Annotated in this window: 58 protein-coding genes and 6 tRNA genes (2 of these 64 cut by a window edge); 49 read left to right on the top strand and 15 right to left on the bottom strand. The window is 43.3% G+C overall.

Translation table 11 applies throughout. The features are described from left to right. The 16 genes from ruvA to nadA form a co-directional block, all read left to right on the top strand. Window positions 1–484: the 3' portion of a Holliday junction branch migration protein RuvA gene (ruvA, locus tag ACVFI8_RS21230; RefSeq protein ID WP_248715525.1), read on the top strand. Its footprint begins 137 nt before the window's first position; 484 of the gene's 621 nt are visible here — the last part of the coding sequence; its start codon lies beyond the left edge, outside the window; the stop codon is at window positions 482–484. Between the two features lie 15 nt (window positions 485–499). Next, window positions 500–1,507: a Holliday junction branch migration DNA helicase RuvB gene (ruvB, locus tag ACVFI8_RS21235; protein ID WP_248715524.1), complete on the top strand. Its 1,008-nt coding sequence runs from the start codon at window positions 500–502 to the stop codon at window positions 1,505–1,507. 173 nt (window positions 1,508–1,680) lie between these two features. Continuing rightward, window positions 1,681–2,079: a tol-pal system-associated acyl-CoA thioesterase gene (gene ybgC, locus ACVFI8_RS21240; RefSeq protein ID WP_457872618.1), complete on the top strand. Its 399-nt coding sequence runs from the start codon at window positions 1,681–1,683 to the stop codon at window positions 2,077–2,079. Then, complete coding sequence (gene tolQ, locus ACVFI8_RS21245; protein WP_248715522.1) at window positions 2,069–2,752, top strand: protein TolQ; 684 nt, start codon at window positions 2,069–2,071, stop codon at window positions 2,750–2,752. Before ybgC ends, tolQ begins: the two co-directional genes overlap by 11 nt. 12 nt (window positions 2,753–2,764) lie before the next feature. Further along, window positions 2,765–3,202, top strand: coding sequence for a protein TolR (gene tolR / locus ACVFI8_RS21250; RefSeq protein WP_248715521.1), 438 nt, complete (start codon window positions 2,765–2,767; stop codon window positions 3,200–3,202). Window positions 3,203–3,215: 13 nt separating this feature from the next. Then, window positions 3,216–4,232: a cell envelope integrity protein TolA gene (gene tolA, locus ACVFI8_RS21255; RefSeq protein WP_457872619.1), complete on the top strand. Its 1,017-nt coding sequence runs from the start codon at window positions 3,216–3,218 to the stop codon at window positions 4,230–4,232. Between the two features lie 5 nt (window positions 4,233–4,237). Then, window positions 4,238–5,587 carry a Tol-Pal system beta propeller repeat protein TolB gene (gene tolB / locus ACVFI8_RS21260; protein ID WP_457872621.1) on the top strand — a complete coding sequence of 450 codons (1,350 nt, stop codon included), beginning with the start codon at window positions 4,238–4,240 and terminating at the stop codon, window positions 5,585–5,587. Window positions 5,588–5,615: 28 nt separating this feature from the next. Then, window positions 5,616–6,173: a peptidoglycan-associated lipoprotein Pal gene (gene pal, locus ACVFI8_RS21265; RefSeq protein ID WP_248715518.1), complete on the top strand. Its 558-nt coding sequence runs from the start codon at window positions 5,616–5,618 to the stop codon at window positions 6,171–6,173. A gap of 25 nt (window positions 6,174–6,198) precedes the next feature. Further along, window positions 6,199–6,969 carry a tol-pal system protein YbgF gene (gene ybgF / locus ACVFI8_RS21270; protein WP_457872623.1) on the top strand — a complete coding sequence of 257 codons (771 nt, stop codon included), beginning with the start codon at window positions 6,199–6,201 and terminating at the stop codon, window positions 6,967–6,969. A 196-nt stretch (window positions 6,970–7,165) separates the two neighbouring features. Beyond that, window positions 7,166–7,241, top strand: a tRNA-Lys gene (locus ACVFI8_RS21275). 30 nt (window positions 7,242–7,271) lie between these two features. Further along, window positions 7,272–7,347 (top strand) — tRNA-Lys (locus ACVFI8_RS21280). Window positions 7,348–7,366: 19 nt separating this feature from the next. Then, window positions 7,367–7,442 (top strand) — tRNA-Lys (locus tag ACVFI8_RS21285). A 17-nt stretch (window positions 7,443–7,459) separates the two neighbouring features. Next, window positions 7,460–7,535 (top strand) — tRNA-Lys (locus ACVFI8_RS21290). Window positions 7,536–7,569: 34 nt separating this feature from the next. Further along, window positions 7,570–7,645, top strand: a tRNA-Lys gene (locus ACVFI8_RS21295). A 25-nt stretch (window positions 7,646–7,670) separates the two neighbouring features. After that, a tRNA-Lys gene (locus ACVFI8_RS21300) sits at window positions 7,671–7,746 on the top strand. A gap of 112 nt (window positions 7,747–7,858) precedes the next feature. Continuing rightward, window positions 7,859–8,917 (top strand): quinolinate synthase NadA, encoded by a 1,059-nt coding sequence (gene nadA, locus ACVFI8_RS21305; protein WP_457872624.1) that lies wholly within the window; start codon window positions 7,859–7,861, stop codon window positions 8,915–8,917. A gap of 490 nt (window positions 8,918–9,407) precedes the next feature. On the opposite strand, the gene rne is transcribed toward nadA, so the two are convergent. Further along, window positions 9,408–12,461 (bottom strand): ribonuclease E, encoded by a 3,054-nt coding sequence (gene rne, locus ACVFI8_RS21310; RefSeq protein ID WP_457872625.1) that lies wholly within the window; start codon window positions 12,459–12,461, stop codon window positions 9,408–9,410. 417 nt (window positions 12,462–12,878) lie between these two features. On the opposite strand from rne, the gene rluC reads away from it, so the two are divergent. After that, window positions 12,879–13,829, top strand: a complete 951-nt coding sequence (gene rluC, locus ACVFI8_RS21315; RefSeq protein ID WP_457872626.1) for a 23S rRNA pseudouridine(955/2504/2580) synthase RluC — start codon at window positions 12,879–12,881, stop codon at window positions 13,827–13,829. A gap of 33 nt (window positions 13,830–13,862) precedes the next feature. Here the strand turns inward: rluC and ACVFI8_RS21320 are convergent, their stop codons facing one another. Next, window positions 13,863–14,450 (bottom strand): Maf family protein, encoded by a 588-nt coding sequence (locus tag ACVFI8_RS21320; protein ID WP_248715627.1) that lies wholly within the window; start codon window positions 14,448–14,450, stop codon window positions 13,863–13,865. 129 nt (window positions 14,451–14,579) lie between these two features. Between ACVFI8_RS21320 and yceD the strand changes: the two genes are divergently transcribed. The 13 genes from yceD to ACVFI8_RS21385 all read left to right on the top strand — a co-directional run bounded on the left by yceD (window position 14,580) and on the right by ACVFI8_RS21385 (window position 24,921). After that, complete coding sequence (yceD, locus tag ACVFI8_RS21325) at window positions 14,580–15,110, top strand: 23S rRNA accumulation protein YceD (RefSeq protein WP_248715513.1); 531 nt, start codon at window positions 14,580–14,582, stop codon at window positions 15,108–15,110. A gap of 12 nt (window positions 15,111–15,122) precedes the next feature. Beyond that, window positions 15,123–15,296: a 50S ribosomal protein L32 gene (gene rpmF, locus ACVFI8_RS21330; protein WP_248715512.1), complete on the top strand. Its 174-nt coding sequence runs from the start codon at window positions 15,123–15,125 to the stop codon at window positions 15,294–15,296. 11 nt (window positions 15,297–15,307) lie between these two features. Beyond that, on the top strand, window positions 15,308–16,333 hold the full coding sequence (gene plsX, locus ACVFI8_RS21335) for a phosphate acyltransferase PlsX (protein WP_248715511.1): 1,026 nt from the start codon (window positions 15,308–15,310) through the stop codon (window positions 16,331–16,333). Window positions 16,334–16,340: 7 nt separating this feature from the next. Then, window positions 16,341–17,300, top strand: a complete 960-nt coding sequence (locus ACVFI8_RS21340; protein ID WP_248715510.1) for a beta-ketoacyl-ACP synthase III — start codon at window positions 16,341–16,343, stop codon at window positions 17,298–17,300. A gap of 15 nt (window positions 17,301–17,315) precedes the next feature. Continuing rightward, complete coding sequence (fabD, locus tag ACVFI8_RS21345) at window positions 17,316–18,248, top strand: ACP S-malonyltransferase (protein ID WP_248715509.1); 933 nt, start codon at window positions 17,316–17,318, stop codon at window positions 18,246–18,248. Window positions 18,249–18,261: 13 nt separating this feature from the next. Beyond that, a complete protein-coding gene (fabG, locus tag ACVFI8_RS21350; RefSeq protein ID WP_248715508.1) occupies window positions 18,262–18,996 on the top strand; it encodes a 3-oxoacyl-ACP reductase FabG in 735 nt (244 codons plus the stop codon). A gap of 165 nt (window positions 18,997–19,161) precedes the next feature. After that, window positions 19,162–19,398, top strand: a complete 237-nt coding sequence (gene acpP / locus ACVFI8_RS21355) for an acyl carrier protein (RefSeq protein ID WP_248715507.1) — start codon at window positions 19,162–19,164, stop codon at window positions 19,396–19,398. A gap of 75 nt (window positions 19,399–19,473) precedes the next feature. Then, a complete protein-coding gene (gene fabF, locus ACVFI8_RS21360) occupies window positions 19,474–20,718 on the top strand; it encodes a beta-ketoacyl-ACP synthase II (protein WP_248715506.1) in 1,245 nt (414 codons plus the stop codon). A gap of 73 nt (window positions 20,719–20,791) precedes the next feature. Beyond that, window positions 20,792–21,583 carry an aminodeoxychorismate lyase gene (pabC, locus tag ACVFI8_RS21365; protein WP_457872627.1) on the top strand — a complete coding sequence of 264 codons (792 nt, stop codon included), beginning with the start codon at window positions 20,792–20,794 and terminating at the stop codon, window positions 21,581–21,583. After that, a complete protein-coding gene (gene mltG, locus ACVFI8_RS21370) occupies window positions 21,573–22,565 on the top strand; it encodes an endolytic transglycosylase MltG (protein WP_457872628.1) in 993 nt (330 codons plus the stop codon). Before pabC ends, mltG begins: the two co-directional genes overlap by 11 nt. A 3-nt stretch (window positions 22,566–22,568) precedes the next feature. After that, window positions 22,569–23,198: a dTMP kinase gene (tmk, locus tag ACVFI8_RS21375; protein ID WP_248715503.1), complete on the top strand. Its 630-nt coding sequence runs from the start codon at window positions 22,569–22,571 to the stop codon at window positions 23,196–23,198. Window positions 23,199–23,212: 14 nt separating this feature from the next. Next, window positions 23,213–24,136, top strand: coding sequence for a DNA polymerase III subunit delta' C-terminal domain-containing protein (locus ACVFI8_RS21380; RefSeq protein WP_248715502.1), 924 nt, complete (start codon window positions 23,213–23,215; stop codon window positions 24,134–24,136). 5 nt (window positions 24,137–24,141) lie between these two features. Further along, on the top strand, window positions 24,142–24,921 hold the full coding sequence (locus ACVFI8_RS21385; RefSeq protein WP_248715501.1) for a TatD family hydrolase: 780 nt from the start codon (window positions 24,142–24,144) through the stop codon (window positions 24,919–24,921). A gap of 109 nt (window positions 24,922–25,030) precedes the next feature. Here ACVFI8_RS21385 and rsmF read toward each other — a convergent pair whose 3' ends face one another. The 4 genes from rsmF to ACVFI8_RS21405 are packed head-to-tail and all read right to left on the bottom strand — an operon-like array spanning window position 25,031 to window position 30,273. Beyond that, a complete protein-coding gene (gene rsmF / locus ACVFI8_RS21390; protein ID WP_457872629.1) occupies window positions 25,031–26,458 on the bottom strand; it encodes a 16S rRNA (cytosine(1407)-C(5))-methyltransferase RsmF in 1,428 nt (475 codons plus the stop codon). A gap of 12 nt (window positions 26,459–26,470) precedes the next feature. After that, complete coding sequence (locus ACVFI8_RS21395) at window positions 26,471–29,035, bottom strand: MlaD family protein (protein WP_457872630.1); 2,565 nt, start codon at window positions 29,033–29,035, stop codon at window positions 26,471–26,473. A 25-nt stretch (window positions 29,036–29,060) separates the two neighbouring features. After that, window positions 29,061–29,669, bottom strand: a complete 609-nt coding sequence (locus tag ACVFI8_RS21400) for a paraquat-inducible protein A (protein ID WP_248715498.1) — start codon at window positions 29,667–29,669, stop codon at window positions 29,061–29,063. Continuing rightward, complete coding sequence (locus ACVFI8_RS21405; protein WP_248715497.1) at window positions 29,653–30,273, bottom strand: paraquat-inducible protein A; 621 nt, start codon at window positions 30,271–30,273, stop codon at window positions 29,653–29,655. Before ACVFI8_RS21405 ends, ACVFI8_RS21400 begins: the two co-directional genes overlap by 17 nt. Before the next feature lie 114 nt (window positions 30,274–30,387). On the opposite strand from ACVFI8_RS21405, the gene ACVFI8_RS21410 reads away from it, so the two are divergent. From ACVFI8_RS21410 to prc, 4 genes are all read left to right on the top strand, one after another. Beyond that, window positions 30,388–30,651 carry a YebG family protein gene (locus ACVFI8_RS21410; RefSeq protein WP_248715496.1) on the top strand — a complete coding sequence of 88 codons (264 nt, stop codon included), beginning with the start codon at window positions 30,388–30,390 and terminating at the stop codon, window positions 30,649–30,651. A 1-nt stretch (window position 30,652) separates the two neighbouring features. Next, window positions 30,653–31,132, top strand: a complete 480-nt coding sequence (locus ACVFI8_RS21415; protein ID WP_305883161.1) for a GAF domain-containing protein — start codon at window positions 30,653–30,655, stop codon at window positions 31,130–31,132. Window positions 31,133–31,213: 81 nt separating this feature from the next. After that, window positions 31,214–31,819 carry an RNA chaperone ProQ gene (gene proQ / locus ACVFI8_RS21420; protein WP_457872631.1) on the top strand — a complete coding sequence of 202 codons (606 nt, stop codon included), beginning with the start codon at window positions 31,214–31,216 and terminating at the stop codon, window positions 31,817–31,819. 27 nt (window positions 31,820–31,846) lie between these two features. Further along, on the top strand, window positions 31,847–33,859 hold the full coding sequence (gene prc / locus ACVFI8_RS21425) for a carboxy terminal-processing peptidase (RefSeq protein WP_248715494.1): 2,013 nt from the start codon (window positions 31,847–31,849) through the stop codon (window positions 33,857–33,859). An 89-nt stretch (window positions 33,860–33,948) separates the two neighbouring features. Here prc and ACVFI8_RS21430 read toward each other — a convergent pair whose 3' ends face one another. Continuing rightward, a complete protein-coding gene (locus tag ACVFI8_RS21430) occupies window positions 33,949–35,877 on the bottom strand; it encodes an exoribonuclease II (protein WP_457872632.1) in 1,929 nt (642 codons plus the stop codon). A 130-nt stretch (window positions 35,878–36,007) separates the two neighbouring features. Between ACVFI8_RS21430 and cobO the strand changes: the two genes are divergently transcribed. Together cobO and ACVFI8_RS21440 are read left to right on the top strand one after the other, a co-directional pair. Beyond that, window positions 36,008–36,604 carry a cob(I)yrinic acid a,c-diamide adenosyltransferase gene (gene cobO / locus ACVFI8_RS21435; protein ID WP_457872634.1) on the top strand — a complete coding sequence of 199 codons (597 nt, stop codon included), beginning with the start codon at window positions 36,008–36,010 and terminating at the stop codon, window positions 36,602–36,604. A gap of 195 nt (window positions 36,605–36,799) precedes the next feature. Next, window positions 36,800–38,080: an L-cysteine desulfidase family protein gene (locus ACVFI8_RS21440; RefSeq protein ID WP_457872636.1), complete on the top strand. Its 1,281-nt coding sequence runs from the start codon at window positions 36,800–36,802 to the stop codon at window positions 38,078–38,080. A gap of 63 nt (window positions 38,081–38,143) precedes the next feature. On the opposite strand, the gene ACVFI8_RS21445 is transcribed toward ACVFI8_RS21440, so the two are convergent. Then, complete coding sequence (locus ACVFI8_RS21445) at window positions 38,144–39,064, bottom strand: LysR family transcriptional regulator (RefSeq protein WP_457872637.1); 921 nt, start codon at window positions 39,062–39,064, stop codon at window positions 38,144–38,146. 162 nt (window positions 39,065–39,226) lie between these two features. On the opposite strand from ACVFI8_RS21445, the gene ACVFI8_RS21450 reads away from it, so the two are divergent. The 4 genes from ACVFI8_RS21450 to ACVFI8_RS21465 all read left to right on the top strand — a co-directional run bounded on the left by ACVFI8_RS21450 (window position 39,227) and on the right by ACVFI8_RS21465 (window position 43,921). Then, on the top strand, window positions 39,227–40,684 hold the full coding sequence (locus ACVFI8_RS21450) for an NAD-dependent succinate-semialdehyde dehydrogenase (RefSeq protein WP_248715489.1): 1,458 nt from the start codon (window positions 39,227–39,229) through the stop codon (window positions 40,682–40,684). A 19-nt stretch (window positions 40,685–40,703) separates the two neighbouring features. Further along, on the top strand, window positions 40,704–41,984 hold the full coding sequence (gene gabT, locus ACVFI8_RS21455) for a 4-aminobutyrate--2-oxoglutarate transaminase (RefSeq protein WP_457872638.1): 1,281 nt from the start codon (window positions 40,704–40,706) through the stop codon (window positions 41,982–41,984). A gap of 212 nt (window positions 41,985–42,196) precedes the next feature. Then, entirely contained in the window at window positions 42,197–43,555 is a 1,359-nt protein-coding gene (locus ACVFI8_RS21460) for a voltage-gated chloride channel family protein (protein ID WP_248715487.1), read from the top strand. Next, the gene (locus ACVFI8_RS21465; protein ID WP_457872639.1) at window positions 43,556–43,921 is read left to right on the top strand and encodes a hypothetical protein; all 366 of its coding nucleotides are present in this window, start codon (window positions 43,556–43,558) and stop codon (window positions 43,919–43,921) included. A gap of 138 nt (window positions 43,922–44,059) precedes the next feature. Here the strand turns inward: ACVFI8_RS21465 and ACVFI8_RS21470 are convergent, their stop codons facing one another. The 3 genes from ACVFI8_RS21470 to ACVFI8_RS21480 form a co-directional block, all read right to left on the bottom strand. Continuing rightward, the gene (locus ACVFI8_RS21470) at window positions 44,060–45,511 is read right to left on the bottom strand and encodes a CotH kinase family protein (RefSeq protein WP_248715485.1); all 1,452 of its coding nucleotides are present in this window, start codon (window positions 45,509–45,511) and stop codon (window positions 44,060–44,062) included. A 182-nt stretch (window positions 45,512–45,693) separates the two neighbouring features. Then, window positions 45,694–46,320 carry a peptidoglycan-binding domain-containing protein gene (locus ACVFI8_RS21475; protein WP_248715484.1) on the bottom strand — a complete coding sequence of 209 codons (627 nt, stop codon included), beginning with the start codon at window positions 46,318–46,320 and terminating at the stop codon, window positions 45,694–45,696. Next, entirely contained in the window at window positions 46,314–47,585 is a 1,272-nt protein-coding gene (locus ACVFI8_RS21480) for a hypothetical protein (RefSeq protein WP_457872640.1), read from the bottom strand. Before ACVFI8_RS21480 ends, ACVFI8_RS21475 begins: the two co-directional genes overlap by 7 nt. A 914-nt stretch (window positions 47,586–48,499) precedes the next feature. On the opposite strand from ACVFI8_RS21480, the gene ACVFI8_RS21485 reads away from it, so the two are divergent. From ACVFI8_RS21485 to ACVFI8_RS21495, 3 genes are read left to right on the top strand one after another with little or no spacing between them, the layout of a single operon-like run. Further along, window positions 48,500–48,787, top strand: a complete 288-nt coding sequence (locus ACVFI8_RS21485; RefSeq protein WP_248715482.1) for a DUF134 domain-containing protein — start codon at window positions 48,500–48,502, stop codon at window positions 48,785–48,787. 3 nt (window positions 48,788–48,790) lie between these two features. Beyond that, window positions 48,791–49,213 (top strand): NifB/NifX family molybdenum-iron cluster-binding protein, encoded by a 423-nt coding sequence (locus ACVFI8_RS21490; protein WP_457872641.1) that lies wholly within the window; start codon window positions 48,791–48,793, stop codon window positions 49,211–49,213. A gap of 5 nt (window positions 49,214–49,218) precedes the next feature. After that, a complete protein-coding gene (locus ACVFI8_RS21495; RefSeq protein ID WP_457872642.1) occupies window positions 49,219–49,638 on the top strand; it encodes a PaaI family thioesterase in 420 nt (139 codons plus the stop codon). Between the two features lie 61 nt (window positions 49,639–49,699). Here the strand turns inward: ACVFI8_RS21495 and cowN are convergent, their stop codons facing one another. Beyond that, window positions 49,700–49,990: a N(2)-fixation sustaining protein CowN gene (cowN, locus tag ACVFI8_RS21500; RefSeq protein ID WP_248715479.1), complete on the bottom strand. Its 291-nt coding sequence runs from the start codon at window positions 49,988–49,990 to the stop codon at window positions 49,700–49,702. A gap of 241 nt (window positions 49,991–50,231) precedes the next feature. Here cowN and ACVFI8_RS21505 point away from each other — a divergent pair, with 241 nt between their 5' ends. After that, window positions 50,232–50,846 (top strand): hypothetical protein, encoded by a 615-nt coding sequence (locus ACVFI8_RS21505; protein ID WP_457872643.1) that lies wholly within the window; start codon window positions 50,232–50,234, stop codon window positions 50,844–50,846. A 204-nt stretch (window positions 50,847–51,050) separates the two neighbouring features. On the opposite strand, the gene ACVFI8_RS21510 is transcribed toward ACVFI8_RS21505, so the two are convergent. Both ACVFI8_RS21510 and ACVFI8_RS21515 read right to left on the bottom strand, forming a co-directional pair. Beyond that, complete coding sequence (locus ACVFI8_RS21510) at window positions 51,051–51,962, bottom strand: homocysteine S-methyltransferase family protein (RefSeq protein ID WP_457872644.1); 912 nt, start codon at window positions 51,960–51,962, stop codon at window positions 51,051–51,053. Between the two features lie 137 nt (window positions 51,963–52,099). Further along, window positions 52,100–53,317, bottom strand: a complete 1,218-nt coding sequence (locus tag ACVFI8_RS21515) for a glycoside hydrolase family 5 protein (protein ID WP_457872645.1) — start codon at window positions 53,315–53,317, stop codon at window positions 52,100–52,102. 356 nt (window positions 53,318–53,673) lie between these two features. On the opposite strand from ACVFI8_RS21515, the gene ACVFI8_RS21520 reads away from it, so the two are divergent. Next, window positions 53,674–54,276, top strand: coding sequence for a histidine phosphatase family protein (locus ACVFI8_RS21520; RefSeq protein ID WP_457872646.1), 603 nt, complete (start codon window positions 53,674–53,676; stop codon window positions 54,274–54,276). A gap of 48 nt (window positions 54,277–54,324) precedes the next feature. Beyond that, the gene (locus ACVFI8_RS21525; RefSeq protein ID WP_457872647.1) at window positions 54,325–54,942 is read left to right on the top strand and encodes a DedA family protein; all 618 of its coding nucleotides are present in this window, start codon (window positions 54,325–54,327) and stop codon (window positions 54,940–54,942) included. Between the two features lie 141 nt (window positions 54,943–55,083). On the opposite strand, the gene ACVFI8_RS21530 is transcribed toward ACVFI8_RS21525, so the two are convergent. Next, window positions 55,084–55,230 (bottom strand): hypothetical protein, encoded by a 147-nt coding sequence (locus ACVFI8_RS21530; protein WP_248715473.1) that lies wholly within the window; start codon window positions 55,228–55,230, stop codon window positions 55,084–55,086. Window positions 55,231–55,446: 216 nt separating this feature from the next. Between ACVFI8_RS21530 and ACVFI8_RS21535 the strand changes: the two genes are divergently transcribed. From ACVFI8_RS21535 to ACVFI8_RS21545, 3 genes are all read left to right on the top strand, one after another. Next, window positions 55,447–55,866, top strand: coding sequence for a hypothetical protein (locus tag ACVFI8_RS21535; protein ID WP_457872648.1), 420 nt, complete (start codon window positions 55,447–55,449; stop codon window positions 55,864–55,866). A gap of 159 nt (window positions 55,867–56,025) precedes the next feature. Then, window positions 56,026–56,514 (top strand): RDD family protein, encoded by a 489-nt coding sequence (locus ACVFI8_RS21540; protein ID WP_457872649.1) that lies wholly within the window; start codon window positions 56,026–56,028, stop codon window positions 56,512–56,514. Window positions 56,515–56,604: 90 nt separating this feature from the next. Further along, window positions 56,605–56,621 carry the 5' end (the start) of a hypothetical protein gene (locus ACVFI8_RS21545; protein ID WP_457872650.1) on the top strand. Its footprint extends 226 nt past the window's final position, so 17 of the gene's 243 nt are visible here — the first part of the coding sequence; the start codon lies at window positions 56,605–56,607; its stop codon lies beyond the right edge, outside the window.

A 56,621-nucleotide genomic window follows, 5' to 3' on the forward strand; every position in this document is an offset into this window, starting at 1 on the left:
CTTACTGACTCACTTTATTGTACGAGAAGACGCTCAGCTACTTTATGGTTTCCACGATAATCAATCACGTTCTTTGTTCAAAGAGTTGATCAAGGTTAATGGCATTGGGCCTAAAGTTGCCTTAGCTATCTTGTCTGGCTTAAGTTGTGAACAATTCGTTTTTGCAGTCAAACACGAAGATTTATCCAGTTTAGTCAAAGTCCCCGGAATTGGAAAAAAGACCGCTGAAAGACTATTGGTAGAAATGAAAGATAGGCTTAAAAATTGGAACGTTGAACTCCCAGCAACGCCGATAAGTGATACGATTAATGCAAATGGAGATTTGCCTTTGCGACCCACGGTTGACCCTAAAGAAGAAGCTATCGCCGCATTAGAGTCTCTTGGGTATAAAATCGTGCAAGCTGAGAAACTGGTTAAGCAAGTTTGGATCGCCAATATGACAAGTGAACAATTGATACGTGAAGCCTTGAAGGCTGCGCTGTAATTAAGGTTTAAAGTAATGATAGAAGCTGATCGTTTAGTGGCAGCGACCCCAGTTGCAGAAGAAGAAACCGTAGACCGGGCCATTAGGCCTAAACACCTATCTGATTATACCGGGCAACAAGCGGTAGTGGAGCAGTTAGAGATATTTATCGAAGCTGCGCGCCGACGAGATGATGCTTTAGATCATTTACTCATATTTGGCCCGCCAGGCTTAGGCAAAACAACGCTAGCTAACATCGTTGCCAACGAGTTAGGGGTTAATATCAAAACGACTTCTGGCCCCGTCTTGGAAAAAGCCGGTGATCTAGCTGCTTTACTTACTAACCTTGAGCCCGGAGATGTGTTATTCATCGACGAAATCCATCGTTTAAGCGCAGTAGTTGAAGAAGTGCTTTATCCAGCAATGGAAGATTATCAACTTGATATTATGATTGGGGAAGGGCCCGCAGCACGTTCTATTAAATTAGACTTGCCGCCTTTCACTTTGATTGGCGCGACAACTAGAGCAGGGATGTTAACCTCGCCGTTAAGAGACCGCTTTGGTATTGTGCAACGTTTAGAGTTTTACAACACCAAAGATTTAACCGAAATAGTAAAACGCAGTGCTCACTACTTAAACTTAGAGTCAGACGAAGATGGTGCCTGGGAAGTGGCGCGTCGCTCGCGAGGAACGCCGCGAATAGCCAACCGTTTATTACGTCGTGTTCGTGATTACGCCGATGTGAAATTTGATGGCAAAGTTACTCAAGACATCGCCGAAAAGGCGCTAGATTTATTGAGCGTAGATAGCGCTGGGTTTGATTACATGGATACCAAACTCTTAGTAGCAATTACTGACACCTTCAGTGGTGGCCCTGTAGGTTTAGATAACTTAGCGGCGGCAATTGGTGAAGATAAAGAAACGATAGAAGATGTATTAGAACCATTTCTAATTCAACAGGGCTACTTACAGAGGACTCCGCGCGGTCGTATTGCAAGTGACAAAGCTTATCTGCATCTAGGATTAGATTTACCCAAACGTTAAAACAGCTGTCGTTTATCAACGACAGCTCGCCTAAGCAAGCGGCTTAAAGTGTTTAATTTTAAGCCGTTAATCTAAATTTATTCAGCAAATCTTCAAATTAAGTGGTTTGAGTCTTAACCTTAAGCACTTGCCTGTGTATAGTATTTTCTAATTGTAAAACTAAGGTAGGTTTAATGTCGATTCTTGCTGTACGGGTTTATTATGAAGATACTGATGCCGGTGGTGTGGTTTATCACGCTAACCATATAAAGTACTTCGAACGCGCCCGCACTGAATGGCTGCGAGAGCTTGGTTATGACCAAGATAGCCTAATGGAACAAGACCTTTTTTTTGTTGTACGCGCCCTCAATATTGACTATAAACTTCCAGCGCGCTTCAACCAATTGCTCTCTGTCACTACCCGTATTGATAGCATGAAACGCGCGAGCATGGTTTTTGAACAAACAATCACAAATGCTGAACAACAAGTCATTGCCCACGGAATGGTTACCGTGGCTTGTGTCACATTGTCATCAATGAAGGCCACGGCCATTCCTGAAATATTAAAAGAGGATTTACTCGGTGCACTCTGATATGTCATTTATTGGCTTGTTTTGGCAGGCTAGCCTACTCGTAAAATTTGTAATGTTATTGTTGTTGAGTATGTCGGTCTATTCGTGGGCGATGATCATTAACCGGAACAAGGTACTCAAATCGGCTAAGCAGGCCAGTGATAGCTTTGAGCAAAAATTTTGGTCAGGCGTAGATCTAAACAAACTCTATCAAGAGAGCAACGCGCGTGCTGATCATTTGCAAGGCATGGAACAAATTTTTCATTCTGGTTTTAGAGAATATGTTCGCTTGCACAAAACCAGTGGGCGTAGCCCCGATGCTGTGATGGATGGGACCTACCGTAGTATGCGGGTCTCTTTGTCTCGCGAAGTGGAGTCTTTAGAAAATCAACTACCGGTACTTGCCACTATTGGATCGATTAGCCCCTATATAGGCTTGTTTGGTACTGTTTGGGGGATCATGAATGCATTTATAGCATTGGGCGAAGTTCAACAAGCTAGTTTAAACATGGTTGCACCGGGTATTGCCGAAGCGCTGATTGCAACCGCTATGGGGTTGTTCGCGGCGATCCCAGCGGTCATTGCTTTTAACCGATTTTCTACCAACGTAGCGAAATTAGAAAATGCTTATGTGAATTTTATGGAAGAGTTTTCCAGCATTTTGCATCGCCAAACCCATACTGGCAGTAATTAAAAAGGGGCGAGTATGAACTATTATCAACGTCCCAAACGCCGCTTAGTCGCCGAAATTAACGTGGTGCCTTATATTGATGTAATGTTGGTATTGTTGATCATTTTTATGGTTACTGCGCCGCTGATTACTCAAGGTGTTAAGGTAGATTTGCCACAAGCTAGTGCTGAAGCAATGCCAGAAGACAGTAAGCCGCCGTTAGTGGCTACGGTGACCGAAAGTGGTCAGTACTATTTAGACACAGGTGAAAGCAGTAATTCAGCCAGTGAGTCTTTATCTGGGGATGATTTACAGGCCTTGGTAATTGCACATTTGCAATTAGACCCTAATTTACCCGTGGTAGTACGTGGTGACAAAAACGTGCGTTACGAACAAATTATAAATTTGATGGTATTGCTGCAGAGTGCAGGTGTGCCTTCGGTGGGTTTAATGACCCAGCCTGACAATAATTAGAATAGGAATAGCATTGAAGTCGCCATTTAGCCTATCGGTTATTATCTCAATTTTGCTACACGCCGTGCTGTTTATAGCACTGGTGTGGTCGGTAGATTTTGAACGGGTTAAGTTAGAGCCAACACCTAGCGCACCGATTATTAATGCAACAGCGGTTGATATAAACCAAGTAACGCAGCAAGTTGAACGCTTAAAGCAACAGCAAAAAGCTAAAGTAGATAAAGAAAAACAGCGCACAGCTCAAGCAGAGAAAAACGCCGAGCAAGCGCGAAAGAAACGCTTAGCTGAAGAAAAGCGAATTAAACAACTTGAGCTTGAAAAACGCCAGCAAGAAGATGCCAAGCGTAAAGCAGACGAACAAGCCCGCCGCGCTCAAGAAAAACAAAAGCTCGAGCAGAAAAAAGCCCAACAAGCAGAGGCGCAACGGGTAGAAAAAGAAAAACAACAAGCAGCCGCTGTGGCAGCAGCTGCCGCGGCCGAAGCCGATAAACAACGTAAATTGGAACAACAAAAGAAAGCTGAAGCCGCCGCTAAAAAAGCCGAAGAAGCCGCTCGTAAAGCTGAACAGGCTGCCAGAGAAGCTGAACAATTAAGAGTGCGCAAAGAGGAAGAGGCTCGAGTGGCTGCTGAGAAAGCAGCAAAAGAAAAAGCCCAACGAGAGCGCCAAGCAGAAATGGCCCGTCAAGAAGCTGAATTTGAAAAAGCAATGCTAGAACAAGGGGCTACCGAGCTAAATGCTAGGCGTCAGAAGCAAGTGTTGGGTGAAGTGGATAAGTATCGCGCCTTGATCATGTCAGCAATTCAACGTAATTGGTTGACCGAGCCCAGCATGCTAGGCAAGCAGTGTAGTATAGATATTACCTTAGCTTCTAGCGGCCTTGTCATTGATACAGGCCCAGGGCGAGGGGATCGAGCGGTATGTGAATCTGCGCGCCGAGCAATTAAAAAAGCAGTGACTTTACCTGTATCTAGAGATCCAGAAGTATTCGCTCAAATGAAAAATATTACTTTAACCTTAAAACCGGAATAGCTGAGATGATAAAAAAACTGTTGTTGAGTGTAAGCTTGGTGTTTTCATTTATAAGTGTTGCTCAAGCTAACCTCGAAATCGTAATCACCGAAGGTGTAGACAGTGCTCGACCGGTAGGGGTTGTGCCTTTTGTTTGGCAAGGTCATGGTCAAGCTCCACTAGACTTGTCAAAGGTGGTTGCTGCGGATTTACGCCGCAGTGGTAAGTTTAATCCAGTGGCGATAAGTGATATGCCACAAACCCCACAAACGCTAGAGCAAATCGACTATGAAGCGTGGGCTGCACTAGGGGTAGAAGCAGTCTTAACGGGAAAAGTTGAAGCTGTAGAAGGGGGGAAGTTTAAAGTAAGCTACATACTTGTTGATGTACTGCGTGGTCAAATTACTGCTGGTAATAAACAAGAGCTTAAAGACGGCCAACTAGTCACTAAGCAAGATCACATACTATTAGACCGATATAAGAGTGTCGCTCAAGCGCAGCTCAGACAAATGGCGCACCTAATATCTGATCGTGTATATCAGTCGTTAACCGGCGAAAGAGGTGCATTTTTAACTCGTATTGCTTACGTAGTCGTTGATCTAGAAGCTGCTATGCCTTATCAACTTCGAGTCAGCGATTACGATGGTTATAATGAATCAGCCTTGGTCCGTTCGAAAGAACCATTAATGTCTCCTTCGTGGTCGCCCGATGGTAAAAAGCTTGCGTATGTAAGCTTTCAAAATCAGAAAGCAGAAATTTATACCATTGACGTATACACTGGGCAAAATGACCGTTTAACCACTTATAACGGTATTAACGGTGCACCAGAATGGTCGCCTGACGGCAAGAAACTCGCCATGGTGTTATCTAAGGATGGTCAACCAGATATTTACGTACTGGACCTTGCCTCTAAAAATTTGTCACGGATAACTAAGAATCGTCGTATTGATACTGAACCCACTTGGTCGCCATCAGGAAACGAATTGTTGTTTTCTTCAGAAAGAGGCGGAAAACCGCAAATTTATCGAGTGAACCTAGATACTAAAAAGGTAAATCGAGTCACTTGGGAAGGTGAAATGAACCTTGGCGGTACTGTTACACCCGACGGGTCTGCTTTGGTGATGGTAAGCCGAGTCAACGGGCAATACCGAATCGCCCGTCAAGACTTTGATACTGGCTATGTACAGGTATTAACCCGAACCCAATTAGATGAATCCCCAACTGTAGCGCCAAATGGAAGTATGATTATGTATAGTACTGTAGCAAATGGGCGACAGGTACTGGCATTGGTGTCTATGGATGGACGTTTTAAAGCTACCTTACCAGCAAAAGAAGGAAGCGTTCGTGCTCCGGCATGGTCTCCGTTCTTGAACTAAAACACTATGAGATTACAAGGAATCCATAATGCAATTTGAAAGACTATTCAAAACTCTTATTTTAGGCTTAGCGTTTACCGGTTTAGCCGCCTGTAGTGCCAATAAAACAAGTGACAGTGACGTTAGTGAGCAAGAGAAAGCTGGCGGAATGGTAATTGAAGAGACGACTGATGGCCAAACAGCGGGTGGGGTAGAGACTGGCACCATTGACCCAATCTTGAGTGGTGAAGAAGAGCAACGTCAGAAAGCAGCAGAGTTACGTCAAAGCCAAGTGGTTTACTTTGAATTTGACCGTTCCGACATTCGAGATGAGTTTGCTGAGATCTTAGAAGCACACGCTAGTTACCTACGTGACAATCCATCAGTGACGATGCTTATAGAAGGCCACACCGATGAGCGTGGTACACCAGAATACAATATCGCTTTAGGTGAACGCCGCGGCAAGGCAGTATCTAAGTACTTGCAAAGTCTAGGTGTACTAGCTTCACAAATCTCAATAGTTAGCTACGGCGAAGAAAAGCCGGTTGATAACTCGCATACCGATGCAGCTATGGCTAAGAACCGTCGCGCTGTGTTAGTTTATTAATACGCTTAAACGTGTAGAGTGATTTATGAAATTTAAAATGATTACGGCTACTTCAGTAGCCGTTTTATTATCAGCAAATGTGTTGGCAGCAGCACCTGTTGAAGAAGCCGGAACCGGCAGCGCGGTTGCATTAAGTAGTAGCGCGCTTAGTTCAAGTAATTTAAGCATAGAGCAACGTATAGAGCGCTTAGAGAGAATGATCCAAGCGCGAAATCAAGTCCAGTTGGATATGCAGAACCAAGTTGAAGAACTGTCAGACAGCATGTCAACGATGGTCGGTCAAATTGAACAAAAAAATTATCAAATTGAACAGATGATTGAGCGCCAGCGCGAGATCTATCAAGAGTTAGACCGTCGCTTCGCCCAAGTACAAACGTCAGCAACAACGACTCAAGCTACAGCCGTCGCTACGCCAACGGCCGTAGGTGAAGACCAAGCCTATGACGCAGCGGTTGCGTTAGTGATGCAAGATAAAAACTACGATGCAGCCATTCCCGCATTCGAAACGTTCATTAGCGACTTTCCTAAATCTAGCTATGCCCCTAATGCGCATTATTGGCTAGGTCAGCTACAATATACTCGTGGTCAGCGCGCAGAGGCATCACAACAGTTTAATACAGTTGTTAATGATTACCCTCAATCTAACAAGGTTGCTGAATCTTTGTTAAAACTCGGTATCATTGCGCAATTTCAAAATAACAACGAAGAAGCAAAGAACTTGTTTACACGGGTAGTCGAAGAACACCCTAACAGTGCAGCCGCCGGTTTGGCTAAAAATCGATTAGCACAGTTTTAACCTTAGTTTTCAGCAGTAAAGTGCAGCAAATTCAGAAATCTGTACAAACTTGAAGCTGGTTGCTTAATTGCTGAACGCTTAGAAAAAAAGATTCAAATTACTATTGCACAACAGTCTTAAATCCGTATCATAGGCCGCCGTTGAGTCAGGTCAATTGCGCAAGCAAAATGCACCGGGTTTAATTGAAGTTCAAAGTGGGTTGTTAGCTCAGTTGGTAGAGCAGTTGACTTTTAATCAATTGGTCGAAGGTTCAAATCCTTCACAACCCACCACTTTGGATTTCAGCAGTGTTAGATTAGTTAGGGTTGTTAGCTCAGTTGGTAGAGCAGTTGACTTTTAATCAATTGGTCGAAGGTTCAAATCCTTCACAACCCACCAATCTACTACCGCGCATAGTGGGTCGTTAGCTCAGTTGGTAGAGCAGTTGACTTTTAATCAATTGGTCGAAGGTTCAAATCCTTCACGACCCACCACTATTTTACGACGATTTGGGTTGTTAGCTCAGTTGGTAGAGCAGTTGACTTTTAATCAATTGGTCGAAGGTTCAAATCCTTCACAACCCACCAAATCGGCTCGTTTAAAATAGGTTTTTACAGTAATGGGTTGTTAGCTCAGTTGGTAGAGCAGTTGACTTTTAATCAATTGGTCGAAGGTTCAAATCCTTCACAACCCACCACTGCTGTTGAAACATTATCACTTTTGGGTTGTTAGCTCAGTTGGTAGAGCAGTTGACTTTTAATCAATTGGTCGAAGGTTCAAATCCTTCACAACCCACCAATATCTCTCCCTAGTTTATTGCTTTAAGCCTACTAATTCTTTAGTCCAATAACTGACATTTTTAATTAGCTCGGTGTATAATGTCCGAATCATTAACATCCCAGATGTAGTTATGCTTGAGTTAGAATTCTTCAACGAGTCAATTTATCCTTTCCCGCCAAAGCCGCTCAAATTAGATGAGCAGCAGCGCTCTGAATATAAAGAGCGCATAAAGCGCCTATTGATAGAGAAAGATGCAGTATTGGTAGCCCATTATTATACCGATCCTGAAATACAAGCCTTAGCCGAAGAAACGGGTGGTTGCGTTGCTGACTCATTAGAGATGGCAAGATTTGGCAATAATCATCCTGCTAAAACTTTATTAGTTGCTGGCGTTAGATTTATGGGTGAAACAGCTAAAATTCTTACCCCCGAGAAAACGGTAATCATGCCAACCTTAGAGGCTACCTGTTCACTTGATCTCGGCTGCCCAGAAAAAGAATTCTCAGAGTTTTGCGACCAGCACCCAGAGCATACCGTCGTCGTATACGCAAATACATCTGCCGCAGTAAAAGCCAGAGCTGATTGGGTGGTAACATCGAGCATTGCAGTAGACGTGGTTGAGCATTTAGATGCCGAAGGGCATAAAATTATTTGGGCTCCTGATAAACACTTAGGTGGCTATGTTGCGAAACAAACTGGCGCAGAGATGTTGTTATGGCAAGGCGCTTGTATCGTTCACGACGAATTTAAGGCCAAAGCCTTACGTCAGTTAAAAATACAATATCCCGATGCGGCTATTTTGGTTCACCCTGAGTCTCCAGAAAGTGTCGTCGCTATGGCCGATGCAGTCGGTTCAACGAGTCAACTTATCGCTGCAGCCCAACACTTACCTAATAAGCAATTGATCGTTGCAACCGATAAAGGCATTTTTTACAAAATGCAACAAGTGTGCGAAGGCAAAGAGCTTATCGAAGCACCCACAGGCGGAAATGGGGCAACCTGTCGTTCTTGTGCGCATTGCCCCTGGATGGCGATGAATGGCTTGCAATCGATAGAGGAAGCCCTGGTCGACGCGAATGGTAAAGAAGTATTTGTAGATGAATCGCTTATCGAAAAAGCCTTAATACCACTTAACCGTATGCTAGGTTTTGCGCAGTCAAACAAACTGAAAGTTAAGGGCAACGCATAGTCTTACAAGCGTAGTTCAGACTTAAACTCGTTTATTCAAACAAGCGAGTTTAAGTTTTTCTTCATTTCTTCTTACCTTCAGCCTTAATCTTTCCTAAATCGTCATAAATCAACGCTTAGCAGTCCAAGTTCATTAAGCAGGCACGGGTATCAAAAAACCAACAACGGCTTACAGCCACGCTATCAAGGCCACTTAAAGGTGCTTACTCGACAGAGTATACCCTTATTGCGTAAGTGCAGAGTCATTCAAATATTTACTGCTTGTTCTACCACCTCATTGTCCTGTGTTGTTTACTTTGAAACTAAGGTCGCTTAACTCTTTTTTATCATTGAGTGTAAGGACGTTTATTCAAGGATTGATCGTTAACTGTTGAATGCCCAGATAATAGAAAATAAAAAACCGCAGTCATTTCTGACCGCGGTTTTTTTGTTGTATAAAGACCTGATTGAGATTACTTAAGCGGCGCTCTATGTGCGCCGCTTAGTTCAAGCTAAGCTCCAGGCTTAGTCATCGGACTTTGCGAAGAGGTCGTAGAGCTACTACTAGTGACTCTGCGTGTACCAGTGGTAATAGGCTTACGTACGTATGGTTTTTTCACTTCTTCACTTGTTGCTGGTTTCACAACAGCTGGAGCGGGCTTTGCCATAGCCGCAGAAGAAGCGCCTTTGCCTTCAACTTTGCTTGGCTTCAACTTACCGCGATTACTACGCTTAGGTTTAACCTCAGCTTTTACCGGCTCAGCAGGCGTTTCAGCTTTTACTGGCTCAGCAGGCGTTTCAGCTTTTACTGGCTCGGCAGGGGCTTCAGCTTTTACTGGCTCGGCAGGGGCTTCAGCTTTCACTGGCTCAGCGGGTGCTTCAGCTTTCACTGGCTCGGCAGGTGCTTCAGCTTTTACTGGCTCAGCAGGCGTTTCAGCTTTCACTGGCTCGGCAGGTGCTTCAGCTTTTACTGGCTCAGCAGGCGTTTCAGCTTTCACTGGCTCAGCAGGGGCTTCAGCTTTTACTGGCTCAGCAGGGGCTTCAGCTTTCACTGGCTCAGCAGGCGTTTCAGCTTTTACTGGCTCAGCGGGTGCTTCAGCTTTCACTGGCTCAGCGGGTGCTTCAGCTTTTACTGGCTCAGCAGGGGCTTCAGCTTTTACTGGCTCAGCAGGCGTTTCAGCTTTTACTGGCTCAGCAGGGGCTTCAGCTTTCACAGGCTTTGCAGCTGCAGTGCTAGATGCTTGCTCAGATTCTGGGTAGCGAGAATCTACCGCATCTGCATTAGCTTGTTCTGCTTTCGGTAAGTCATTAAAACGCTTGCGCCCAGCATTACTTGATGAGCGACGACGACGTTTTGGCTTAGGAGCATCAGTACCTTCAGTAGCTTTTGCTGGCGCTGGGGCCGCTACTGCTTGGGTGTCGGCTTTGACTGGCGCAGTGTCAGCCGGTTTAGCTTCAACAGGTGTTGTTTGCTCTGCCGGTTTATCGGCATTCATGCGAACTTTTTTACGCAAATTGCGACGTTCTCTACGTTCCTTTAACTGTTGCTCTTTTGGCGCAGCGTCTTTTTGAACCGATGCTTCGGGTTTTGTTGATTCAACGACAGCTTGATCACGCTTAGGTTTGTTACGGGTATCCTTACGACGACGATTGTTAGCGCCTTCAGGTCTTTCTGTACGTTCAGAGCGCTCAGTACGTTCTTTACGCTCTGGGCGCTCAGTTCTACCTTGCTGCTTATTATTGCGTTTGTCGTTACGTTGATTGTTTCGTTGATTGTTACGACGGCCATTGCGTTTATCTGATTTGTCGTGGCTACTCGTTTTTGTCTGCTTCTTCGGCGCTGGTTTTTCTTCACCTGCAAATAAAGCACTAATGAAGCTAGCTAAGCGACTTAACAATGACGGGCTATCTGATTGAGCGTTAACTACAGCTTTAGCCGGTTTATTGGCAACCGGGGCGGCTGGAGCAGCGGGTGCTGCAAAACCTTGTAAAACAGGTTGCTCAGCTTCAATTTTTTCTTTAGCTACTTGGTTAGGCTGATAAACCGGAGATGGGTTTTCGGTGGTTAACTGATAGCTAGTTTCTTGAGTTTCTTCACCGCTACGTAGACGTGTCACATCGTAATGTGGCGTTTCCATGTGTTGGTTAGGAATGATAATTAAACGAACATTATGACGTTTCTCAAGTTTGTTAATCGCTACACGTTTTTCATTTAACAAATATGCGGCTACAGGCACTGGTACTTGTGCATGTACTTCAGAGGTATTTTCTTTAAGCGCTTCTTCTTCGAATAAACGTAAAATAGACAGCGCTAAAGATTCGTTATCCCGAATAGTACCTTGACCGCTACAACGTGGGCAGATATGAGTGCTTGATTCGCCAAGGGAAGGGCGAAGGCGCTGACGCGACATCTCTAATAAACCGAAGCGAGAAATTCGTCCTACTTGCACACGAGCTCGATCTTGACGAACCGCATCGCGGAAACGATTCTCTACTTCTCGTTGATTCTTAACTGGAGTCATATCGATGAAGTCGATAACGACTAAACCACCTAAGTCACGTAGGCGTAATTGGCGAGCAATTTCGTCAGCGGCTTCTAAGTTTGTTTGTAGAGCGGTTTCTTCAATGTCTCCGCCTTTAGTTGCTCTAGCAGAGTTAATATCGATAGAGGTTAAGGCTTCAGTTGGGTCAATAACAATCGAACCACCAGATGGAAGACGAACTTCACGTTGGAAGGCTGATTCAATTTGCGACTCAATTTGATAATGATTAAACATTGGAACTTCGCCATCATAGCGCTTAATGCGACTAACAAAATCTGGGCGAACGAGTTCAATATGTTTTTTAGCTTGGTCAAAAATAGTTTGGTTATCGATCAATATCTCACCAACATCGCGGCGTAAATAATCACGAATAGCACGAACAATAACGTTACTTTCTTGGTGAATCAGAAACGGCGCTTGTTTTGACTTAGATGCTTCGGTAATCGCTCCCCAATGATTCAACAGAACTTTTAAGTCCCATTGTAATTCGTCAGCAGATTTGCCTACGCCAGCAGTACGAACGATTAAGCCCATACCATTTGGCAACTCTAGACCGTTCATCGCTTCTTTTAATTGGGTTCGCTCATCACCTTCTATGCGTCGAGATATACCGCCAGCTCGCGGGTTATTGGGCATTAATACCAAGTAACTTCCGGCTAAACTAATAAAAGTAGTTAAGGCTGCGCCCTTATTGCCTCGTTCTTCTTTATCAATCTGAACGATGACCTCTTGGCCTTCTTTAACCACTTCTTTGATGCTTGGACGACCTTGATATACGTAGCCTTCAGGGAAGTATTCGCGGGCAATTTCCTTCATTGGTAGGAAACCGTGTCGATCTGCGCCATAGTCTACAAAAGCAGCTTCCAAGCTAGGCTCTACGCGGGTAATTTTACCTTTATAAATGTTCGCTTTCTTTTGTTCATGACCAGGACTTTCGATGTCTAGGTCATATAATCTTTGACCATCGACCAATGCAACGCGCATCTCTTCAAGCTGCATTGCATTAATTAACATTCTTTTCATTTATGTTGCCTTGGGGTTTGTTTGATTAAAACAACCTCTTAAGCAGCACATAACCTGCCTTAAATGGCCAGACCCTGTGTTTTATAGTTAGAGTTATGTAGGTAACCTCACGGTTAGCTGCTCTAGTCTTTAGGGCGCATTTTGGCGCTTGTATAAATAAGAGCCCCGCAACAATTGTTTGTTGCCGAACTGTATAATCTATTCTATTTAGCTTTGATTTAAGGCAAATACTTGTGATTGCCTATCAGGTTGCTATGAAAATTCTTATCACCAAGCTAGCTAATTTTGCAAAAATATAGGGCTTGGTGGCGGTGCCAAATAAGGAAAACCATTAAAAACGGGCACTTTAAGCCTTACAAATATAGCAAAGCTATATTTTTCCATCAAATTATTTATGAGCATGTTACAATTTTTGCTATGAATACCGAAAATAAAGCGGTTCAGATGGTCACAATAAGTGACGACGAGGCTGGACAAAGAATAGATAACTTTCTCTTAAAGCGGCTTAAAGGAGTGCCTAAAAGTCGTATTTATCGCATTTTGCGTAAAGGAGAGGTTCGGGTTAACAAAAAGCGGATAAAACCAGAATATAAGATCGCCGCAGAAGACATAGTAAGGATTCCACCGATTAGGGTAGCCGAAGAAACCGGCTTACCGTCAAATAAACTCAATCAAGTGGTTCAGTTAGAACAGCACATTGTCTATGAAGATGATTGCTTGTTAGTACTTAACAAACCCTCTGGTATGGCCGTGCACGGTGGCAGTGGTTTAAGCTTTGGCGTCATTGAAGCTTTACGCTCTCTTCGTCAGGATTGTCGTTACCTTGAACTGGTACACCGAATCGACCGAGATACATCAGGCCTATTATTGGTTGCCAAGAAACGTAGTAGCTTGCGAGACCTACATCGGCAATTAAGAGAAAAGGTTGTCCAGAAGGATTACTTAACGTTAGTCCATGGCCAATGGCCAAAAGCGGTTAGAACCGTAGATGCACCGCTACGAAAAAATGCAGTAGCTTCAGGCGAGCGAATAGTGATTGTTGACCATCAAGAAGGAAAACCATCATTAACACGTTATCGTATCGAACGACGCTATGCCGATATGACCTTAATGAAAGCGAGCCCTGTCACTGGCCGTACTCACCAAATCAGGGTGCACAGTTTATATCAGGGGCACAGTATTGTAGGTGATGACAAATATACGAGCCGAGAGCTATTGGCCGAATCTGCTGCTCAGGGCTTAAACCGATTGTTTTTGCATGCTTGGCAAATTCGCTTTGAACATCCAGCGACACAAAAAGAGATGCATTTAACCGCGCCTTTAGAGTCAAGTTTACAAGCTTATTGCGACAAGTTGACACCACTGTAGTAAAAGAAGGAGGCTAGACCTCCTTCTTTTCGTTTACTGAGCGAGTAGCTCTACGCCTTGTTGTTCTAGCAATTCACAAAGCTTTATTAGTGGTAAGCCTACTAAGCTATTTGGATCATCGCCGCGTAAGTGGCTAAATAACACAATGCCCGAACCTTCGCTTTTAAAGCTACCTGCGCAGTTATAAGGTTGCTCTTGTTTTAGGTAGCGCTCGATTAGTGCAGGACTGAGTTGGCGAAAGCCAACATCAAAGGTATCGACTATACTCACAAGCTGTTTGGTTTCGCTGTTATACAAAGCGAGGCCGGTATAAAAGGTAATAATCTGACCACTGGCGTCGGTAAGTTGTTTTACCGCGTTTTGATAGTTTCCCGGTTTGCCAACAATTTTCTGGTTAATACTGCACACTTGATCCGAACCTATAATAAGGTGTTGAGTAAATCGTTCAGCACCTGCTAAAGATTTTTGCTCGGCTAATCGCAACACTAACTGCTCAGCGGTTTCGTCAGTGTGAGGGCTTTCATCTATATCTGGATTAAATGTTAGAAAGCTTGGAATAATTTTCTCAAGCAGCTGTTTTCTAAAAGGGGAACTAGAGGCAAGAACTAAGCGATTTTCCATCATTTTTTAACCAATTTTGAAAGTCTGATGATTTTAAACCCAATCTTTAGCATTTACGATGCCTAAGAGTATGAAAAAAGCAGAAATTGTTTTGACTATCACTGAGCGTAACTATATTATGCGCGCCTTATGCAGAAAGTGAAATTACCAGTAGAAATCGACCCGTTCAAGACGGCGAAACGAAAGTTAGACTATCAAGGCTTGCTTGAGGTCATACGATTGCCCCGTTTAAACGATGCGATTTTGAAAGTGAATAGTGATGTAGACGTCTGGTTACGCTTTGGAACTGACCCTCAAGGGTTGGTTGTCGTTCAAGGCAGAGCGTTAACTGAGGTTGAGTTAGAGTGCCAACGTTGTAATGAAACATTTAGTTTCCCTATCGACGTTGAGTTTACTTACTCGCCAGTCTGCGATGAATCGCAAATAGATGAGTTACCAGAAGATTACGAACCGCTACAATTAGATGATGACAATTACTTTGTTGTTGCTGAATTAATTGAAGACGAGTTGTTACTATCGTTGCCAATTATTGCTAAACATCCTTTAGAGGATTGTAAGGTTAAGCAAAATGAACAAGTCTTTGGAAAAATCGAAGTGGTGGAAGAAGAATCTAAACCGAATCCGTTTGCAGTGTTAGAAAGTTTAAAAAAGAAAGACTAGGAGACTGGGTCAATGGCTGTTCAAAAAAGTAAAGTTACACGTTCAAGACGTGGCATGCGTCGTTCACATGATGCAATTGCAGATAATGTTGCATTAACTACTGATGCTACATCAGGTGAGCTTCACCGTCGTCACCATGTTACTGCTGACGGTTACTACCGTGGTAACAAGGTTATTAACAAGTAAATTTTTGCATTTTGCAAAAAATTACAATTGCAGTTGATGCAATGGGGGGCGATGTTGGCCCCCTAGTTACAGTGCCTGCCGTCGCGCAGGCACTTAACTTTTATCCTCATCTTAATATCACCTTGTTTGGTGACAAGCAGCTCATCAATTCCCTTTTAGTTGCTCATAATTTAGCCCAACATCCACGGCTTACCTTTATTCATACTACACAAGTCGTTACTGCAAACGATAAACCTCTTACCGCACTTCGTTCTCGTCGACAATCTTCGATGCGTTTAGCTCTAGATATGGTTCATCAACATCAAGCCGATGCTTGCGTGAGTGCCGGGAATACCGGGGCGTTAATGGCGATGGCTAAAGTGGTGTTAAAATTATTACCTGGTATCGAGCGCCCAGCGTTAGTTAGTCATCTACCAGAAGAAAATGGTAAAGGAAGCTTTCTACTTGACCTTGGCGCAAACTCTAGTTGCGATTCTGACGTGTTGATGCAATTTGCAGTCATGGGCGCGGCCTTAGCCGAAAGCGTTTGGCAATTGGATAGCCCAAGAGTAGCGCTGTTAAATATCGGTGAAGAACAAATAAAAGGTAATGATGTCGTTAAACAAACAGCTCAACTGCTTGAAAACTCAAGTTCAATTAATTACATTGGCTTTGTTGAAGGTAATCAAATATTTAGTGGCAAGGCAGATGTTATAGTATGTGATGGTTTTGTAGGCAACATCGCCTTAAAAACCGCCGAAGGTGTCTCTCAATTAATTTTGTCAAAACTAAAAAAGCAATTTGATGTAAATTGGTTCGCACGTTTTGTATTAAAATTATTTCTACCGAGCCTAAAATCACAGCTCAAGCAACTGAACCCCGACCAGTATAACGGCGCGAGTCTGTTAGGATTGCGCGGAATTGTCATTAAGAGTCATGGTCATGCCGACGAAGAGGCATTTTTACAAGCTATTCACCAAGCGGTTGCCGAAATACAGCAACAAGTGCCAAGCCGTATTACCGACAAACTTGAATCATTATTAATTGATAAGCATTAAGTCACTTATGTACTCAAAAATATTATCTACAGGTAGTTACCTGCCAAGTAACGTCAGAACCAATTCCGATCTAGAGCAAATGGTCGAAACCAGTGATCAGTGGATTACCGCTCGAACGGGAATTAAAGAACGTCGTATCGCTGGAAATAACGAGTCAGTCGCCGACATGGGCTATCATGCTTCGGAACTGGCCATTGAGCGCGCAGGTATAGATAAAAACCAGATTGGGTTGATCATTCTTGCTACTACCTCAAGCGAAAATGCCTTTCCGGCAGCCGCTTGTGAAGTACAAGCCAAACTTGAATTGCCTGGCGTGCCTGCCTTTGATATTGCGGCTGCTTGTGCAGGCTTTACCTATGCGCTTAGCGTTGCAGATCAATACATAAAAAGTGGTTTAGTTAAAAATGCGCTGGTTATTGGTGCGGATAAACTTTCTCACATGTGTGATCCCGATGATCGTTCAACTATCATCTTGTTTGGTGACGGCGCAGGTGCTGTATTGCTAGGCGCCAGTGAACAGCCCGGATTATTATCAACCCATATTCACGCTGATGGTCGATACGGAGATCTGCTTAAGTTGCCACATCCACAAAGAGGGATGTCTGGAACTCAAATGGAATCTTATATGACGATGAGTGGCAATGAAGTGTTTAAAGTTGCGGTTACCCGTTTAAGTGAAATTGTAACAGAAACACTTGCGGCAAACGGCATTGAAAAAGCAGAGTTGGATTGGCTGGTACCCCATCAAGCCAACTTTAGAATTATAAAAGCAACCGCTAAAAAGCTATCTATGTCTTTAGATAAGGTTGTTCTGACCTTAGATCGACATGGCAATACTTCTGCTGCTTCCGTGCCTATTGCTCTTGATGAAGCGGTAACCGACGGAAGAATTAAGCGCGGACAGCTAGTATTGTTAGAGGCATTTGGTGGCGGTTTTGCTTGGGGCAGTGCCCTAGTCAGATTTTAACTATTAGGATAGATAATGAGTAAATTAGCGTTCGTATTTCCAGGGCAAGGCTCACAAAGTGTGGGCATGTTAGCTGAATTAGTTAGCGAATACCCAGTGGTAGCCAATACTTTTCAGCAAGCGTCAGACGTATTGGGTTACGATTTAGCGGGCTTAATCGCCAACGGACCAGCTGAAGAACTAAATGATACTAGTCGCACTCAGCCTGCCTTGTTAGCTGCGTCGGTCGCGCTTTGGCGTCTATGGAACGAATTAGGTGGCACCCAACCAAGCATGTTAGCTGGCCACAGTCTTGGTGAGTACTCGGCATTAACTTGTGCTGGCGTTTTGGATTTTGCCGATGCCTTAAAGCTCGTTGAATACCGCGGGCAGTTGATGCAAAAAGCCGTACCTGCTGGAGTTGGCGCGATGTCAGCGATTATCGGTTTAGGTAATCAAGAAATTCTTGACGCCTGTGCGCAAGCGGCTGAATCGGAAGTGGTTACCGCGGTAAACTTTAACTCTCCAGGCCAAGTTGTTATTGCTGGCCATAAAGCTGCTGTTGAACGTGCCAACGTACTCTGTAAAGAAGCAGGCGCTAAACGCGCACTGCCATTACCAGTAAGTGTGCCTTCGCATTGTGCTTTAATGCAGCCTGCAGCTGACGAACTTGCAGGGTATATAGAAGGGATTACTTTTTCTGAACCTCAGTTTGACGTTATCAATAACGTTGATGTAGCGATTGAAACCGACGCAAAAGCGATCAAGTTAGCTTTGATCAAACAACTTTATAGTCCAGTACGTTGGACTGAAACCGTTGAGACAATGGTGAGCAAAGGCGTTGATACCTTATATGAGTGTGGTCCAGGTAAAGTACTCACTGGTTTAGCAAAACGAATTCATAAACCATTAGTTGCAGCTGCAATTAATGATCTAACATCAGTTAAGTCTGCTTTAGATAATAAGTAACGGAGAGAATTAAATGACTTTGCAAGGTAAAGTTGCACTAGTTACCGGCGCGAGCCGTGGTATAGGAAGAAGTATCGCAGAGGCGTTAATCGCTAAAGGTGCTAAAGTTATAGGCACAGCGACTTCTGACAACGGCGCACAAGCTATTAGCGACTATTTGGGTGACAACGGCGTAGGTTTAACCTTAAACGTAACCGATAGCGAATCCATTAAGCAATTATTTGTAGATATTAAAGCTAGCTACGGCGACATCGATATTTTGGTTAATAACGCGGGTATTACCCGTGATAACTTACTGATGCGTATGAAAGACGATGAATGGGAAGATATTATCAATACTAACCTCACGTCAGTTTTTCGTTTAAGTAAAGCCGTATTACGTTCTATGATGAAGAAGCGTAATGGTCGTATCATTAGTATTGGTTCAGTGGTCGGTACTATGGGTAACGCCGGACAAGCGAACTATTCTGCAGCTAAAGCTGGCGTATTGGGTTTTACTCGGTCATTAGCTAGAGAAGTCGCTTCTCGCGGGATCACAGTTAATGCGATAGCCCCCGGATTTATTGAAACAGATATGACGCGCGCACTTGACGAGACACAACGTGATGCTATCTTGTCGCAGGTGCCTATGGGACGTTTAGGTGATGCTCAAGAAATCGCCAAAACCGTCGCGTTTCTCGCGAGCGAAGACGCGGCCTATATAACAGGCGAAACAATTCACGTTAACGGTGGAATGTACATGGTTTGAGCGAAGGCTTAAAAAATGTGCAAAAAATTGATAGATCGCAAGTTTTTTAGCAAAATAACTACTAAAAACGTGGTTAGACCACTACGGTTAGGCTTGCAAAGTATCTGTGTTTGAATACACTATCGCAACAACGCAGAAGCGTATTTACTAAGGAAAAATATTGTCATGAGTGCAATTGAAGAACGTGTTAAAAAAATCATCATCGAGCAACTTGGCGTAAGCGAAGACGAAGTTAAAAATGCAGCTTCTTTCGTAGACGACCTAGGCGCTGATTCTTTAGATACAGTAGAATTGGTTATGGCTTTGGAAGAAGAGTTTGATACTGAGATTCCAGATGAAGAAGCTGAAAAAATTACTACTGTACAAGCTGCAATTGATTACGTTCTAAATAATCAAGATTAGTAAAAAAGTGGGCGACATCAGTCGCCCATTTGCATTCCCCCTAAGATAAGCAAATCCCCCCTTGGAGGCACTTCAGTGACTAAGCGTAGAGTCGTTGTTACCGGCATCGGTGCGTTATCACCTGTAGGTAATACCGCTGAATTAACCTGGCAAGCCGTTAAAGCTGGTCAAAGTGGTATTGGACCGATTGATCACTTCGATATCGAAGCATTCCCAACTCGTTTTGCGGGTTTAATCAAAGATTTCGACGTCGAAAAATTCATGAGCCGTAAAGATGCTCGTAAAATGGATGCGTTCATTCAATATGGTGTGGCAGCAGGGCTAATGGCTTTTGATGACGCGGGTATTGAAGTCACGGAAGAAAACGCAGATGGCTTTGGTGTATCGATTGGTTCTGGAATCGGTGGATTAGGCTTAATTGAGCAAAACCATGAAAGTTATTTAAAAAATGGACCGCGTAAAATCAGTCCGTTTTTTGTTCCATCAACCATTATCAACATGGTTGCTGGTCACTTATCGATAATGAAAGGCCTGAAAGGTCCAAATATCGCCGTGACCACAGCGTGTACCACGGGTGCCCATGCTATTGGCCTCGCAGCAAGAATGATTGCCTACGGCGATGCTGAAATTATGCTGGCCGGTGGTGCAGAGAAAGCATCTACCCATCTAGGTATGGGAGGGTTTGGCGCCGCTAAAGCGCTATCAACGCGTAATGATGACCCAACTAAGGCTAGTCGTCCTTGGGATAAAGACCGCGATGGTTTTGTGCTAGGTGACGGTGCTGGCGTAGTGGTTCTAGAAGAATACGAGGCAGCTAAAGCCCGCGGAGCTAAGATATACGCAGAACTTGTCGGTTTTGGTATGAGCGGAGACGCTTACCACATGACGTCACCACCTGCCGATGGTGATGGCGCTGCGCGCTCTATGGCAGCAGCGATAAAAGATGCAGGTATCGACGCTGCAAGCATCGACTACATCAACGCTCATGGTACTTCAACACCCGCTGGTGACATTGCAGAAACACAAGCCGTTAAAACGGTATTTGGCGAACATGCAAATGAAGTATTAGTTAGCTCGACTAAATCAATGACTGGCCACCTATTGGGTGCAGCTGGCGCTGTTGAAGCTATTATTTCTGTTCTCGCTATTCGCGACCAGATCGCTCCACCCACCATTAATTTAGAAAACCCAAGCGAAGGCTGTGATTTAGATTATGTAGCGGGTACCGCTAGAAACGCTAAAATCGATTATGCCTTATCGAACTCTTTCGGCTTTGGTGGTACTAATGGTTCATTGGTATTTAAAAAGATTAGCGATTGATTGTTGGTTAGCGTTACAATAAATTCGAAGCCTGATGTTATCATCAGGCTTTTTTATATTTGGGGAATTAGCTTTGCAAGTTGAAGGGCTTAACAGTGCAGACCGTGGTCTGAATTACGGCGATGGTTTTTTTACAACGGTGTTGATTAAAAACCACCGGCCTATGCTGTGGAGCTACCACCGGCAACGGTTACTCAATGCAGCGCAAGCTCTTAAGTTTCCACTTATTGATCTCGATGAGCTCTATGCAGCGCTCTTGCTTAAAATAGAAAACCTTAAAGACGGTGTAGCAAAGATTGTTATCACTAGAGGTGTAGGCGGGCGAGGCTATGGCTTACCTAAATCTGTTTCTCCGAACTGCTTGATCAGTACGGGTGCTTTACCCACCAGTTACCCAAATTGGCGAGAACAAGGCTTGCACCTAGGTATAGCGCAGCAACGCTTAGCTAGCGGCTCAAGTTTTTCTGCGGTAAAAACCTTAAACCGCTTAGAACAAGTAATGATGAAAATTGAAGCCGATGAATCTCAGTTTGATGACTTGGTTTGCGTTGATATTTTTGATCATGTGATTGAGTGTGTTGCATCTAACTTGTTTTGGGTTAAAGGAAAAAATATTTATACATCTGATCTGAAAGGGTCCGGTGTGGCAGGCGTTCAGCGACATTTTCTATTGGATAATGCCAAGGGATCTCCCTTCAGTGTTAAGCTAGGTAGCTATTCAATTAGCGACATCATCAATGCAGATGAAGTTTTTATAAGTAATTCACTTTTACAGTTCGCGCCTGTGAGGCAGCTCAATGAGCAGGTATTTCAACAAAACGACACATGTCGTTGGTTTCAACATTTGGTGAATCATGTTTCGTAAGTTTACTTTAGCCTTTGTTATATTGCTGATGATCGCAACAGGTGGCGCTGTTTGGCTTAACAGTTTTATGCAGCAGCAGTGGCAGTTATTAAGAACGAGTCAGCTTCAACAAGTGTCGGTTGATGTTGGTGACAACTTTTACCGAGTAAAAGATACTGTATTTAGCAACACGGCAGACGACAACCTGTGGTTAAAACTTTGGTTTAAACTTAATCCAGAACTCGGTCACATAAAAGTGGGGCGTTATCAATTACCGGAAGAGTTAAGCCTAGCACAGTTGAACGACATTCTTGCAAGCGGCAAAGTGGTGCAGTTGAAAGTTAGTTTAATTGAGGGCGAAACGTTTAAACAATTCTGGCAAAAGCTTAATCAAACTGACGGTATAGTCGCCAGTGAGATGAGCGAGCAAGAATTATTGACCTGGCTTGAGAGTGATTACACCAAGCTCGAAGGTTTGTTGTTACCAGAAACTTATTTCTTTGTGCATGACACCGCTGCTGAGCAAATAGTAAAACGCGCTTATCTTGCGTTAAACCAAGCCTTAGATAAACAATGGCAACAGCGAGCTAAGTCGTTACCTATTGGCTCTCCATATCAAGCATTAATCTTAGCGTCAATTATTGAGAAAGAAACAGGCGCCAAGTTTGAACGCCCACGTATATCTTCGGTGTTTGTAAATCGCCTCAATAAAGGTATGCGTTTACAAACCGACCCGACAGTCATTTATGGGATGGGTGAGCGTTATGATGGCAATATTCGACGTAAAGACCTCCGCGAGGCTACGCCATATAATACCTATGTCATTAGAGCCTTACCGCCAACGCCTATCGCTATGGCTAGTGAAGACGCGATCGCTGCTGCGCTAAATCCTGAGGATTCAGATTATTACTATTTTGTGGCTAAGGGCGGCGGCGAACACTATTTTTCAAAAAATCTCGCTGAACATAACCGTGCAGTTCGCAAATACATTTTAAAGAAGTAAATCATGACCACTGGAAAATTTGTAGTAATTGAAGGCTTAGAGGGTGCTGGTAAAAGCACTGCTGTTTCCGCGATTCAATCGATGTTATCAAAGCATAATATCGATTTTATAAACACCAGAGAGCCCGGTGGTACGCCAATAGCTGAAGCGCTTCGCAGTATTGTTAAAGAAGGTGTAAGTGGTGAGCAAGTCTGTGATAGTACAGAGCTACTGCTCATGTATGCCGCTCGCGCTCAATTGGTAGAAACTACGATCAAACCGGCTTTAAATGAGGGAACATGGGTAATTGGAGATCGCCACGATCTTAGCTCGCAAGCCTACCAAGGTGGCGGAAGACAGCTTGGTGTAGAGAAGTTAAAAGCCATTAAGCAGATCGCGATTGGTGATTTTGAACCTGACCTAACACTGTACCTTGATATAGAACCCAGCTTGGGTTTAAGCCGTGCTAGAAACCGGGGCGCGCTCGATAGAATTGAACAACAAGCGCTAAGTTTTTTCGAACGAAGTAGAGACGTTTACTTGCATCAGGCGAACAGCAGCGACAATATTAAGATTGTTGACGCTAGCCAAAATATGCAACAAGTTGCTAACGATATCGTAAGTATATTAGAGCAGTATTTAGAAAGTTTATAACTGGGAAAACAACGATGAGTTTGCCGTGGTTAGGATACACTTGGAAAACGCTTTCTAAACAATTGCATGAGCAAAACTTTCCACAAAGCGTGTTGTTAAGGGGAGAGCAAGGTTTAGGTAAGCAGCAGTTAGCCCGTTTTCTGGCTAAGACTATACTGTGTTCAACTCAGCAGCATCAAGCTTGTAATCAATGTCATAGCTGCCAAATATTTGAAGCAGGCACCCATGGTGGCTTCTTTCAAATATCTCAAGACAAACCTAAAGTGGATGATATTCGTGAATTAAGCCGCTGGGCTGGCCAAACGAGTTCATTAGGCTCAAGTAAAGTGGCGATTATCAGTGACATTAGTTTACTGAACGACGCGTCCAATAACGCATTGCTAAAAACCTTAGAAGAGCCAGTAAATGATACTCACTTCATTCTAATCAATCATTTACCATTCAAAGCGATGCCCACTATCCTTAGTCGTTGCCAAGTCGTTAACATTAAAACGCCTAGCATTGAAATGGCAGAGCAGTGGTTGCTTAAGCAAAAGATTAGGTTAGACCAAAACTTTTCGCTAATATACCGTTTTTGTAATAGCTCTCCGCTTAGGGTATTAGAGTTTTACCGCGAGCAGCAATTTAGTGAATTGGAATTGTTCATTGAGCAGTTTCAATTAATGACACAAGGTAAAATAAATAAGCTTGCCGACATCTTACAAAAAGATACCCAAAAGTTAAGTTGGTTATCGCATACGCTGGCCTTAGCCATAAGCTTGCAAGCTGGATTAGTTAGACCCTCTTTATACCCGCAACTGCAGACAGAGAGCCTGTCAGTAGACTGTCTTAATGGTTGTTATCGAGAACTCATTTCGCTAAAAAAACAGCTAGAAGAGTTTCCTAGCTTAAACATTAGCCTCCAGTTATACCCAATATTTTCACAATTCAAGGATTAGCCCCGGTGTTAGTAGATTCACATTGCCATTTAGACCGCCTAGATTATGAAACTAAACACGACAACGTTGCCGATGCTTTAGCCAAAGCTAAAGCAGCAGGCGTTGATTACTGTTTAGCTGTTGCAATTTCTCCTGATAAGTTTCCAGTAATGATGGAGAAAGTAGGGCAGTTTGAAAATGTGTTTGCTTCTTGTGGTATGCACCCGCTGTATGTTCAAGACCAACCCTTTGATAAAGAAATATTGGCATCGTATTTGTCCCAGCCCAAAGTGGTTGCCGTTGGTGAAACGGGCCTCGATTACTTTTACGCTGCAGAACACAAACAATTACAACAACGTGTCTTTATTGATCAAATAGAATTAGCCGTTGAATACAACAAGCCGCTAATCATTCACACTAGAGATGCTAAAGAAGATACCCTAAAACTGCTTAAGCAACATAAAGCTGAAAGTTGTGGCGGTGTATTACACTGTTTTACAGAAAGTCTAGATATGGCCATGGCCGCTATTGAGATGGGATTCTACATATCAGCCTCTGGAATTATCACCTTCAATTCTGCGAAACAGTTACAAGAGACTTTTCGTCAGATACCATTAGATAGAATTCTGGTTGAGACCGACAGCCCATACTTGGCCCCGGTTCCTCATCGAGGAGAAGAAAATCAACCGGCTTATACCCGAGAAGTCGCAAATTTTCTGGCTGAATTAAAAGGCCTATCAATAGAAGAAGTTGAATCAGTCACTACGAGTAACTTTTTCAAATTGTTTAAGCAAGCTAAGCAGTAAAAAAACGGCTCCACTCTAATCCTTGAGCGGAGCGTAGGGGAAGGGCTCTGTGTAGAGCCTTTGCGCTAATAGTCAATTAAGTGTAGACCTCAACGCTAGCTTTGCAAGTTCATCGCAAGCCCTTGTCTTTCACTAACTCTCGTGGATAAGAATTTTTTATTTTGTTTCTTATCCATTTTCCTAAGCCAATGACTTGTCCTTTATAGACTAACGCTACTTCGCCTTTGTTATTATTTGGGTAAGCAATATCTTTACCTTGATAAAACTCATGAGCTTGTTGCTGATCTAACTCAACGCTGTTCTTGGTGATTAAATGACCCAGGGCTGTGATAGCATCATGGCTACTGCGAAAACCTTGTTTGAATCCTTCTGCTAACTTTAATCCTACTCGCTCAAATCGCATTTCATCCTTCACAGCCAAGAAGCTATTGGGTAATAACCAATAGTCATCACCTTTATTAAATACTGAGTGGCTGGTAGGTAGTTGAATACCAAATGACTTAACGAAGTGTTGCTCAACGGCTTTTGTTTGTTTAGTTGCAGCTTGCTGATAGGCGAACGGCTTGATCCGTTTGTTAATCGGTTCGGCCGGCATAGACTGTTCGCTTTTACGAAGTGCTGCGACGAAAAAGCCTTCACTGTCGAAACGTTGCGGCCAGACGTGTAAGTAACCCTCTTTCGTTATTGCTTGCTCGCAGCCAGCAAACAATTGATTTAAGTTGATAGCCTCAAAGTGAGAAGGATATTTTTTAGATACAGCTGCAATCACTTGCTGATTTTCTTGTTGGTTAAGCGTACAAGTAGAGTAAACCACTATGCCATTTGGTTTTAAAGCATGCAGTGCACTTTCCAATAAATCGGCTTGTAGGGCCGCTATTGTAGTTACGTGTTGTTCGCTCCAATTCTCTAAAGCTTGTGGATCTTTGCGCAAGGTGCCTTCACCAGAACAAGGTGCGTCCAGCAAAATAGCATCAAACTTTTCTGGCATCCAAGTGCCAAAGACTTCTGCACTAAAATGGGTAATGGCTGTATTGATTACCCCGCAGCGCAACAGGTTAGCACTCAATATTTTCACCCGGCTAGCAGAATACTCGTTAGCAACTATCGCTCCTTTTCCTTGTAGAGAAGCAGCGAGTTGAGTGGTCTTAGAGCCCGGTGCGGCGGCAGCATCTAACAGTAAACTATCTTCATCTGCTTGGAAGCAGTGAAACAGAGCACTCACTGGCAACATAGAGCTAGCTTCTTGAATATAAAAAAGACCGGCCATGTGCTCTGCACTGTTACCCAAAGAAATGCTTTGGTCTTCCCGCTCTATCCAAAAGCCAGCCTCACACCATGGGATAGGTGTTAATTGCCATTGATTATGCTTAGCGATGTCTAGAAAGTTACTAATTGAGGTTTTTAAGGTATTTACCCTAATGCTTTTTCGCATAGGTTGTTGGCAAATAGCTTTAAAACTGGCCAAACTCAAATCACTGGGCAAATCTTGTTCTATTCGCTCGATGAACTTAGCTGGAAAATTAATTGTTTTACTCAAAACGGATAAATACTATGGCTGGATTGATGGGCTCCATTGTAGCCATTTTTCATCATAAGTGGGCTGTAAATCGAACTTATCTTCACTCATGGCCACTTCCGCGTAGGGTTCTTCTTGAGGAGTGGCAAAGGCGATCCCACCGCTTAACAAGGTTTCCACTGAATCTAAGCGTATATTGGCACCACCTAAGCCCAGTTTTACGTCCATACCCGAAGCATTCCAAAAAACACTATTGGTTCTAACTAAGTGTCGGTATTTTGATTGGATAGATAGACGCGCTAGGATTTTTGAACCGTCGTTGGCTAATTTTGCATCGTCAACAGTACCCACTTGATACTGTTTATATAACACTGGACTACCAATTTTCAGCGAGCCAAAGTGGCTTGAGCTTAACCAAATATGTAAAGCATTTTTGTCGCTGTTTGGTGCCTGCTTTAATAAATTGAATTGCTGTAACGGTTGGCCTTTACCGGGCAGGGCATTGATAAAATCACCTTTGATTAAGGTGTCTACATTTTTTATTTCTGTGAGACTAATTGACGCGCTTTCTTGCCAGTAAACACTGCCGGTTCGCGCAAAATTACGGTAATAGGGATAATCTAACTCCGCGAACGCCTGTAACTCTGACAGGTCATCATTAAAGCTCAAATCGACCACTTTGCCAATCTGTTGCCCTTGGTACTTGATGGGCATATTTTTACGCAAGCCATTACTGTTTTTAGTCGACAAGGTTATCGCCAGATGGCGTTTAGTGGCTTGTTGTTTGTTTTGGTATATTTGGCGGGTGCCTTCTTTGCCTAGCTCTTCAAATTGATCGAAGCTAACCCCACCTAACACAATAGATTTTAAAGATTCACTCGTTACCGATAAACCGTCTAAACTGGCTTTTATTTCGATACCTGAAGCATGCCAAAAGCGTGTGTTATCTTGAACTAAATGGCGGTAATTTCCATCAATCGATAAACTGACTTCAATATCACCCTCTTTTCGTAGCTTATAGTGAATAACTTTACCCACCGGAAGCTTACGAAATAACACCGGGGCCCCTTCTCCTAAAGAGCCTAATTGCTCAGTAACAAAGGTCAGTTTAAGCGCAGAGCCGGCTTTTTCTTTAGATAGTAACGCGCCTTGACGGCTATCATGTAAAGTGAAAGAAGCCATCGTTGAAGCTTGAGTAGATTTACCGGGTATCAGCACAATGGGGGTATTAATAAAACCACTAAGACCGCTACTTTCTATGGTTAGGCCATCCATGTCAGCTTCTACTGAAACTGGGCTTTGGCTGAAGAAACGGCTTTGTACACTTAACAAAGATGCATATTGTTGCTGGACATAGGCGTCAATTTCAAACTGTCGCTCTACCAAGCGAATGCCTGTTACCTTACCGATGGTTAAGCCTTGATAAACAATAGGGCTACTAATCGAAATACCATCTACTTTGTTGGTTTTCAACACCAGAGTGCGGCTACCCGTTGGCGCTTGAGACATCAACGACAAATTAAACTCAGCTTGCGGCTCTCCTTGTTCGGCTAATACTTCGATTTGTTTAGCCCCTAACATAGCGCTGAGGTTCTTAACACCACTTAAACTAATCTCTGGTTCAATCAACACTAGTTGTGTGGTGTTATTAAACAGATCTTCGTATTTTGGTTCTACCAAGGCTTTAGCGACAAAGTTATCATGGCTTCCACTGTTTTCTACTTCGGTAATGAAGCCAATGCTCGCGCCACGGTAAACAAGTTTACTGCGATTGGCCTGTAAACCAAATTGCTGGTCCATATTAATCAAGATAGGCTTGCCTCGATGAGAGTCTTTTAAATTTGGGAATAACCTAAATTGTTGACCTTTGTCAGCGGCCGTGGACTGGGTAGGGCTATCAAAACTTACCCCGCCAGAAATGACACTGGCTAAACTCTCACTGCTGATTTTAACGCCGTCTAAAGAGATGTCTGCGTTAAATCCACTCACGTTCCAGAACCGAGAGTCAATTTTAACTAAATGGGCAAATTGGGGTTTAATTTGTATATCAAATTCGACTTTCTGAGTATCTTCTAATTGAAAACGTTGAACTTCTCCCACTTTTATCTTTTTAAAATATACCCCTGAGCCAATATTTAAAGAGCCTAGGTCGTCGGCGATTAAGCGAATGTTTAGGCCTTTTCCGCCAATAATGTTTGGCGCTTCATTAAGCGCAACGAACTGTTCAGCGGGTTTACCTGAACCAGGATTGAGTTCAATGTAATTGCCTGATACCAGTGCATCCAAACCGCTAATTTCTGTAATCGACGCCTTAGGTGTCACTAACCAAAACTGACTATCTGTTTTTAATAGTTCTTCAGCTTCTCTTTTAATGTCTACCTTTACGATAACACCTTCAAGTTTAGGCGATAGTTCGATAGCTTTTACCACCCCAATATCTAATCCCTGATAAAAAATTTGGGTTTGACCGGCGGTAATACCTTTTGCACTATCAAACAAAATATCAATTTTAACGCCAGCCTCTGACCAAGCTTTAAACAACAACCAAACGCCAAGTAACAAGGCAATGATCGGCAGTAACCAGATAGGAGATATCACTTTTTCTCTTTTGAATTCCGGAGCGCTAGCGTTGTTCAAGTTCTTTATCCCATATCAGTCGAGTATCAAAAGATTTAGCTGCAAATAAGGTGAGTATAACCACTACGCCGAATGCGGTAGCGCCGGGGCCAGCTTCAACCCCCACTAAATTATTACGTTCAAATACCGCTATCATAATCGACAGTACAAATAGGTCTAACATCGACCACTTGCCAATAATTTCGATTATCCTATAAATGACGATGCGCTGTCGATTATCTAAATTAATTCTATAATGCAGGCTAAGTAAGATAACGGCTAAGCCCACTAACTTCATCACTGGTACGACAATACTGGCAACAAAAACCACGATTGCAATACCCACCATGTCGTCCTTTATTAGGCTGATAACCCCCGACATAATGGTTTCATATTGTGGCGCTCCTCGGGTGCTCAACACAGTGATTGGCAGAAGGTTAGCGGGGAATAAACCAATGGTCGCAGCAATAATAAAAGCCCAGCATTTCTGCAAACTGTGAGGCGTCCTGCTGTGCACTGCCATATGACAGCGATGACAGTGAGTCTCTTGTTGATTCATGGTCAGTTTGCAATGACGGCAAAGCTTTAAGCCTACTTGCTTAGCGGATGTGTACATATCGTTCCCAATACTCGGCGGGTTCTAAACGTTGAATTAACCGAGTCGATAACACTAACGTAATGCAGATACACCAAAGCCCATAACCTAAATCTATATCTGCATATTCGATCAGTTTGACCAGAGCCACTAAAAAGCTAACGATATACACCTCTATCATGCTCCAGTGAATTAAATCATCCTGAAAGTGTAAAGCCGTGGCTAACCCTGGTGACTTCCAACCAATAGAGAGCGAAAAAGAGGTGTAGGAAATTAAGCAAAACAAGATGATAGGCGCTAAAAAGCTGGCTATAACCACCGAAAACCCGACTAAATAATACCCGTGCTCTAGTAATAACACGGTCCCTCTAAGGATATTGGCTGAACTAGGAATGCCTAAAAAGGTAAAACTTAACAATGGGTAGGTATTGGCTAATATAACCATGACCAAACAACTTAATGCCAAGGCGAGCTGGCTAGAAAAACGAACTCTGCTGCCACGTGCTAAAACATGTTTACAGCGTGGGCAAACAAGAACATTTCCGGCACGGCAATGGGGACGAGTATCTACTAATAAATCGCAACTTGGGCAAATAGTTAGCTTTGATGATTCAACAGATTTCATAAGTTCATATATTAGCTTAATTAAATGACATTTTGTTGTATAAATTTGTTACTAGTAGTTTAAATCTGATTAATGCATAATCCCTGTATATAAAAACAGTAAACGGAGGCAGCAGTGGCTGTAATTATAAAGTATGTCGTCGAACGTAATGGTGTAGAGAAAATGACATTTAGTTCAAAAAAAGAAGCTGATAGCTACGACAAAATGTTGGATGTTGCTGATCAACTAAGCTTGCTGATCAAACACGCTGAACCAAAAATAAGTGAACAACTAGCCGAAAACTTAGGTTTTTATTTGTCTTCACAAAGAAACGCTCTGCAACACATATTGAAGGGCCAAGAGTTTGACCCATCACTTATCGAGAAAGAAGAGGTATAAGTTGGAACAGCTGTCTAGTCGCTATATAACATTAGGCAAGCAGCTTGAAGCGCTGCTTGATAAAGAGCTACCCTATATTTCTAACTTAGCTAACTTTTCAGCTTTATTGTGGTTGGAGCTTGAAGACATTAATTGGGTTGGCTGCTACATCGCAAACAATGCTAATGACACCTTGTTCCTTGGCCCTTTTCAAGGTAAACCCGCATGCACCTCAATTAATGTGGGTAGGGGAGTATGTGGAGAGGCTTATGCGACACAAAGCACTTTACGAATAGCCGATGTACATAAATTTCCAGGCCATATAGCCTGCGATAGTGCCAGCGAATCTGAGATTGTGGTGCCTTTTTATGTCAATGGACAAGTGTTTGGGGTTATCGACATTGATAGTCCACGCCTTTCTAGATTTGATCCAATTGACCAAGTTGGTATCGAGTATTTGGTCAAAGTGCTAGAAAATAACTTGTCAGAATTGCATTTTTAATGGCTTTTCAACATACGCTCACTATAATAGCCGAAATCAGCGCTGTAGCTGTACCAGTTAAGATGTATAAGAAAGGTCATCATGGAACAAACTAATAAACTGAAAAATAGCAAAGAAGTCATTCAATATTTGACGGCGCAATTCCCTAACTGTTTTTCTTTAGAGGGTGAAGCCAAGCCGCTCAAAATTGGCATTTTTCAGGATTTAGCTGAACGTCTTAAAGAAGACGAGAAAGTTAGTAATACTGTATTGCGCTCAGCCTTAAGACAATATACGTCTAGTTGGCGTTATCTGCATGGCGTTAAAGTTGGCTCTAAACGAGTAGACTTAGACGGTGTAGAAGGGGCTGAAATTGAACAAGAGCACGTTGAACACGCGCAAAAGACCTTAAAAGAAAGTAAAGACAAAGCCTTTGCTAACAAAAAGGCTCAAGCAGAGAAAGCAAAAGCTGCTGAGCGTAAACCAAAAGCAGAATTCAAACGTTCTAGTAAACCTAAGCCAGCGGTCGAAAAGAAGCCGATTGAAAAGCTAGACAGTAAAGACTTGGTAGCAGGGAAAAATGTTCGCGTATTGGTAGGTAAAACGCCAATGCCAGGACAAATCGCTGAAGTCACTAAAGATGGCATAGCTGTTACACTTACAAGCGGTATGTTGGTTAAAGTGAAAGCCGAACATATTGTTGCATAAACGAATTTAGCAGTGAGATAGGTGCCTATGAAATTTTTGAGCGGTCTGTGGTTATTCTTTTTAACGCTTAGTTACTCTACATTGTTGTTCGCGCAATCCCCTCAATTGGGTCAGGATGCGCTACCAACATTAAGTCAACAAAGTCAGCATGCTGCGGCAGCTAGTCGAATTAGCAAAATTTATACACGTTCTCACTACCGAAGCATTCCATTCGATGATGAGTTATCAAGTGAAATCTTTGATAAGTTCATTCAGCAATTGGACGGTAACCGCAGTCTATTCTTAGAAGAAGACTTGAAAAGGTTTGAACACTATCGCTACAGTTTAGATCAAGACATTCCTAACGGTCGTTTAGAGCCTCTCTACTCAATGTTTGATTTGTCTCTCAAAAGACGCTATCAACAATTGGTCTTCTCGCTGCAACAGCTCGACGAGCCGATGGACTTTACTAAAGACGAAGAGTTTCAATACGATCGTCGAGAAGCGAATTGGCCTAAGACTCAAGCTGAAATTAAAGAGCTCTGGCGTTTAAAAGTAAAATTTGACGCGCTAAACTTGAAACTGGCGGGTCGTGAAGACGACAAAATCATTGAAGTGTTAACTAAGCGCTACAACAGTGCGATAAAACGCTTAGTTCAAACCGACAGCGAAGACGTTTTCCAAACGGCTATGAATGCTTATTCTCGCAGCATTGAACCACACACCAGCTACTTATCTCCTCGTAATGCAGAACGTTTCCAAATGGAAATGAACCTCTCTCTAGAAGGGATCGGTGCGGTTTTACAGGGTGAAGACGAATATACGGTTATTCGAAGCCTGCTACCAGGTGGACCAGCAGCATTAAGCAATCAGCTTGGTCCAGAAGACAAAATAGTCGGCGTAGCGCAGGGTAAAGAAGAGCTGGTTGATATTATTGGCTGGCGTCTCGACGATGTGGTTGATTTAATCAAAGGGCCTAAAGGTACTACGGTTAGACTAGAAATTTTATCGTCAGGCGGAAAAGTTGACGGTAAAACAAAAATCGTTGACATTGTTCGCGATAAAGTTCGCTTAGAAGACCGTGCCGCGAAAAGTGAAGTGATTGAGATAAACGGCAAAAAAGTAGGGGTGCTCAACGTACCTAGTTTTTACGTTAATCTTAGTCAAGACGCTGACGTTGAACTACGTAAATTAGACGAACAAAACATTAGCTCGTTAATTGTAGACCTACGCGGTAATGGTGGCGGCGCATTAACTGAAGCAACCGCATTAACAGGTTTATTCATCCCTAGCGGCCCTGTTGTGCAGGTGCGAGACCAACTAGGTCGTATCAGTGTCAATCCTGATAATAGCAATTCAGTTTCCTACAGCGGGCCAATGGTCATTCTAGTGGATCGTTACAGTGCTTCAGCTTCAGAAATTTTCGCCGCTGCTCTACAGGATTATGGAAGAGCCATTGTCATCGGTGAACAAACTTATGGTAAAGGTACTGTGCAACAACACCATAAATTGAGCCGACTGTATGACATGTACGAAAATGAAACGGGTTATGTGCAGTACACCATCGCTAAGTTCTATCGCATTAATGGTGGTAGTACTCAACATAAAGGCGTAGTGCCAGATATTTCATATCCATCGGCTTTACTTCCAGAGGAAACAGGCGAAAGTGTTGAAGACAATGCCTTGCCTTGGGACAAAATAAAACCCGCTAAATATAGTCTGTTAGGGGATGTAAAACCGTTTGTTGAACCGCTAGAAAAAATGCATCAGCAGCGCATCGCTACCGATACAGAGTTTCAGTACATTGTTACCGATATCGCTGATTACCAGAAAGAAAAAGACAGAGTATCGGTTAGCTTAAACGAACAAGCACGTATTGCCATACGCGATAAAAAAGAGCAGAAACTGCTTACCCGCCTAAACGAGCGTTTATCAATGTTAGGAATGGAGCCAGTAAAAGACTTAGACGACGCCCCTAAAGACCTTGAATTTGAAGACGCGTTTCTTACAGAGGCAGCGGCAATTGCAGTTGATTATCTTGAGCTAAGAAATCCAAGTTAAGCACTACAGCTTAATGCAATACACAAAAAAGCCAGCTACTGCTGGCTTTTTTATTGGTTATTCTGTCTAGATGTCAGCTATTCAAAACCTTATTCACACAAGGCTGCGATAATTGTTTGCTGTAGCTTTTTAACTTCTACCACTCGCACAGAAACTGTGTCACCGAGATTGTATTGCAGATCACCCGTAGCAATATAACCTAACTCACTCTCAATCGTTAACTCTTGATCCTTGGCGGCTAACTTAGTCTTAGGGATAAATGCAGGCGCACCGCTAGCCAATAAGCGTACATTTAATCCGCCACGGTTAACATTCGTGATTTCAGCATCTAAGCAAGTTGCAGCATCTTGCTCTGCAAAATATTCACAATACAAGAAGTTTGCCATTTCACGCTCAGCAAACTTATGGCGTTTACGATACTCGCTTAAATGCTCAGTTAGCTGTTCTGTTAAAGGTGAAGATGGTTGTTCGCCCGCGAGTGCGCATTTTATTAAACGGTGATTTAATAAATCGCTGTATTTTCGTATCGGAGACGTCCAAGTGGCGTACTTAGCCTCACCTAATCCAAAATGCGGTAAACACTGCTCACTGTAAATACCAAAATTGAAATGGCGTTTTACTAATTGGTCTAAGCGTTTATTGTTTGTCGCGAGGATGGTTCGTCTAAGCTGACAAAAATACTCAAGGTCGTTAAGTTGGTCTTTGTCGGCAGTAATATCAAATTTAGCTAATAACTCGATAAGAGAATCCACTTTCTCTGGCTTAAATCCAGAGTGGCAGGCAAACACACCGAAGCCTAAATGCTTATCCAGGTATCGACCACCGCTAACATTGGCTGCAATCATTGCCTCTTCAACCATTCGGTTGGCTGCGCGTCGTGCTTGGCAAACAATATCAATGACCCGGCCTATATTGTCCAATACAAAGTCGTAATCTGATTGGTCACCAAACACAGAAGTGTTTTCGGTACGCCATTGGTGTCGTTGTTGACTCATTTTTTCTAGTTCGCGCAAAGCCAGTTGTAGAGCTTGGTCCTGACTAAACTCTTCGTTGTTCTGCTCTAAAAAATTTGAGACTTGAGTGTAGTTGAGTCTATGTCCTGACTTAACGGTTGCCAAATAAAAGCGTGCGTCGTCTAGTAACTCACCGGATCCTGTAATGGTCATTTCACAGACCAGAGCAGGGCGCTCTTGCCCCGCCAACAGCGAACACTTTTCATTGGCTAATTTACTAGGCATCATTGGAACGGTGCGAGCAGGGAGATAGAGAGTAAAGGCCCGTTTTGCGGCCACCGCTTCAAGAGCGCTGCCTTCGGCTAAATAAGCGCTTGGGTCGGCAATGGCTACCTTAAGCGACCATCCTTCATCCTTAGAAACAATAGATACCGCATCATCCATATCTTTGGTGCTTTCACCATCAATGGTGAAAAACAATTCGTTGCTGATATCGCGGCGTTCTGCGCTGGGGTCTAGCAAACTCAGTTCGGCTTCATATTCCGGCTGGTCCCACGCTAATTGATGCTTAGCCGTGGTCGCTTTCCATCGAGCAAAGCTGTCATCGTTTTCAGCTACATATTCGAAAATTTCAGCTTGGAAATGCTTTTCTTTTAGGGCGTGTTTAATCAGCCTAGCTTTAACCCAATCCCCTTCTTTTATAGAAAAACCACTGTCTTTAATGACTTTTGCGTTAAGGGCTTGATTAATTAAAGGATGGTCAACGATAACTTTAGTACGACTATCAACAAACTTTACCCGTGCGATAAAAGTATCAAGGGCCGCCTCGATGAGCTCTTCTGGCTCTGCTGCTTCTTTTCCGTTGTTTTCTCTAACAACCGCACTGATCCGGTCACCATGAACCAACTGCTTCATGAAGGGAGGAGAAATAAAATAGCTTTTTTTATTATCAGTCTGTAAAAAACCAAAGTTTTTATCGGTAGCTTTAACAACACCTTCAACCGTTGGAATCGTCTCTCTAATTTGCTGCTTTAGCTGGGCTAATAGAGGGTTATCTTTAAACATAAAGGGTTCCATCAATAATAGTGAAGGCACTATACCCAAAGGTTTATAGCTATTCTAGCGAAACAATGCTGGTTTGTTAGCTTTAGCTCAGGCTACACTTGCTAACAAATTGTTAATCCGAAGGATAGGGATGAGTAAAGATCAAGATAAGCATCAACAACGTCAAGAAAAGTTAAAGCAAAGTGTTGATGAAAAGGTGGCTGAAGCTTCCATCGAAAAAGGTTTGGTATTGGTTATTACCGGTAATGGAAAAGGTAAATCTACAGCCGGCTTTGGCAATGTAGCTCGCGCTACCGGCCACGGTTTTAAAGCGGTAGTTGCACAATTTATCAAGGGGGGATGGGAGTGTGGTGAGCGTAACTTGTTAACCAATAACGGGGTAGAATTTGCGACCATGGCCACCGGATTCACCTGGGAAACCCAAAATAGAGAGCTGGATAGCCAAGCCGCCCAAGAAATTTGGCAACGCTGTAAACAATGGCTAAGTGATCCGTCTATTTATCTAGTGTTATTAGATGAGATTACCTACATGTTGAGTTATGACTATCTAGACGTAGATGAAGTCGTAGAGGCCATCAATCAGCGCCCCAAAGAACAAACCGTTGTAGTCACCGGGCGAGCCTGTCACCGCAAAGTTCTAGACATAGCGGATACTATTTCAGAAGTTAAAAACGTTAAGCATGCGTTTGATTCCGGAGTCAAAGCACGTAAAGGCGTAGATTGGTAGTGAGTAACTAGTGGCGATTTTTTAGTCTAATTTAAAACAGAAAGTCGCTATTTATATTGTTGGTAGAAGAAATTATCGTTTATTGGCAATTGTTAGTAAATCTAACTCATTTGCCAAAGCTTTAACGTAAAGCACACAAAAATTTTCTAGCTGTTCCAGCCTATTATTTATAAAAATGGCGAAATGGAACAGCAAATGAATCACTGGCAATCTTACATATCATTAGTACAAACAGAAGTCGTACCGGCATTAGGTTGCACAGAACCCGTGACGGTAGCCTTAGCTGCGGCTAAAGCCACCGAGATTCTCGGCCATTGCCCAGAAAAAATACACGTAAACGTTACCCCTAATCTTTACAAAAATGGAATGGGGGTATTTGTTCCTGGAACCGGCAAAGCCGGTTTGCCAATAGCTGCAGCTGTTGGAGCGACCGCGGGTAACGCCCAGCGTGGTTTGGAAGTACTGGCTGAAATTAGTAAAGAAGCGCTAGCACAAGCGATTTCCTTACTAGAACAAAAAGCAGTGTCGGTTACCATGGTCTCTAACCAAGACGTACTCTATACCGTACTCACTGCAACTTACCAACAAACAACAGTGGAAGTGTGTATTGCCAAAACCCACACCCGTTTTGAATACATTAAGCTAAACGGTCAAATCATACAGCAGGCCGAAACATTACAATGCACCCATCCTGCTGAGCAACAAACTGTAGAGTTGAATCTTGAAAAGATTCTAAATTTTATTGAACAGGTGCCGTTGCAAGAAATACAGTTTATTTTGCGAGCAGCCGAGCTAAACAAAGCCTTAGCCACTACCGGTTTAAGCGGCGATTATGGCTTAGGTTTAGGCGCAAGCCTTCAAAAACAGATAGAAACTGGTTTACTCAGCGATGATTTATTAGCACGCTCGATGCGCTTAGGCGCTGCTGCCTCAGACGCACGCATGGGCGGAGCTCAGCAAGCAGCAATGAGCAATTCTGGTAGTGGTAATCAAGGTATATCTGCGACCATGCCGATAGTGGCGTTCGCTGAAATTAAACAATTAGATAACGAGACTTTTGTTAGAGCTTTAATGCTAAGCCATCTGGTGGCTATTTATGTTAAGTCTAAGCAAAATAAACTATCTGCATTGTGCGCGGCTACAACGGCGGCCATGGGGGCAACCGCCGCATTAACTTGGTTAATGGAGGGCGATTTAGCTGCCATCAACCGCGCTATTAATTCAATGATTGGTGATATATCAGGGGTATTTTGTGATGGTGCGAAAGCAGGTTGCGCAATGAAAGTGTCAACCGGTGCCAGTAGTGCTGTTAAATCCGCTATCTTAGCGGTTTCTGGCGGGGCGGTGTCATCACAACAAGGCATCGTGTTCGCGTCGGCTGACGACAGTATCGAGCACCTTGGTGTGATGTCTAAAACGGCAATGCTGTCCACTGATGACGCGATTATAGAGACAATGCGAGAAAAACAGGCATAGCGCCAAATACACTGTTGGATAAGCTAAGCAATGGCTTTAGGCTTTGCTTAGCTCAATGTGGGTTTAATGGGCAAAAACATCACTTAGGGTATCAATCGCCAACTGTACTTTTTCTTTATCATTTGGATTAATTTTGTTTACTAGGCTCAACTCAAAGGGATAACAAAAGGTATCGGGTTTTATACGCCTGATTTGTTGACTGTCTAGGTAGGGCTTCACCTCGCTGAGTGGCAAATAACCAATATACGCACCCGACAAAATTAGTGCTAGACGGCTGTCAAACTGATAGCCTTTGGCACCAAAATTTAGTTGCTGTAGTTGTGCTCTACCTTTTGGGTTTAGCTCAATACCAGGGTGAATAGCTGAGTATTTAATGAGTACTTGTTGATCAATCTGCTCGTCATTCATCGTATACAAACCAGACTGGTTGCTGGCACAAAGATAAATTGACTCAGCAAATACCACTTGGCTAATCAAGCCATCAATTTGTCGATAGGCAGGATAAAAGCCAACATGGGCGGTGTTGTTGATTAAGGCAGATTCTATATTAGCAACAGATTCCATGTTTAAGGATATGCATAGACCTGGGGCTTGTTGTTTTATCATGCTTATTGCCTCACCCAGACGGGCAATACTAAGCTGATCTAACAGATCAGAATACAATATCACCAATTCTCCACTAAGCGCCTTGCCTAAGTTATCCACCAGCGAGCCAAACTCTTGAATTGACGAAAATAGCTTCAAACAAGCTTGATAAACAATTTGGCCTCGCTCTGTTAAGGCAAAACCGCTACGTCCGCGTACACAAAGTCGCAAGTTCATTCGACTCTCTAAGCTAGACATATGTACGCTAATGGTTGAACGGGTGATCCCCAAAGCGTTTTCAGCCGCGGCGAAACCACCATGCTCAACCACCGCTTTAAATACCCTTAATAATCGAAGGTCATACTCGCTAAGTTGTTTACTATTTGTTGGGTCCAGCATTGTTTTATAAACTTCAAACTTTAGTTTTAATGTTTGATATTTAACCTTGTTTTAACTTGATGTTCAATGGACTTAGTCAGTTAATTGAATAACTCGCGGTTATCGAACTGAACGTATTATTAGTAAGCACAAGACCAACGGTTGATAAGGAAGCGCACCATCATGGAAATCATTAGCGATAAACAGCTACTCAAGACCCGTTCTTATATCAATGGCCAGTGGCTTAGCAGCTCTTCCCGCTTTACGGTGTTAAACCCCGCAAATGGAGAATTGGTTGCTCAGGTAGAAGATGCCGGTACAGATGGCGTAGAAGCGGCTATTGATGCAGCTAGCAAGGCGTTTAAATCGTGGTCAGCCAAATCGGCTAATGAGCGAGGAGGGTTGTTAAGGCGCTGGTATCAATTGATGTTAGAGCATCAGGATGACTTAGCGGCCATTTTAACCCTAGAGCAGGGTAAACCCCTCGCCGAAGCAAAAGGTGAGATTGCTTATGGTGCCGCTTTTTTAGATTGGTTTGCCGAAGAAGGTAAGCGCTGTTATGGCGATGTAATACCCGGACCCGCAGCAGATAAACGTATCATGGTGATTAAACAAGCTGTTGGTGTTGTTGCAGCCGTTACGCCATGGAACTTCCCCAATGCAATGATTGCCAGAAAGGCAGCAGCAGCCCTCGCCGCCGGTTGTACTTTTGTGGTTCGCCCCGCACAGCTCACCCCTTTGTCTGCACTCGCAATGGCAGAGCTCGCCGAGCGAGCCGGTATTCCTGCCGGGGTATTTAACGTTGTGGTTGGCGAAAACGCGCGCGCTATGGGTAAAGTGTTAACTGACAGCCCTAAAGTCGCCAAATTTACCTTTACCGGGTCTACCGCCGTAGGCAAGCAACTCATTGCCCAATGCGCTAGCACGGTAAAAAAAGTGTCTATGGAGCTGGGCGGTAACGCGCCATTTATCGTGTTTGACGATGCTGACTTAGATGCCGCCGTACAGGGTGCCTTGGCATCAAAATACCGCAATGCTGGTCAAACCTGCGTGTGCGCAAATCGCTTCTTAGTACAAAAAAATGTTTACCAAGCTTTTAGTGAAAAGTTGGCTACAGCCTTAAGCAAGCTTAAAGTTGGCAATGGAATAGAAGACGGTGTTGTCATTGGCCCAATGATTAGTGAGCAAGCCAAACAAGCTGTAGACGCATTGGTGACGAGCTCGGTGAACGCGGGCGCTAAGGTGTTATGTGGGGGTGAAAACCATCCAGCTGGCAACCACTTTTACACGCCAACTATTTTAACCCATGTGACTAACGACATGCCTATTGCCGCTAATGAAATATTTGGCCCCGTCGCGCCTTTAATCATGTTTGAAACAGAACAGCAGGCCATTGATATTGCCAATGACACCGAATATGGCCTAGCCGCCTATTTCTATACGCGCGACATTGGTCGAGTATGGCGAATAGGCGAAGCATTAGAGTACGGCATGGTGGGAGTCAACGAAGGCATTATTTCAAATGCCGCCGCGCCATTTGGCGGCGTTAAACAATCTGGTAATGGTCGTGAAGGTTCGCACTACGGCTTAGATGATTATATGGAAATTAAATATTTGTGTTTAGGCGGCTTAAACGCTTAGCGGTGAAGGAGTATATGTAATGTCAAACCAAGAACTACAACAAAGAAAACAAGCAGTGTTTGCCAGAGGTCAAGGAAACGTTTATCCGGTCTTTGTCGAAAAAGCGCTTAACGCCGAATTATGGGATGTAGAAGGCAATCGCTATATTGATTTTGGTACTGGAATAGCAGTATGTAATACCGGGCACAGTAACCCTGCGGTTGTCGCTGCGGTTAAAGAACAATTAGATAAGTTTAGTCATACCTGTGTGATGGTTAATCCTTACGAAAGTGCTGTAGAGTTAGCCGAACAGTTAGTTAAATTAAGCCCAGGCGACAGCGCTAAGAAAGCGATGTTTGTTACCACGGGGGCTGAAGCCGTGGAAAACGCGGTAAAAATAGCGCGTGCCGCTACCGGTAGGCGAGGTGTTGTGGCCTTTAACGGTGGTTTTCATGGGCGTACCAACCTAACCATGGCTTTAACGGGTAAAATTACGCCCTATAAACACTTGTTTGGCCCTTTTGCCGGCGACATCTATCACGTGCCATTTCCAATGGAGATGCATGGCGTAACTACAGAACAAAGCCTTAAGGCTTTAAGTAACTTATTTAAAGTCGACATTGGGCCACAAGATGTTGCTGCAATCATTATCGAACCGATTCAGGGAGAAGGGGGCTTTTATCCCGCTCCGAAGGCCTTACTTCAAGCTTTACGGGCGCTCTGTGATGAACACGGTATCGTGCTGATCATTGATGAGATACAAACGGGTTTTGGACGCACCGGTAAAATGTTCAGCTGCGAGGACGCGGGTATTGAACCCGATCTGATAACAATGGCCAAGGGCATGGCCGGCGGTTTCCCTCTATCAGCGGTTGTCGGTAAAGCCGACATCATGGATGCACCATTGCCAGGCGGCTTAGGGGGCACATATGGCGGCTCACCGGTGGCCTGTGCCGCAGCATTAGCGGTTATTGGTCAAATAGACAAACAACAGTTGCTGGGTAGAGCTGAACACATTGGCGCTAAATTTAATGATTGTTTAAGCCAATTGCGTAAAGCGTATCCTCAATTAATCGGCGATATTCGTATATCTGGCGCAATGATAGCGATGGAGCTAATTAGTGAAGGTCATTCAGAGAGCGCTAACACAGAATTAACTCAGCAGTTAATCGCTAAGGCGCCAGATTACGGTTTAGTGCTACTGGCATGCGGTTTCTATGGCAACGTAATACGTTTTTTACCCGCCTTAACCATCGAAGATCCAATTCTTGACGAGGGGATAGAAAAATTTGTGGCTTTGTTTAAAGCCTTAGCCAGCTAAATACCTAGCATGTTATGCACCCAAAAAATTTGTTTGTCGGTATAGCGAACCGTGTCGGTTCGCTTTTTTGTTTTTGCTTTATAGTAAACAAAGACTTAACCAGATCTATATTCTATGCCATGATTAATTAATAATGATCTTCTTGGCTGCGTATCACTTTCATTTAGGCAGTTTTGTAGCCATAGTCGCGATTACGATTTGAAGGAACAAACATGGCTAACCCGCTTCCCAATAGCCCTCGCACTCTCTTGGTTTTACTTCGTTGGTTATTGTTACTGATCCCAATGGCCATCGCCGTGGGAACACTCAACGCCATGTTTTTGTGGTTACTGGACTACGCTAGTCATACTCGCGCTGCCAAACCGTATTTACTCTATTTTCTTCCCTTTGCCGGTATTGCGGTCGTATTTGTTTATCGGCGTTTCGGTAAAAACGCCGAGTTAGGCAATAATTTAATCATTGATGAAATTCATCAGCCAGGCGCAGGGATCCCATTGCGAATGGCACCCTTGGTATTATTTTCCACCGTGGTCACCCATTTGTTTGGTGGTTCCGCCGGCCGAGAAGGCACAGCAGTGCAAATTGGCGGCGCCTGCAGCGCAGCTTACGGCAAATGGTTTAAGCTAAATGGCCGCGATTATCAAATACTACTAAGCGCAGGCGTAGCAGCGGGGTTCTCAGCCTTGTTTAGCACACCATTAGCCGCTACCATTTTTGCTTTAGAAGTATTAGCCCTTGGCCGAATTCGTTTCGACTCGGTCATACCAGCCCTATTTGCGGCAATTCTCGCCGACGTAGTGTGCACCGCTTGGGGGGCACCACATACTCAATACAAAATCGATTTTTTAGAGCATGTGATGCTATTTGAACATGTCATGCACGTCGATTTATGGCTGTTGGGTAAAGTATTACTGGCGTCGATTGCATTTGGCCTCACGGGTTTTCTGTTTGGCGAAGCGGTGTTCATGTTTAAGGACATCTTTAAGCATCTGTTTAAAAATCCCTACCTGATTGTGGTGATTGGCGCACTCATCGTTATCGGATTAGTGCACCTAATAGGACATCAAGATTATATCGGTCTAGGTGTTAACAGCTCTCGCGAGGGCGGAGTAAGTATCATCAGCGCCTTTAATGAAGGGGGGGCAGAATGGTACAGCTGGATGTTAAAGCTACTGCTTACTGCAATTACTTTAGCTGCAGGTTTTAAGGGTGGGGAAGTAACGCCTTTGTTCTTTATTGGCGCTACCTTAGGTAATACGTTAGCTTGGGTCATGGGCGCCCCGGTTGATCTGTTTGCCGCGCTTGGATTTATCGCGGTATTTGCCGCAGCAACCAACACTCCCTTGGCGTGTACCATTATGGGAGTAGAGCTTTTCGGTTCCGACCATTTGCTGTACTTCGCGGTAGCCTGTTTTGTAGCCTATTATTTTAGTGGCCATACGGGTATTTATTCATCGCAGAGAATAGCGGTACCCAAGTCGGTTAATTTTGCAGCGCATGAAAAAACGCTCGGTGAGGTTAGAGCAACCCGCAACAAAATAGCGCGTTGGTTTAGAAGTCAGGTCAAATAAATGCAATTATTGACACCAGCTCGTATCTGTAGATTGATATTCGCTATCTGTTTAATCACTGGATCGACTATTGTGTTGGCTTACCCAGGTACGCTAACAACCCGTTACGAAGATGAAGAACTAAAAGCCACCGTCACCTCGAATTCTGATCGACCTATTCGTTGTCAGCTGTCGGCAGGTCCAGATATTGTGTGGATGGAATTAGACGATAAACAAGAAAACTTTAAGTTTGCCAAGGGCTATAAAACCCATGACTTGAGTTTGTACTGCAAGCTGATAGACCAAAAAACCAAGGCAAAACCATGGCGGCTCAACCCCTACAACACCCCTTTACCCGCCTGGAATATGGTGATTTCCCCCGATTAAACCATTAATTAATGCTTTACAGCTTAGGCCTTTTGGCGATAACAGAAAGGTTTCTCCCTTGGGATAGAAAAATTGAAACTCTGGCATTGTAGGCAGTACAAGCCAGAGTTAATTGTTGATTACACCATTGGCTGTGGCTTATTGCTGTTGTAAATAACGCGTCACTGCATTGCTTCTACTTAAGGCATGGCTATTAAGCTCGTCGACGGCTTGATAGAAGTCGTTAGTACTCTCAAGAAATGAATAGCCTGTGCGCTCTGCGCTTGCATATGGTTCCAACAAGGCTGAATAGAAATCATATCTTGCTTGCATTTTAGTTGTCTCAAAGGCGTCGCTCATCACCTCTGTCAAATACTCGTTATAACGGGCTTTATACACCTCATCGTTATATATCTTGGCGATCAAAGGCCAGTCACTATCATCTAAGTCGAAAAAATCTAAACTCAGTGCGCCGCCCATTTTACCGTCTTGCAGAGCTTCGTTATTGTCCCAAGGTATCCAAGTGAGAGTAGCGCTATCAGGATCGTTATATAAATAAAAGTTATGCGGCATTAAGCCATAAGTATCCCAATTTTGAATAATGCCATTTACCGCCAAGTATTTAAGAAAACCGTCTACGTTAAACAACGTTTCTAAATTTGTCCGCCAAGTGTCTGGATCACTGTTTATGTTGTCATCATGCAACGCTTCAAACAAAGCCAAAATGTCTGACCAATCCTCATCATCTTCGTTAGTCTTTTTTTCAAAATCGTCTTGGTTGAAGGTACCGTATACAAAAGTGGCTCCATCGTCTTCTGGTTTGTATAGGTTGCCGTCATCGCTAGTAAACTGGGTATCGATAACGGTATCGTCAACTTCTTCTACTAGGGTATATAAGCCAAAGTATTCTGGTCCTTCACCATGGTCTATATAAAGAGCATAAAAGGCAGTATGCGAGACAGCTAAGCCAGCATCGCTAAATACGTCGGCAGCGACCTTTTCTCGCATTAATGATTCATCATCATAGTTGTTTTTCAGACTCAGCTTTTTGAAACCAAAAAAACGTTGGTTATCGATTTGTGGGTATTCATCTTCAAACTCATCAAAATCTAACTTAAATGCTAGCTTCAATATTCCTTGCTCCCAGCTGGACTGTAGAGAAGAGTTACCTTTAAAACGAATTCCCACTCGATACCACTGAGTGTCGTTGTAATAAATATCTGCAGGAACAAAAATTGGGTTTTCATCACTGTCTATTAAGTTAGACTGACCATTGCTTTGGCCAAAACTTCCATAGGTCGCAGTCATATCATCTAACATATTTTGCCAGCGCGCTTCGGTAACCACAAAATCCAGGCGTTTTACTTGGCTATCATCAAACACTTCAGAAAAGTTGGGATCTACGTTTTTACTATGAGAGTCTTCTGTCCAGTCGGTCGCTTCGAAATCCGTATCGCTATATTCTTCAGATTCGCTTAGGTCTTCTGCAACGATACTATCGCCTCCACCACAGGCGCTTAAAAGGGGCACGGTTATAGAAGCCATCAGAATGATTGCAAGCAAGGGCACAACAACTTGCCGAGTAGAGCGCAAACAAAATGGTATGAACATTTAAATCTCCTTTATTGATGTTCGTTGCGTCAAGCATCGCCAACGCTGAACTCAATGGTATGAAATAAATGTGCAGACACGGTGCAGAAAGGGTGCAATGAAAAAGGGGTTAAGCTTACCTAAGTAGCGCTTGTTCAGGTTGGTCACAAGCGCTATGTATCAGTGATTTACTGCATTTACCATTACTGAGCGGGAGAAGCAGATTTATCATCGCGATTAAATAATCTCCATAACGTTATTTGGTCTGGAAACCCCGTTGGATTAAGCCCTACAGACGATTGAAACTTTTTAATCGAATTTTCGGCTTCATTGTTGAATTCACTATTTATATCGCCATGATAAAAACCTATGCTGGCCAATTCACTTAACATCCTTACAATAAGCTCTTCGTAAAGTAACACTTCTCTGTTTTCTGCATTTATCACTACTTTATTTGATGCTGTTTTAATACTCGTGAGTGATAATTGCTTTATTAGAGAATTGACTACCGAAAAAACAATTGCCTCGGGGTGTTTAACACAATGCTCATTGACTATCGAAGCGATAAGTTCGGTGCTCTCAAAGGAAGCTACATCATAAACGTCTAAAGCATATTGGTTACTGGCTGTAATGTACCCGTCCATCCACGCTGCAATAACATGATAAGCCGTCGACTTTGCTTTTCTTTCTGCTTGGTATAAGTTGCAACTAACAAGGCCTGCTCCTCTGACCCCAAAATGACCATTTATATCCGCGGCCTTTGCCATAAAAGCCGTGCCTAAATATAGGTTCATGCAAATCAGATAAAAAACAACGCTACCTTTTAACATATTAACTGCTCTCCAAGACGGCGCACTTTTCTATGCCTCACAAATAGTAAAGGTATCAAGCCACACACAAAAAGTAATATGCTAGTGGGTTCGGGCACACCAATAGTAAACGAAGCCGCTTTAATATCATTAAACCCAGAAAGTACAAACGAATTATCAACAATGGGTAACAGCAGTTTGTCTGTTGAAAACAATTCGTTACCAAAGCCTAAAATCTCGTTTAGGCTTATTGGACCAATTGACAACAGATCAATGCCGGCGACACTAACTCCAGCGCCAAGCTTAAATAAATCCATTGTGCCCGTTAAGCCTAGGTCAAGACCCAAAGAGTTAGTTAACATTGTATCTAACCAAAAAGTAGGGCTAAAGGTGGTACTTTTAAGTAAGGCAAAACTTGGCAGCATATCCCATTGGCCTTGCCAACTGCTGTGTAGCCCCTCTAATCCAGCAATCAGAATGGGATTACTAAACGCTAGATTCACCATTAATGTTGGACTTAATTCGAAGTCTTGAGTAATCCCTAAATCTGGTCCAGCATCTATATCCAAGGCATCGAAACGAGCACCAATTTTGAATCCCGCTATATCTACTAAAGATAAACCTAAACCAAGCGGTGGAATACCATACATTGACGCTATGCCGTCAAGATCAATTCTCGCTTTAATAATGTCATCTCGCCCACTAGAAGTAATCATATTGCCAACCACTCCTCCACTGGTAGATATGTTAGGCAGTTGCGCTTCAATTGACGCGACTTCGACTTCAAGTTCGGGAGTTCCAGTGGGGGTAGTATCCACTATGGTTCCAAACGCGGTAGAAAGCTTAAAGCCAGGAGCAACAAAAGGCGCCGTTGCTATGGGCGTTAATGTGCCTTCTAGGGTTAGCGCTTGATTAAGTAGGCTAAGCTCAGCCAGCGGATCTGGTAATGGTGCGGGTAAATCAGGAAGAATTTTTAAACTGTTTGGGTCTAATACAATGATTTTTTGGTTTACATCAATGGTAGGTAGTTGTGCAGAGCCAGTCATGCATCCATTTGCAATCAAACAGGCTGTTCCCGTAACTGAGCCAGACAATTCTGCAATAGCACTAATGTAAGCTTCTGCTTCGGGCGATTGAGTACTTATCTCACCTCCTGCCAACTGACTATTTGGGTTTAAATTAAAAAACTCTTGTTCGGCTGGGTTGTTACTAGGCAAAACTGCAGAAGCGAGAAAGTTGGCACTGGCATCAACAGAACCACTATTAATCGTGTATCCAAATTCCAATCCCATCTTCCCTGAAGTGGTGAAGTCTACTGTTGCTCCAGTCCGAGTGTCCAAAACGGCTACTATATTGTTTTTTTCCGGTTCGGAGGGACAAAACCACCCGAACGTACTTACACATGCTTTCCATGCCCACCAAGATGGGTTGGTTGCTACTGTGGTTTCTGAAATGCCACCAATTATGGTGCCATAGCCAACAGTACTATTGTTCCAAGTTTGGCCTAAGAAAAAACTATCTTCATAAACGAGAGCGTTTCCATTACCCCACATGCTTTGATCGTGAGTAGTAAAGTTTAATGGGTCAGTTTGATAAATGACGCTTGCATTAGCCCTATAAATAACTAAAAACGTCATTAATAATATAAAGATTGGCATCTTCAGGTACTTTAAGCCGAAAATTATTAGATAGAGAGGATGAAGCAGTGAGGCATTTCGATGAATGGTCATTTTAAATTCCTTTAAACAGTAAAGGAAAATCACTAAATATTGTTTATATTTAGTAACGTTTAAGTGTTCCAACATTTACGCCATCATTGTTTTAAATTTATTGAGAGCGTTAAATTAACTCAACTGATATACAAGCATACTAGATGCCAATAAATTAATGTTATAGTTATCAATGATGTTTTGGCGATAAATATAATCGTTAATGTATTTGTGTAAAATTTTCTGACATAAATATCCATATGGCCTTGTTAAGTATCGATAATGTATATCTATTAAATAGTTATTATCATTCTCTTTAAGCTTTTTATAGCTATTCACCTCTCTCGTTTTTTATCAGCTTGTAAACTCCCTAAAGGCGCTCAGATTTTCTTGAGGATCGCTAATAACTTGCTTACGGTAAAAATAGATTGCATATGCCAATAACCAAGGGTATAAATAGCATATGCCACATATAGACAAGAGACAGTACTATGCCTAGACCTAAAATTAGACGTCATGTGTGTGGCCGAGCGGCCAACCAATGCTTTAAACCCAACGGCCTTCCTCTCAGTCAACTTGAAACAGTCACCTTACAAGAGGACGAATTTGAAGCGCTACGTTTAGTGGATTTACTGGGAATGCAACAACAACAGGCCGCGTTAGAAATGGGGGTTTCACGTCAAACCCTCGCCAACATACTAAAAGGGGCTAGGTACAAAGTCACTGACTGCCTAAGCCACGGAAAAGCACTAATTACCGGCAATGCCGACAAGGAGTAAGCCATGATCATAGCAATACCCGTAAACAACGATAAACTAGCCGGCCATTTTACTAAAGCGATGAGTTTCTCGTTTTATGATGGCGCAGGTGTTTTGTTAGCCAGTAGAGCAAACCCAAGTTTAAATGAAGGCTGCCACGGCAAAAAGCAAATACTAGATTTGTTTGACCGTTATAAAGTAGAACGAGTACTGATAAAAAACATAGGCGACAAAATGCTTAGCAAGCTGTTAGCCAAAGACCTTATGGTGTTTCAAACCCATGGACGATTAGCCAGCGTTGATGCTTTATTTCAGCCAGAGCAGGTCAGTTTACATCAGTTATGCCTAGCCACCGAGGGCAGACCTTCTAGTAACGCAAGCAAGCAACAAGCTTGCTGCCAAAAAAGTGGACGTCAAGGTAAACACACTGGCTGTTGTAAGCATTAATCAAGGTGCCCATCAACACTCACAGCGTTAACCCGCTACATACCCAATGCGTAGCATGCGGATCAACAGCTCAACAAGCTTCATCATTAGCCTTACGTTTTAGGCCTGAGGGTGAAGCCAGTGTGGTTGGTCACTTTGAAGTAGGGCTTAATCACCAAGGATATAATGGTTTACTTCATGGCGGTCTTATTTGTACTTTGCTTGACGCCAGTATGACCCATTGTCTTTTTCGCCATAAGGTCACTGCATTAACCGCTGAACTTTCAACCCGCTTCATCAAACCGATAAAAGTAGGCCAGCAATTACTGATAACGGCGAGGTTGTTAAGTCACCGCAGAGGCATTTACAAGCTAGAAGCACATATTACCCATGATTTAAACGTAGTAGCGCGTGCTGAAGCTAAGTTTGTCGCCAGTGAATTTTAAGCGGCGGCTAGGTCATTTACCGAGTAGCAATCTGTCACTAAGGCCTCCAATTGTAGAGAAGCTAACAACACTCTTGTTCTACTTTATACAACAGTGCGAGTGCTTTTTCATCGTTACATTGTTCAAAATACTCATACAAACAGTTGGTTTGATTACCAATAAAATGAAGATTGTCTTGAGCCAATTTTACTTGCTGTTGCCGCGCACGGGCAAAGTACTCACGCCATAATGCTGCACCACCGTTGCTACTAAGCTGTTGTTCTAACATTTCAATCAACTTATCGGCATTACCATCACAGTTAATACCACAGAACGACACATAACGGTCGTTAGCTTGGTTATGGTCACTCATTTTGTCGCTCCTATTTTACATTTAGCTCGTCAAGGCTGATGAGCGTAAGGCGGGTATTGCAAACTTAATACCATGCCGATGGCTTACCATTGCTAGTTAATTGCAGAATGCAAAACAGATTATCTCAAACAACAAATATCGATAGAAAATCAGTGTAAGCTCATGTAAATAAATAGATTATAAATAGTGGCTTAATAACTGCTTTCACAGCTTGACCAACATTAAATTGCAAGGAAAGGCTATGAGAAATCTACTCTATGTTTTAACGCTAACAGTAGCACTGTTCTACCCAAGCCTAAGCGCTGCCACACTCATTACCGATGAAGTGTATTTAAACTGTACGCAAAGCTCTGCTTCAGACCACCAATTATGCGAAGGAAATGGTGCCTTAGCTGCCACCGTAAGTGATGCAGTTGAGTACGCCGACTACTTTAACTTTCAAAATTCTCTTAATATCGATGTGTTAGCAGATGCTATTAGGCTAGATTTTGAAAATGGCCCATATTGCGGCTGGTTTACCTGTAACGGACAGGGCTTTTTGAGTTTTGTACTGTCTGACCTTGATTGGATAGGCCAGCCAAATAACGTACTTACCCACATCGATGTTACCAGCAATATAAGCGGAGTAAAAACCAGCTTTACGCCCGACAGCGTATCTTTTGCCTTGCCAGAAACCGAAGTGACCAGTTCTATGTTCTTACAAATTGATCTTTTCAGCGAGAGTATCCCTGCTAATACCAACGCAAGGTCTATTGTCAATGTAAGCGAACCAGCAAGCGTTGCGGTGTTTTCTTTAGCTATGCTTGGCTTAGTCACGCGAAGATTAAACAAAAGTCATAGCTCAAAGAACAACTAGCCAATACACAAGAGCGAGTTAACTCAACGATTACTCATGCACATTAATAAGATGATGAGGGTAATCCAACCATTTAAACGCCGAGTATCTAAGCGCTACTCGGCTTTATTTCAAGCTTTAACCGCATTGCTGGTTTTTTGGTACTATTTTTTAAAAATTAGCCCACTAACTCAATGTAAACCTGAAACACATTGAATCCTGTACTTATTGGTCTAAAAGCGCGCATTTCCATTGAGATAACGCGTTAATGTGCGCGGGGCCAATTCCACAACAGCCTCCAATGATGCTTGCCCCTGCGTCATACCAACGTTTGGCATAAACGAGATAATCATCAGGCGAGAGTTCGCGCATTGGCTGTAGTGAACTATTGGCTTCATGGTCGGTTTTAATCGGCATAAAGTTATTGGCATATACGCCAATTTCTACATCGCCATCTTGTGCCTCTATTACTTGTTTGGCGTCTTTAATGGCTTGCTCCATCACCTCTGGAATGGAGCAATTAAAGAGTATCGCCTTAGCGCCGGTTTGGCATACTCGCTTGGCTGCGCTACTGACAGATTCGCCTGAGCGTAGGCAGGCTTGGTTACTGACACGGTCATCTAAATTGAACGAGTAGTAGCAGCTTTTACCTGTGGTGCTCAATGCTGTTTGAATCACCTCAAACTCTTTTATACTAGAGATAGTTTCGGCTAGCCAAAGATCAACATAGGGCTGCTGGGCGGCAACTAAGCTGGCAACAATTAGCTTGGCTTTATCGGCATCGAATAAGTCAGGGCGATAGCTGCCAAATGGCGGGGGGATCGCGCCAGCAACACTTATAGGCCTATTGCTTGACGTAGCCTTAATACAAACATTATGGGCAATACTGGCTGCTAAAGTCGCTAGCCTCGCACCATCACTTTGATAAAGCGCGTCTCCTAAATGAAAAGGCACGCAGGCATAGCTATTTACAATGACTATTTCAGCACCCGCGTCGACAAAGTTTTGATGAGCTTGGCTGACGAACTCGGGCGCCTCTATTAGTGCTTGAGCACTCCACAGTGGCTGCGAAAAAGGAGCGCCAATATCTTGCAACTCGCGGCCCATGCCACCATCGAGTATGGTTAATTTGTGCATTTAATCTGTTCTCGACAACGTAATGAGTAGTAGATGTATGTGTGGCCAGAGTAGCAGAGTGGTATAGCGAACTCCATTTAAGTGATCCACTGCTTAGTACTCATTACTCTTGCTTTAAGCGGCCTACATTGTAGAGCCTACTCAGCAGTAAGCGAAGGATAAATCGCTTGATAAAAGTCACCATGCCATTGCAAAGCCGGATGACCATTTTTGATGTTGCTTTGGGCAAAGTGCAACATCGCTTGGTACAAATCATCTGAGCCAGGTTGCGCTGTGTTGATGTGGTGTTTTAGCTGTTGGTAAGCGCTGTTAGGTGGTATCGTCCACAGCGTTTTATCATGCGACATCTTCTTAAAAGACCAAGCAAAGTAACCGGCCAGATCTTGTTTGGCCCACGCAGTGATCTTTGCGATATTGGCATTATTGCTTTCGCCATACTCGCCAATTATGAGTGGAACATTTAACTTATTGGTAATAGCTTCTCGGCCAATCGTGTCTGCCGCGGGGCCGTAATGATGAAGCTGATACACCAACTTGTTGTCCCACTGTTCGGTGACCCCTGACGCTTGTTGCACCTTTGGGTCGGTCCAATCTAACTTCGTAAGGTCAGACCCCCACCAAGATCCTTGGGCAACAATGATGTGTTGAGTATCCACTTCTCTTATGGCGTTACGCAGAGTAATCAATGAGCTAAGCAACTCGAGTTCTCGACCGTGTTGCGGAACCGGTTCGTTAAGTAAGTCGTAGCCCCAAATTACCGGTTCGTCTTTGTAGCGCAGTGCAATATGTCGCCACACTTTAGCAGCAATTTCTATGTTTTCACTGTTATCCCAAAACCCCACCGAGTCTCGCGGTTGGCTGGCATTAGACTGTAGGTTATCAGCATGGTCGCCGGGGTTTTGGTAGCCGGGAGCAGCATGCATGTCTAACAATACGTAAATCCCATGTTTACCGGCTGATTGAATAAGACGATCGAAGTATTCAAAGCCGCGGTCTGTTAATTGACCATCTTGCCAAAACAGCCGGTAATGAAAGGGGACTCGTACTGAATTAAAGCCTAACTGTCTTAACGCTTTAAGGGCTTGATCGTCCACATAATGTAAACGCCATTGATGTTCAAATTCGCGCGCTTTAGCCTCGCTACCAAACACCGTTGTTAGAGAGTTAAACAGCTGAGTATGAGTGCGATATTGATAGTCGCCCATCATTAGGTAACCTTCCCACAGCAGCCAGTTTCCTAAATTTATGCCTTTCAGAAACAATGTTTGGCCATGTTCATCAACGATAGATGTGCCTTTAGTATCGACAAAGTTGGCCATAGCAGCAGTACTCAATAAACCGAATATAATAGCCATAACACAAGCCCTGAATTGGCGCGTAAATGATCTTGTATTGTGATGTTTATTGATTTGGTTATGCACGGCTGATTACTCTCAAACTAAAACGCGTTGTTTTTAAAAGCTAAGGTATTGTTAATGCGAGCAATAACAACTTAGCTTAATAAAAACAAGGGGAAGCCAACAAAATAGCAACCATGATCATGTTTAGCGGCTGTATGGTGACTTGGTCTGCTTACTGGTAGTAATCTAAAGCAATACAAACCGCCAAGAATAGTTGAGCGCGTTGATTTTAATACGTTTAGTATTGAGCTTAAGCCCCTCAAGCTGCGTATAAATAATCAAGCAATAAACTTACCTCCAATGAGGCCAACATGTATTGGGCTAAACCTAGCGAGTTACAAGTGGTGGTGTTACGACTGTGTTTGCTAATAAGCCTAATGGTGTTAGCAACAAACCACGCACAGGCCAATCAAACAGGCTTCTGGGATGAGCTCAAATCATCAAACCACCTTGTATTGCTGCGACATGCGATTGCCCCTGGTAACGGCGACCCTACACATTTTGATGTAAACGATTGTAGTACCCAACGTAACTTGTCGCCAGAAGGGCAACAGCAAGCCAGCGCTATTGGCGAGCAGTTTCGTCTACACGGCATAGATCGGGTAAGGGTATTTTCAAGCCAGTGGTGCCGCTGCCTAGACACTGCTCGCTTACTTAAATTTGGTGAGGTGAAGGAATTGCTGGCTTTAAACTCGTTTTACCGGCAATTTCAACGCCAAGAACAACAAACCCAAACGCTTAAAGAATGGTTAGCCCAGCAAAACTTAACGCTACCCACGGTGTTGGTAACCCATCAAGTTAATATCACCGCGCTAACCGGTGTGTACCCACAATCTGGCGAGTTAATACTGGTTAAACGACGTGAACATGGTGAGGTGCGAGTCGTAGCCAGAAAGCGGATTAATCCCCATTAATTTACAAATAAACAGTGAGTGATTTACTTCGCTCAGCGATTTTCGCTGATGAGCACAACACTAAAACACGGCAAACAAGGTCTTACAGTGGACGCATTTCTTAATTTACTTAACCAATATGGCACTATTGTGTACCTGATAGTGTTTGCCTATTGTGCACTTAAAAGTGGCTGGTTACCGTTGTTTGCTGGTTACGCTGCACATACCGGCGCACTAGAACTTGGAGCGGTGGCTATTGCAAGCTTTGCTGGCGGCTATTTAGGTGACGAGTTGCGTTTTTATCTGGCAAAAACCTATGGCGCAGGTTGGCTAGATAAACCCAATCAATTTGGTCAGCTATTTAAACGCGCGCGCCTACTTGCCGAGCGTTATGGCACCGCTTATATCTTTATTTATCGCTACCCCAAAGGGCTTAGAACTATTGGGGCCTTGCCACTAGGTTTAACCGATATGCCGTGGCGCAAGTTTTCTCTTCTCAATGCCAGCTCAGCCCTAATATGGGTGCTAGTTTTAGTTGGCGGCGGTTACTCGTTTGGTGCCACCTTTGACGCCATGGGCATGCAAAATCTAACGGCCTTGAGCGTGCTAATGCTAGGCGTATTTTTGGTAATACTTTACCAATTGTGGCGAACTGAACCGAAACTCGGCCCGAAAAAGCACCCCTGAAGTTAAGTTATTACCAATAAATCACGGTTATAGGTATCGGCGGACAATAAAGGCTGATCGCTTACAACAAAGTTTGATAACTATTGCTTTAAAGAAGCTGTTGGGCATTTGTGGTCTATCTTATTCCTGCCTCATTGTTTGTTAAGCAGGTAGTCCAGTCACACCTTCAAACCCGCCTTCATCTTTCGCAACACTCATCATTTCACTCAGTGCTTCTAATATATACATGACGAAAACTGAACGTTTAGGGCTTGCGCACTTTTCCACTGTGACTATATACAGACTCATTGGTTCTCAAGCTGCTTTTGTCAAAACGGTCTACAAAACTTGAACACTGACTATTGATAAAATTAAAAGAAAACCTCAAAGTAGACAATAAGTTAAAGAGAGAGCATGAACCGACTGGCAATTTTGCGCTAAGTCACACTTTCAGTGATAGGAAGCGTGCTCATTGAATGGGATAGGAAGCACGTGCTTCCTACTTAGCGTTATAAGGAATTCAACTTGTATCTTAGGTCATTTTTTTTAATAGTTATATTTACACTGGTTGCTTGTACAGAAGATATTAAGCCAGGGATCAGCCTTACAGGAGAGAAAGGTGAGACATTTAAGAAACTATTAGAGGAAAATAGTATTTCTTATGGAGTTGATAAATCTGGATTTATTTCGTACAGCGATAAGGATCAAGAACTAGCTCAAACTATTGCGCTGCAGGTCATCAATCATACATCACAAACAAAGCCTGGCTTCATATTTGCTGAAAAATCCGAGCTTGATAATTTCGTTTTGTATTATGAAGCTACAAGAGTGGGACTTGATCCTCTTATTTCCATAGAAGGCTTGAAAGTCACTTGGGAAGAGAGTAAATCTTCTGATGCCGAGGGTTTAATAAATAGTTACTTTCAGGCTGAAGTATTTGAGTAGTTCCTTATAACGAATAAGAATAGGTGTCGCGCAGGCTCGCTGGGACATCAAAACTACGCGGCGATTAGTTTTGGCGCTTCGCTCAAGTTTAACCAACCGCCGCTTAATTTTTGCTGCCCCTTATGCGGGCGTTAGCTGTACAAGAGAAGTTATCAAATCATGGAACGAGTAGAACCGACTATCGGTAATTTGGAATCGGTAGCAGACGCTCCGAAAGCAACGGAAGAGCTTAAACCCAAAGTCGTGAAGCCCGCTCTCGCTAGCAGAGGTGCGCGATATATGGCGCATGGCTTCGACCTTCTTTTTGCGGGTGTGCTGGGTGTAATTGTTATTGCCATAGCTCAACATTTGCAACTGGATCAAACGGTTCAAGATGCTTTCGTCGCTGCTGTTGCTTGTGGTTATTACCTGCTGTGCGATGCTCTTCCAAAGGGGCGTAGCCTTGGTAAATCGCTCTACAAAATATCGGTGATTAACAAAAAAACTGGCGCTTACTGTACCCTTTATCAGTCCTTTTTAAGGAACATAACAATTCCTTTTTTGGCTATGATCGACATGCTTCTAATACTGGGCAAAAGCAAGCGCAGAATAGGTGACTACTTGGCAGGCACAGTGGTAGTCAAAGCAGCTAACAATGCAAGTCACTAACTTGTCGCTACGCTCCTCGGGGGCAAAGGCCACAGCCCGGCAAGCTGCTGGCCATTGCCCGTGCTTGCGGCGTTATAAGCTGGTGAACCTGTGAGTTACTGTTTTAT

This window comes from Agarivorans sp. MS3-6, assembly GCF_054112545.1.

Excerpts from the sequence above, each read along its gene's own strand:
- ruvB (WP_248715524.1), top strand. The coding sequence starts at position 500 with ATGATAGAAGCTGATCGTTTAGTGGCAGCGACCCCAGTTGCAGAAGAA.
- ybgC (WP_457872618.1), top strand. The coding sequence starts at position 1,681 with ATGTCGATTCTTGCTGTACGGGTTTATTATGAAGATACTGATGCCGGT.
- tolR (WP_248715521.1), top strand. The coding sequence starts at position 2,765 with ATGAACTATTATCAACGTCCCAAACGCCGCTTAGTCGCCGAAATTAAC.
- tolB (WP_457872621.1), top strand. The coding sequence starts at position 4,238 with ATGATAAAAAAACTGTTGTTGAGTGTAAGCTTGGTGTTTTCATTTATA.
- pal (WP_248715518.1), top strand. The coding sequence starts at position 5,616 with ATGCAATTTGAAAGACTATTCAAAACTCTTATTTTAGGCTTAGCGTTT.
- ybgF (WP_457872623.1), top strand. The coding sequence starts at position 6,199 with ATGAAATTTAAAATGATTACGGCTACTTCAGTAGCCGTTTTATTATCA.
- nadA (WP_457872624.1), top strand. The coding sequence starts at position 7,859 with ATGCTTGAGTTAGAATTCTTCAACGAGTCAATTTATCCTTTCCCGCCA.
- rne (WP_457872625.1), bottom strand. The coding sequence starts at position 12,461 with ATGAAAAGAATGTTAATTAATGCAATGCAGCTTGAAGAGATGCGCGTT.
- rluC (WP_457872626.1), top strand. The coding sequence starts at position 12,879 with ATGAATACCGAAAATAAAGCGGTTCAGATGGTCACAATAAGTGACGAC.
- ACVFI8_RS21320 (WP_248715627.1), bottom strand. The coding sequence starts at position 14,450 with ATGGAAAATCGCTTAGTTCTTGCCTCTAGTTCCCCTTTTAGAAAACAG.
- yceD (WP_248715513.1), top strand. The coding sequence starts at position 14,580 with ATGCAGAAAGTGAAATTACCAGTAGAAATCGACCCGTTCAAGACGGCG.
- rpmF (WP_248715512.1), top strand. The coding sequence starts at position 15,123 with ATGGCTGTTCAAAAAAGTAAAGTTACACGTTCAAGACGTGGCATGCGT.
- ACVFI8_RS21340 (WP_248715510.1), top strand. The coding sequence starts at position 16,341 with ATGTACTCAAAAATATTATCTACAGGTAGTTACCTGCCAAGTAACGTC.
- fabD (WP_248715509.1), top strand. The coding sequence starts at position 17,316 with ATGAGTAAATTAGCGTTCGTATTTCCAGGGCAAGGCTCACAAAGTGTG.
- fabG (WP_248715508.1), top strand. The coding sequence starts at position 18,262 with ATGACTTTGCAAGGTAAAGTTGCACTAGTTACCGGCGCGAGCCGTGGT.
- acpP (WP_248715507.1), top strand. The coding sequence starts at position 19,162 with ATGAGTGCAATTGAAGAACGTGTTAAAAAAATCATCATCGAGCAACTT.
- mltG (WP_457872628.1), top strand. The coding sequence starts at position 21,573 with ATGTTTCGTAAGTTTACTTTAGCCTTTGTTATATTGCTGATGATCGCA.
- tmk (WP_248715503.1), top strand. The coding sequence starts at position 22,569 with ATGACCACTGGAAAATTTGTAGTAATTGAAGGCTTAGAGGGTGCTGGT.
- ACVFI8_RS21380 (WP_248715502.1), top strand. The coding sequence starts at position 23,213 with ATGAGTTTGCCGTGGTTAGGATACACTTGGAAAACGCTTTCTAAACAA.
- ACVFI8_RS21400 (WP_248715498.1), bottom strand. The coding sequence starts at position 29,669 with ATGTACACATCCGCTAAGCAAGTAGGCTTAAAGCTTTGCCGTCATTGC.
- ACVFI8_RS21405 (WP_248715497.1), bottom strand. The coding sequence starts at position 30,273 with ATGAAATCTGTTGAATCATCAAAGCTAACTATTTGCCCAAGTTGCGAT.
- proQ (WP_457872631.1), top strand. The coding sequence starts at position 31,214 with ATGGAACAAACTAATAAACTGAAAAATAGCAAAGAAGTCATTCAATAT.
- prc (WP_248715494.1), top strand. The coding sequence starts at position 31,847 with ATGAAATTTTTGAGCGGTCTGTGGTTATTCTTTTTAACGCTTAGTTAC.
- ACVFI8_RS21430 (WP_457872632.1), bottom strand. The coding sequence starts at position 35,877 with ATGTTTAAAGATAACCCTCTATTAGCCCAGCTAAAGCAGCAAATTAGA.
- cobO (WP_457872634.1), top strand. The coding sequence starts at position 36,008 with ATGAGTAAAGATCAAGATAAGCATCAACAACGTCAAGAAAAGTTAAAG.
- ACVFI8_RS21440 (WP_457872636.1), top strand. The coding sequence starts at position 36,800 with ATGAATCACTGGCAATCTTACATATCATTAGTACAAACAGAAGTCGTA.
- ACVFI8_RS21445 (WP_457872637.1), bottom strand. The coding sequence starts at position 39,064 with ATGCTGGACCCAACAAATAGTAAACAACTTAGCGAGTATGACCTTCGA.
- ACVFI8_RS21450 (WP_248715489.1), top strand. The coding sequence starts at position 39,227 with ATGGAAATCATTAGCGATAAACAGCTACTCAAGACCCGTTCTTATATC.
- gabT (WP_457872638.1), top strand. The coding sequence starts at position 40,704 with ATGTCAAACCAAGAACTACAACAAAGAAAACAAGCAGTGTTTGCCAGA.
- ACVFI8_RS21460 (WP_248715487.1), top strand. The coding sequence starts at position 42,197 with ATGGCTAACCCGCTTCCCAATAGCCCTCGCACTCTCTTGGTTTTACTT.
- ACVFI8_RS21465 (WP_457872639.1), top strand. The coding sequence starts at position 43,556 with ATGCAATTATTGACACCAGCTCGTATCTGTAGATTGATATTCGCTATC.
- ACVFI8_RS21470 (WP_248715485.1), bottom strand. The coding sequence starts at position 45,511 with ATGTTCATACCATTTTGTTTGCGCTCTACTCGGCAAGTTGTTGTGCCC.
- ACVFI8_RS21475 (WP_248715484.1), bottom strand. The coding sequence starts at position 46,320 with ATGTTAAAAGGTAGCGTTGTTTTTTATCTGATTTGCATGAACCTATAT.
- ACVFI8_RS21485 (WP_248715482.1), top strand. The coding sequence starts at position 48,500 with ATGCCTAGACCTAAAATTAGACGTCATGTGTGTGGCCGAGCGGCCAAC.
- ACVFI8_RS21490 (WP_457872641.1), top strand. The coding sequence starts at position 48,791 with ATGATCATAGCAATACCCGTAAACAACGATAAACTAGCCGGCCATTTT.
- cowN (WP_248715479.1), bottom strand. The coding sequence starts at position 49,990 with ATGAGTGACCATAACCAAGCTAACGACCGTTATGTGTCGTTCTGTGGT.
- ACVFI8_RS21505 (WP_457872643.1), top strand. The coding sequence starts at position 50,232 with ATGAGAAATCTACTCTATGTTTTAACGCTAACAGTAGCACTGTTCTAC.
- ACVFI8_RS21510 (WP_457872644.1), bottom strand. The coding sequence starts at position 51,962 with ATGCACAAATTAACCATACTCGATGGTGGCATGGGCCGCGAGTTGCAA.
- ACVFI8_RS21515 (WP_457872645.1), bottom strand. The coding sequence starts at position 53,317 with ATGGCTATTATATTCGGTTTATTGAGTACTGCTGCTATGGCCAACTTT.
- ACVFI8_RS21520 (WP_457872646.1), top strand. The coding sequence starts at position 53,674 with ATGTATTGGGCTAAACCTAGCGAGTTACAAGTGGTGGTGTTACGACTG.
- ACVFI8_RS21525 (WP_457872647.1), top strand. The coding sequence starts at position 54,325 with ATGAGCACAACACTAAAACACGGCAAACAAGGTCTTACAGTGGACGCA.
- ACVFI8_RS21530 (WP_248715473.1), bottom strand. The coding sequence starts at position 55,230 with ATGAGTCTGTATATAGTCACAGTGGAAAAGTGCGCAAGCCCTAAACGT.
- ACVFI8_RS21540 (WP_457872649.1), top strand. The coding sequence starts at position 56,026 with ATGGAACGAGTAGAACCGACTATCGGTAATTTGGAATCGGTAGCAGAC.